The sequence below is a fragment of the Pseudomonas sp. P179 genome (assembly GCF_000478485.2).
Classification (GTDB): domain Bacteria; phylum Pseudomonadota; class Gammaproteobacteria; order Pseudomonadales; family Pseudomonadaceae; genus Pseudomonas; species Pseudomonas aeruginosa.
Genome location: NZ_KI517354.1, coordinates 4,492,242 through 4,548,492 on the forward strand (window position 1 = coordinate 4,492,242; position 56,251 = coordinate 4,548,492).

55 protein-coding genes (2 of these 55 only partly in view) are annotated in these 56,251 nt (G+C 65.9%); 36 read left to right on the plus strand and 19 right to left on the minus strand.

Annotated features, from left to right (window positions below; all coding sequences use genetic code 11):
- From HMPREF1224_RS33010 to HMPREF1224_RS33045, 8 genes are all read left to right on the plus strand, one after another.
- A protein-coding gene (locus HMPREF1224_RS33010; protein WP_003094421.1) for an ATP-binding protein crosses the window boundary here: on the plus strand, positions 1–935 show its 3' portion. It extends 334 nt beyond the left edge of the window; 935 of the gene's 1,269 nt are visible here — the last part of the coding sequence; its start codon lies beyond the left edge, outside the window; the stop codon is at positions 933–935.
- Positions 936–960: 25 nt separating this feature from the next.
- Positions 961–1,521 carry a response regulator transcription factor gene (locus tag HMPREF1224_RS33015; protein WP_003106283.1) on the plus strand — a complete coding sequence of 187 codons (561 nt, stop codon included), beginning with the start codon at positions 961–963 and terminating at the stop codon, positions 1,519–1,521.
- 162 nt (positions 1,522–1,683) lie between these two features.
- Positions 1,684–2,493 (plus strand): YfaP family protein, encoded by an 810-nt coding sequence (locus HMPREF1224_RS33020; protein ID WP_003094417.1) that lies wholly within the window; start codon positions 1,684–1,686, stop codon positions 2,491–2,493.
- 38 nt (positions 2,494–2,531) lie between these two features.
- Complete coding sequence (locus HMPREF1224_RS33025; protein WP_003112864.1) at positions 2,532–4,301, plus strand: DUF2138 domain-containing protein; 1,770 nt, start codon at positions 2,532–2,534, stop codon at positions 4,299–4,301.
- Entirely contained in the window at positions 4,298–4,936 is a 639-nt protein-coding gene (locus tag HMPREF1224_RS33030; protein ID WP_003112865.1) for a DUF1175 domain-containing protein, read from the plus strand. The genes HMPREF1224_RS33025 and HMPREF1224_RS33030 overlap by 4 nt, the downstream gene beginning before the upstream one ends.
- 26 nt (positions 4,937–4,962) lie before the next feature.
- Positions 4,963–9,513 (plus strand): alpha-2-macroglobulin MagD, encoded by a 4,551-nt coding sequence (gene magD / locus HMPREF1224_RS33035; protein ID WP_003112866.1) that lies wholly within the window; start codon positions 4,963–4,965, stop codon positions 9,511–9,513.
- Positions 9,510–11,159 carry a YfaQ family protein gene (locus HMPREF1224_RS33040; RefSeq protein ID WP_003455629.1) on the plus strand — a complete coding sequence of 550 codons (1,650 nt, stop codon included), beginning with the start codon at positions 9,510–9,512 and terminating at the stop codon, positions 11,157–11,159. Before magD ends, HMPREF1224_RS33040 begins: the two co-directional genes overlap by 4 nt.
- Positions 11,160–11,163: 4 nt before the next feature.
- Positions 11,164–11,955, plus strand: coding sequence for a YfaP family protein (locus tag HMPREF1224_RS33045; RefSeq protein WP_003112868.1), 792 nt, complete (start codon positions 11,164–11,166; stop codon positions 11,953–11,955).
- Between the two features lie 124 nt (positions 11,956–12,079).
- Here the strand turns inward: HMPREF1224_RS33045 and HMPREF1224_RS33050 are convergent, their stop codons facing one another.
- From HMPREF1224_RS33050 to gatC, 5 genes are all read right to left on the minus strand, one after another.
- Complete coding sequence (locus HMPREF1224_RS33050; protein WP_003094405.1) at positions 12,080–12,466, minus strand: carboxymuconolactone decarboxylase family protein; 387 nt, start codon at positions 12,464–12,466, stop codon at positions 12,080–12,082.
- A 31-nt stretch (positions 12,467–12,497) separates the two neighbouring features.
- On the minus strand, positions 12,498–12,875 hold the full coding sequence (locus HMPREF1224_RS33055; RefSeq protein WP_003112869.1) for a septal ring lytic transglycosylase RlpA family protein: 378 nt from the start codon (positions 12,873–12,875) through the stop codon (positions 12,498–12,500).
- Between the two features lie 59 nt (positions 12,876–12,934).
- Positions 12,935–14,395 carry an Asp-tRNA(Asn)/Glu-tRNA(Gln) amidotransferase subunit GatB gene (gene gatB / locus HMPREF1224_RS33060; RefSeq protein WP_223699689.1) on the minus strand — a complete coding sequence of 487 codons (1,461 nt, stop codon included), beginning with the start codon at positions 14,393–14,395 and terminating at the stop codon, positions 12,935–12,937.
- Positions 14,396–14,486: 91 nt separating this feature from the next.
- The gene (gatA, locus tag HMPREF1224_RS33065; RefSeq protein WP_003112871.1) at positions 14,487–15,941 is read right to left on the minus strand and encodes an Asp-tRNA(Asn)/Glu-tRNA(Gln) amidotransferase subunit GatA; all 1,455 of its coding nucleotides are present in this window, start codon (positions 15,939–15,941) and stop codon (positions 14,487–14,489) included.
- A 12-nt stretch (positions 15,942–15,953) separates the two neighbouring features.
- Positions 15,954–16,244 (minus strand): Asp-tRNA(Asn)/Glu-tRNA(Gln) amidotransferase subunit GatC, encoded by a 291-nt coding sequence (gatC, locus tag HMPREF1224_RS33070; protein WP_003106543.1) that lies wholly within the window; start codon positions 16,242–16,244, stop codon positions 15,954–15,956.
- 239 nt (positions 16,245–16,483) lie between these two features.
- Between gatC and mreB the strand changes: the two genes are divergently transcribed.
- The 8 genes from mreB (at position 16,484) to tldD (ending at position 27,461) form a co-directional block, all read left to right on the plus strand.
- Positions 16,484–17,521, plus strand: a complete 1,038-nt coding sequence (gene mreB / locus HMPREF1224_RS33075; RefSeq protein WP_003094393.1) for a rod shape-determining protein MreB — start codon at positions 16,484–16,486, stop codon at positions 17,519–17,521.
- A gap of 31 nt (positions 17,522–17,552) precedes the next feature.
- Positions 17,553–18,593: a rod shape-determining protein MreC gene (gene mreC, locus HMPREF1224_RS33080; RefSeq protein WP_071535971.1), complete on the plus strand. Its 1,041-nt coding sequence runs from the start codon at positions 17,553–17,555 to the stop codon at positions 18,591–18,593.
- Complete coding sequence (mreD, locus tag HMPREF1224_RS33085) at positions 18,593–19,087, plus strand: rod shape-determining protein MreD (RefSeq protein WP_003094389.1); 495 nt, start codon at positions 18,593–18,595, stop codon at positions 19,085–19,087. Before mreC ends, mreD begins: the two co-directional genes overlap by 1 nt.
- An 89-nt stretch (positions 19,088–19,176) precedes the next feature.
- Positions 19,177–19,782, plus strand: coding sequence for a Maf family protein (locus tag HMPREF1224_RS33090; RefSeq protein WP_010793799.1), 606 nt, complete (start codon positions 19,177–19,179; stop codon positions 19,780–19,782).
- A gap of 33 nt (positions 19,783–19,815) precedes the next feature.
- Positions 19,816–21,273 carry a ribonuclease G gene (gene rng, locus HMPREF1224_RS33095; protein ID WP_003094386.1) on the plus strand — a complete coding sequence of 486 codons (1,458 nt, stop codon included), beginning with the start codon at positions 19,816–19,818 and terminating at the stop codon, positions 21,271–21,273.
- 14 nt (positions 21,274–21,287) lie between these two features.
- Positions 21,288–25,118: a YhdP family protein gene (locus HMPREF1224_RS33100; RefSeq protein WP_010793800.1), complete on the plus strand. Its 3,831-nt coding sequence runs from the start codon at positions 21,288–21,290 to the stop codon at positions 25,116–25,118.
- Between the two features lie 49 nt (positions 25,119–25,167).
- Complete coding sequence (locus HMPREF1224_RS33105; protein ID WP_003112739.1) at positions 25,168–26,016, plus strand: carbon-nitrogen hydrolase family protein; 849 nt, start codon at positions 25,168–25,170, stop codon at positions 26,014–26,016.
- 2 nt (positions 26,017–26,018) lie between these two features.
- A complete protein-coding gene (gene tldD, locus HMPREF1224_RS33110) occupies positions 26,019–27,461 on the plus strand; it encodes a metalloprotease TldD (protein ID WP_003098866.1) in 1,443 nt (480 codons plus the stop codon).
- Positions 27,462–27,491: 30 nt separating this feature from the next.
- Here the strand turns inward: tldD and yjgA are convergent, their stop codons facing one another.
- On the minus strand, positions 27,492–28,016 hold the full coding sequence (gene yjgA / locus HMPREF1224_RS33115) for a ribosome biogenesis factor YjgA (RefSeq protein WP_003094378.1): 525 nt from the start codon (positions 28,014–28,016) through the stop codon (positions 27,492–27,494).
- Between the two features lie 98 nt (positions 28,017–28,114).
- Here yjgA and pmbA point away from each other — a divergent pair, with 98 nt between their 5' ends.
- The 6 genes from pmbA (at position 28,115) to HMPREF1224_RS33145 (ending at position 33,428) form a co-directional block, all read left to right on the plus strand.
- Positions 28,115–29,464, plus strand: coding sequence for a metalloprotease PmbA (gene pmbA / locus HMPREF1224_RS33120; protein ID WP_010793801.1), 1,350 nt, complete (start codon positions 28,115–28,117; stop codon positions 29,462–29,464).
- Between the two features lie 147 nt (positions 29,465–29,611).
- The gene (locus HMPREF1224_RS33125) at positions 29,612–30,007 is read left to right on the plus strand and encodes a hypothetical protein (protein ID WP_003094374.1); all 396 of its coding nucleotides are present in this window, start codon (positions 29,612–29,614) and stop codon (positions 30,005–30,007) included.
- On the plus strand, positions 30,000–31,376 hold the full coding sequence (gene fumC / locus HMPREF1224_RS33130) for a class II fumarate hydratase FumC (protein ID WP_010793802.1): 1,377 nt from the start codon (positions 30,000–30,002) through the stop codon (positions 31,374–31,376). The genes HMPREF1224_RS33125 and fumC overlap by 8 nt, the downstream gene beginning before the upstream one ends.
- A 27-nt stretch (positions 31,377–31,403) precedes the next feature.
- Entirely contained in the window at positions 31,404–31,853 is a 450-nt protein-coding gene (locus HMPREF1224_RS33135) for a hypothetical protein (RefSeq protein WP_003094369.1), read from the plus strand.
- Positions 31,854–31,865: 12 nt separating this feature from the next.
- The gene (locus HMPREF1224_RS33140) at positions 31,866–32,477 is read left to right on the plus strand and encodes a superoxide dismutase (protein WP_009315925.1); all 612 of its coding nucleotides are present in this window, start codon (positions 31,866–31,868) and stop codon (positions 32,475–32,477) included.
- 18 nt (positions 32,478–32,495) lie between these two features.
- On the plus strand, positions 32,496–33,428 hold the full coding sequence (locus tag HMPREF1224_RS33145; RefSeq protein ID WP_074198665.1) for a ZIP family metal transporter: 933 nt from the start codon (positions 32,496–32,498) through the stop codon (positions 33,426–33,428).
- 96 nt (positions 33,429–33,524) lie between these two features.
- On the opposite strand, the gene HMPREF1224_RS33150 is transcribed toward HMPREF1224_RS33145, so the two are convergent.
- The 10 genes from HMPREF1224_RS33150 to kdsD all read right to left on the minus strand — a co-directional run bounded on the left by HMPREF1224_RS33150 (position 33,525) and on the right by kdsD (position 40,611).
- The gene (locus HMPREF1224_RS33150; protein ID WP_003094362.1) at positions 33,525–33,797 is read right to left on the minus strand and encodes an HPr family phosphocarrier protein; all 273 of its coding nucleotides are present in this window, start codon (positions 33,795–33,797) and stop codon (positions 33,525–33,527) included.
- A gap of 29 nt (positions 33,798–33,826) precedes the next feature.
- Positions 33,827–34,687: an RNase adapter RapZ gene (rapZ, locus tag HMPREF1224_RS33155; protein ID WP_003094361.1), complete on the minus strand. Its 861-nt coding sequence runs from the start codon at positions 34,685–34,687 to the stop codon at positions 33,827–33,829.
- A gap of 1 nt (position 34,688) precedes the next feature.
- Positions 34,689–35,153 (minus strand): PTS IIA-like nitrogen regulatory protein PtsN, encoded by a 465-nt coding sequence (ptsN, locus tag HMPREF1224_RS33160; protein ID WP_003098853.1) that lies wholly within the window; start codon positions 35,151–35,153, stop codon positions 34,689–34,691.
- Between the two features lie 13 nt (positions 35,154–35,166).
- A complete protein-coding gene (hpf, locus tag HMPREF1224_RS33165; RefSeq protein ID WP_003094359.1) occupies positions 35,167–35,475 on the minus strand; it encodes a ribosome hibernation-promoting factor, HPF/YfiA family in 309 nt (102 codons plus the stop codon).
- Between the two features lie 77 nt (positions 35,476–35,552).
- Positions 35,553–37,046: an RNA polymerase factor sigma-54 gene (locus HMPREF1224_RS33170; RefSeq protein WP_003094357.1), complete on the minus strand. Its 1,494-nt coding sequence runs from the start codon at positions 37,044–37,046 to the stop codon at positions 35,553–35,555.
- A gap of 225 nt (positions 37,047–37,271) precedes the next feature.
- Positions 37,272–37,997: an LPS export ABC transporter ATP-binding protein gene (gene lptB / locus HMPREF1224_RS33175; protein WP_003094355.1), complete on the minus strand. Its 726-nt coding sequence runs from the start codon at positions 37,995–37,997 to the stop codon at positions 37,272–37,274.
- Entirely contained in the window at positions 37,997–38,524 is a 528-nt protein-coding gene (lptA, locus tag HMPREF1224_RS33180; protein ID WP_003120916.1) for a lipopolysaccharide transport periplasmic protein LptA, read from the minus strand. Before lptA ends, lptB begins: the two co-directional genes overlap by 1 nt.
- Positions 38,511–39,083: an LPS export ABC transporter periplasmic protein LptC gene (gene lptC / locus HMPREF1224_RS33185; RefSeq protein WP_003094353.1), complete on the minus strand. Its 573-nt coding sequence runs from the start codon at positions 39,081–39,083 to the stop codon at positions 38,511–38,513. The genes lptA and lptC overlap by 14 nt, the downstream gene beginning before the upstream one ends.
- Positions 39,084–39,091: 8 nt before the next feature.
- Entirely contained in the window at positions 39,092–39,631 is a 540-nt protein-coding gene (locus HMPREF1224_RS33190) for a KdsC family phosphatase (protein WP_003112742.1), read from the minus strand.
- The gene (kdsD, locus tag HMPREF1224_RS33195; protein ID WP_003094347.1) at positions 39,631–40,611 is read right to left on the minus strand and encodes an arabinose-5-phosphate isomerase KdsD; all 981 of its coding nucleotides are present in this window, start codon (positions 40,609–40,611) and stop codon (positions 39,631–39,633) included. The genes HMPREF1224_RS33190 and kdsD overlap by 1 nt, the downstream gene beginning before the upstream one ends.
- A 413-nt stretch (positions 40,612–41,024) precedes the next feature.
- On the opposite strand from kdsD, the gene HMPREF1224_RS33200 reads away from it, so the two are divergent.
- From HMPREF1224_RS33200 to hisC, 10 genes are all read left to right on the plus strand, one after another.
- The gene (locus tag HMPREF1224_RS33200; protein WP_003094343.1) at positions 41,025–41,834 is read left to right on the plus strand and encodes an ATP-binding cassette domain-containing protein; all 810 of its coding nucleotides are present in this window, start codon (positions 41,025–41,027) and stop codon (positions 41,832–41,834) included.
- Positions 41,834–42,631, plus strand: a complete 798-nt coding sequence (gene mlaE, locus HMPREF1224_RS33205; RefSeq protein WP_003094341.1) for a lipid asymmetry maintenance ABC transporter permease subunit MlaE — start codon at positions 41,834–41,836, stop codon at positions 42,629–42,631. The genes HMPREF1224_RS33200 and mlaE overlap by 1 nt, the downstream gene beginning before the upstream one ends.
- Positions 42,632–43,105: an outer membrane lipid asymmetry maintenance protein MlaD gene (mlaD, locus tag HMPREF1224_RS33210; protein ID WP_003094339.1), complete on the plus strand. Its 474-nt coding sequence runs from the start codon at positions 42,632–42,634 to the stop codon at positions 43,103–43,105.
- An 11-nt stretch (positions 43,106–43,116) separates the two neighbouring features.
- On the plus strand, positions 43,117–43,764 hold the full coding sequence (locus tag HMPREF1224_RS33215; RefSeq protein ID WP_003094337.1) for an MlaC/ttg2D family ABC transporter substrate-binding protein: 648 nt from the start codon (positions 43,117–43,119) through the stop codon (positions 43,762–43,764).
- A complete protein-coding gene (locus HMPREF1224_RS33220) occupies positions 43,761–44,069 on the plus strand; it encodes an STAS domain-containing protein (RefSeq protein WP_003094335.1) in 309 nt (102 codons plus the stop codon). The genes HMPREF1224_RS33215 and HMPREF1224_RS33220 overlap by 4 nt, the downstream gene beginning before the upstream one ends.
- Before the next feature lie 116 nt (positions 44,070–44,185).
- A complete protein-coding gene (locus HMPREF1224_RS33225; RefSeq protein WP_003094334.1) occupies positions 44,186–44,425 on the plus strand; it encodes a BolA family protein in 240 nt (79 codons plus the stop codon).
- 20 nt (positions 44,426–44,445) lie between these two features.
- Entirely contained in the window at positions 44,446–45,711 is a 1,266-nt protein-coding gene (murA, locus tag HMPREF1224_RS33230; protein ID WP_003094332.1) for a UDP-N-acetylglucosamine 1-carboxyvinyltransferase, read from the plus strand.
- A gap of 17 nt (positions 45,712–45,728) precedes the next feature.
- Positions 45,729–46,364: an ATP phosphoribosyltransferase gene (gene hisG, locus HMPREF1224_RS33235; RefSeq protein WP_003098837.1), complete on the plus strand. Its 636-nt coding sequence runs from the start codon at positions 45,729–45,731 to the stop codon at positions 46,362–46,364.
- A 125-nt stretch (positions 46,365–46,489) separates the two neighbouring features.
- Positions 46,490–47,812, plus strand: coding sequence for a histidinol dehydrogenase (hisD, locus tag HMPREF1224_RS33240; protein WP_010793804.1), 1,323 nt, complete (start codon positions 46,490–46,492; stop codon positions 47,810–47,812).
- Positions 47,813–47,814: 2 nt separating this feature from the next.
- On the plus strand, positions 47,815–48,870 hold the full coding sequence (gene hisC / locus HMPREF1224_RS33245) for a histidinol-phosphate transaminase (protein ID WP_003098833.1): 1,056 nt from the start codon (positions 47,815–47,817) through the stop codon (positions 48,868–48,870).
- Positions 48,871–48,912: 42 nt separating this feature from the next.
- Here hisC and algW read toward each other — a convergent pair whose 3' ends face one another.
- Positions 48,913–50,082 (minus strand): Do family serine endopeptidase AlgW, encoded by a 1,170-nt coding sequence (gene algW, locus HMPREF1224_RS33250; RefSeq protein WP_003098831.1) that lies wholly within the window; start codon positions 50,080–50,082, stop codon positions 48,913–48,915.
- 116 nt (positions 50,083–50,198) lie between these two features.
- On the opposite strand from algW, the gene HMPREF1224_RS33255 reads away from it, so the two are divergent.
- On the plus strand, positions 50,199–50,957 hold the full coding sequence (locus tag HMPREF1224_RS33255) for a Nif3-like dinuclear metal center hexameric protein (protein ID WP_003094318.1): 759 nt from the start codon (positions 50,199–50,201) through the stop codon (positions 50,955–50,957).
- Here the strand turns inward: HMPREF1224_RS33255 and mltB are convergent.
- Entirely contained in the window at positions 50,944–52,047 is a 1,104-nt protein-coding gene (mltB, locus tag HMPREF1224_RS33260; protein ID WP_003098827.1) for a lytic murein transglycosylase B, read from the minus strand. The genes HMPREF1224_RS33255 and mltB overlap by 14 nt on opposite strands.
- Before the next feature lie 343 nt (positions 52,048–52,390).
- Between mltB and cysD the strand changes: the two genes are divergently transcribed.
- Both cysD and cysN read left to right on the plus strand, forming a co-directional pair.
- On the plus strand, positions 52,391–53,308 hold the full coding sequence (cysD, locus tag HMPREF1224_RS33265; protein WP_003094311.1) for a sulfate adenylyltransferase subunit CysD: 918 nt from the start codon (positions 52,391–52,393) through the stop codon (positions 53,306–53,308).
- 11 nt (positions 53,309–53,319) lie between these two features.
- Positions 53,320–55,221 carry a sulfate adenylyltransferase subunit CysN gene (gene cysN / locus HMPREF1224_RS33270; protein WP_003110029.1) on the plus strand — a complete coding sequence of 634 codons (1,902 nt, stop codon included), beginning with the start codon at positions 53,320–53,322 and terminating at the stop codon, positions 55,219–55,221.
- A gap of 73 nt (positions 55,222–55,294) precedes the next feature.
- Here cysN and HMPREF1224_RS33275 read toward each other — a convergent pair whose 3' ends face one another.
- A complete protein-coding gene (locus HMPREF1224_RS33275) occupies positions 55,295–55,741 on the minus strand; it encodes a Z-ring associated ZapG family protein (protein WP_003094304.1) in 447 nt (148 codons plus the stop codon).
- 144 nt (positions 55,742–55,885) lie between these two features.
- Here HMPREF1224_RS33275 and HMPREF1224_RS33280 point away from each other — a divergent pair, with 144 nt between their 5' ends.
- Positions 55,886–56,251, plus strand: partial view of an alpha/beta hydrolase gene (locus tag HMPREF1224_RS33280; RefSeq protein ID WP_003094302.1) — the 5' portion only. 264 nt of this gene lie beyond the right edge of the window; 366 of the gene's 630 nt are visible here — the first part of the coding sequence; it begins with the start codon at positions 55,886–55,888; its stop codon lies beyond the right edge, outside the window.

Here is a 56,251-nt window from a genome sequence, read left to right on the forward strand (position 1 = left end):
CCATCGCCGCTGCGACCCTGCCCTGGATCTACTCCATGGTGCTCTCCGGCCTGGCCCTGACCGGCTACACCCTGCTGCTGATCTGGTACCACCCGCTGCACCTGCAGGCGGTTCAGCACGAGGCGATGCTGATCAACCTGCACCTGTTCGGCATGTGGCTGAACTTCGCCCTGTCGGCGGCCTTCATCACCTTCTTCGTGGTGAAGATGTCCGAGGCGCTGCGCTGGCAGGCGCACATGCAGGCCGAGCGGCGCGAGGAAAGCATGCGCGACCAGCAGTTGCTCGCGGTGGCCACCCAGGCGGCCGGTGCCGCGCACGAACTGGGTACGCCGCTGGCGACCATGAGCGTGCTGCTCAACGAGCTGCGCCAGGAGCGCCCGCAGGACCCGACCCTGCAGGAAGACCTGGCATTGCTCCAGGAACAGGTCAAGCAGTGCAAGCACACCCTCCAGCAACTGGTACGGGCGGCCGAGGCCGACCGTCGTCAGGCGATCGAGGAGCAAAGCGCCGCGGAATGGCTGGAATCGGTGCTGCGCCGCTGGCACCTGATGCGTCCGGAGGCTTCCTACCGCTACCAGTGCCTGGGCCTCGGCTCCGCGCCGCGCCTGACCCCGCCGACCGACCTCAGCCAGGCTCTGCTGAACCTGCTGAACAATGCGGCGGACGCCTGTCCCGACGACCTTGACATCCGCCTGGACTGGGACAGCAGCAGTATCTGCCTGAGTATCCGCGACCACGGCGTCGGGGTGCCCCTGGCGATCGCCGAACAGATCGGCAAACCGTTCTTCACCACCAAGGGCAAGGGCTTCGGCCTCGGCCTGTTTCTCAGTCAGGCCAGCGTGACCCGCGCTGGTGGAACGGTGAAGTTGTATAACCACGAAGATGGCGGCACTCTGACCGAACTGCGCTTGCCGCGCAGCTACGGAATGGCTTGAGTGATCCGTCTGAGAGGCCCTGCCTATGTCTGAAGAGCTGCTCTTCGAAGGGGAAGAACAACCCCATCTCCTGCTGGTGGACGACGATCCCACCTTTACCCGGGTCCTGGCGCGGGCCATGAGCCGTCGCGGCCTGCGGGTCAGCACCGCCGGCTCCGCCGAGGAAGGCCTGGCGCTGGCCCAGCAGGACACGCCGGACTATGCCGTGCTCGACCTGAAGATGGAAGGCGACTCCGGCCTGGTGCTGCTGCCGAAGCTGCTGGAGCTGCACGCGGACATGCGGGTGGTGATCCTCACCGGCTATTCCAGCATCGCCACCGCGGTGGAGGCGATCAAGCGCGGCGCCTGCAACTACCTGTGCAAGCCGGCGGATGCCGATGACGTGTTGGCCGCGCTGCTCTCCGAGCACGCCGACCTGGACACCCTGGTGCCGGAAAACCCGATGTCGGTGGATCGCCTGCAATGGGAGCACATCCAGCGCGTGCTCGCCGAGCACGAGGGCAACATCTCCGCCACCGCCCGCGCCCTGGGCATGCATCGACGGACCTTGCAGCGCAAGCTGCAGAAGCGGCCGGTACGGCGCTGAAGCGTAAATGACAACGGGGGCGCCGCATGGCGCCCCCTATACTTTCCGCTTTCCGTCGAATCGCGGTGGATTTCGCACATTCCGCCGGTCGCCGGGGATATCCAGCGGACAGCGCAATCGTTAAGATGCAACTTTCATGAATCGCACGACCAGGGATTGATCATGCGTATCTTCGGTTCGAGTGCCGGCTGCCTGTCGGTGCTGTTCGGACTGGCCTTCGGGCTGCCTGCACTAGCCGAGCCTTCGGTGGACCTGGATGGTCCGACGGCAGGCTGGCGCTATTCCGGCCTGCTCGAGCAGCCCGATGCCCCGCGTGTCGCCTATCCGACTCCGCCCATCGATCGCGGCGGCCAGCGCGGCCGCAGCCTGATCGAAGGACACCTGCGCGAACTGGTCGGCACCGAGCGCGCCCAGCGCCTGGTGGTCAACGGCAATCCTCTCCCTCTCTATACCGACGGCGCCGGGCGCTTCGTCCGCCCCTATGCGTTCGGCCACGGCTCCAACGGCGTCCAGGTCGGCAGCGCCGACGGCAAGATCCTCAAGCGCGTACAGTTCTACGAGGCCAATCGCTCCCAACTGCCGCCGCGCGTGCGCGTGGTGCTGGGTTGGGACGATCCGAAGGCCGAGCTTGACCTGCATATCGTCACCCCCGATGGCCAGCACGCCTACTGGGCGCATCCGCGCCTGAGCAACAGCGGCGGCCTCGATCCGGACGGCGTCGACGGGCCCGGCCCGGAGATGTTCACCATGGGCGCGCCGCTGCACGGCACCTACCTGATCTACGTGAACTACTGGGGCAACCTCAACAACCAGGGCTACAACTTCCAGGCCGGCAGCAACGTACAGGACGTGATCACCGCGCAGGTCAACCTGGTGTTCAATGAAAACAGCGTCGACGAGAAGCACGAGACCTTCGTCGTGCCCCTGCGCACCATCGGCGACCTGGTGCTGGTCAAGACCTTTACCTACTGAAGCATCCCCTCGTACGGATGACACGGGATTAGCGAACCATGAGCGAGAACAACACCCCCAGCCCTGCCAACGGAACCCCTGCGCCCGCCGCTGCGCGCACCCGAAGCGCCCTGTGGCCGGTGCTGGGGATCGTCGCCGCGCTGGCCGCCGGCGGTGTGCTGGCCTGGCAGATGGGCTGGCTGGAGCGGCTCGGCGGAGGGCGCCCGGCCGAAGAGGACCTCGGCCAGCCGATCGGCGCCCAGGCACCCGCGGCCGCCGACGCGCCACGTGCCTACCGTGACCTGCGCAAGCCCGACGCGCTGATCGAGAGCGTGTCGCTGAGCCGCCTGCCGAAGGAAATCCTCGAGGTGCCGTTGCTGCGCGATACCCTGACCGAGGACTTCGTCTTCTATTACGAGAACAATGGCGACCGCCTCGGCCTGACCGGTACGTTGCGGCGGATCATCTACGAGCACGACCTGACCCTGAAGGACAGCCTGGTCGAGGAACTGCTCGACCAACCGGCCCAGGTCGCCCTCTGGCGCGGCGCCGACGGCCGCCTGCGCGACTTCGTGGTGGTGCTCAAGCGCGGCGGCCTGGCGCGGGTGCTCGAGCCGCTGGCCCATATCGCCGCCGACGACCAGCAGTTGCGCAAGGTCGGCGAGTTGGCGGGAACCTCGGTCTATCGCCTGCGCTACGGCAACGACAAGGCGATGCTGTTCCTGTCCAAGGGCGACCGGCTGTTGTTGCTGTCGAACCCACGGATGCTCTTCGACGATGGTGGCGAAAGCGACGACAGCCCGCTGAACGCTCCGGCCAGCGAAGACCTGGAGGCACTGCTCGACGGCGACGAACTGTTCCCCGAGCGCTTCGGCCTGCCGGGCCGCGGCGAGCTGCGCCAGCGCATCACCCTCAATGCCAGCGTCCTGGCCATGGGTTACCAGCGCTTCATCCCGAGCTTCGCCGGGGTGCGCTTCGAGAAGGGCGAGCAGGGCTGGAGCAGCTACCTGGCGCTGAACGAGGTGGAACGCCAGCCGCCGCTGGACTTCGCCCCGGTCTGGCAGGCCATGCCGATGGGCGCCAGCGCCTGCGTGGCGCTGCCGGTCACCCCTGGCCTGTACGGGGTGATGCTGGAGCGTCTGGGGGCCGAGCAGAAGATGGCCCAGGCCTTCTCCGAGCATCTCAGCGGCGCTGCCGGTCTCTGCTGGTACGCCAGTTCGCGGCTGCATTCGCCGCTGCTGGTGGGCCAGTTGAGCGCGCCGGCCAGTGCCGAACTCGACGACGAGCTGGGCAAGCTGTTCGGTCGCGTGATCGGCGCGAAGGAAGCCAAGGTCGAGGGTGGCAGCTTCCCGGTGGAAGACCGGGTGGATGGCCAGACCCGCCGCTGGACCCGCCAGGTCAGCTCGAACTTCGGCGCCTATCCGGCCAGCCAGGCGGACAACCCGGACAGCATCAGCGGCCGCGCGTTCTTCCGCATCGGCATGGCGCGCCATGGCCAGACCCTGCTGTTCTCCCTCGACGACCAGTTGCTCGGCAAGGCCCTGGACACCCTCGACAAACGCTATCCGCCGCTCGCCGAGGTGTTGCCGAAGGATGCGCTGGTACCGGCCTACCTGGCGCCGCAGCCGCTCTCCGAACTGCTGCAACGGGAAACCCTCGACAGCCTGCCGCAGGACATGGAGCCGGTATTCCGCAATGCCGCCGACACCTACCTGATGCCGCGCCTGAAAACCCTCGCCGGCAAGGGCAGCTACGCCCTCGGGCTGCCTGCCGGAAGCCAGGCCAACGCACCGTGGCAATGGCTGCCGCTGGAATGGCGGTCGCTGTGAGACGCCTGACTGCCTTCGGCCTGGCGCTGCTCCTGCTGGCCAGCGGCGTTGCCCGCGGCGAGCCCGCGGTAACGCTCGACCCGCAGCAATCGCAGGTATTCCGCGCCTGGTTCGTGCGCATCGCCCAGGAACAGTTGCGCCAAGGGCCGAGTCCGCGCTGGCACCAGCAGGACTGCGCCGGCCTGGTGCGCTTCGCCGCCAACGAGGCGCTGAAAGTCCACGATGGCAAGTGGCTGCGCGCCAACGGCCTGTCCAACCGCTACCTGCCCCCGGAGCTGGCGCTCAGTCCCGAGCAACGGCGCCTGGCGCAGAACTGGCAGCAGGGTGGCGGCCAGGTCGGGCCCTACGTGAATGCGATCAAGCTGGTGCAGTTCAACAGCCGGCTGGTCGGTCGCGACCTCAACCAGGCGCGCCCCGGCGACCTGATGTTCTACGACCAGGGCGACGACCAGCACCTGATGATCTGGATGGGCCGCTCCATCGCCTATCACACCGGCAGCAGCACCCCGACCGATAACGGCATGCGCTCGGTCAGCCTGCAACAACTCATGACATGGAAGGACACCCGATGGATCCCCGACGAATCCAATCCCAACTTTATCGGCATCTATCGGCTGGCTTTCCTCTCTCAATGAATCGCGTCCCAGTGAAGACCACAGCAATGAGCAACCTGCGCCGTTTCAGCCGTAGCCTGGCGGTCGCCGCCCTGGTCCTGCTGCCGTTCGCCGCCGTCCAGGCGGAAGACACGGTGGAACCGAGCGGCTACACGCCGATGGCCGGCGAATCTTTCTTCCTGCTCGCCGACAGCAGCTTCGCCACCGACGAGGAAGCGCGGGTCCGTCTCGAAGCGCCCGGCCGCGACTACCGGCGCTACCGCATGGAGCCCTATGGCGGGGTCGACGTGCGCCTGTACCGGATCGAACAGCCGCTGGAGTTCCTCAAGCGGCAGAAGAACCTGCACCGGGTCCTGGCCGAGGGACAGTTCAAGGGCGAAGGCCTGTCGAACACCCTGGCCTATCTCTGGGACAACTGGTATCGCAAGTCGCGCCGGGTGATGCAGCGCGCCTTCTCCTACGAGTCGCGGCAACAGGTCACCGAGGCGGTGCCCGAGCTGAAGATGGGCAACGCCATGACCGCGCCGACGCCCTACGACGCGCAGCCGCAATACGCGCCGATTCCCGGCCTGCCGCTGGTCAGCCAGTTCCGCTATCCGCTGTGGGACGCCAAGCCCATCGAGCCGCCGCAGGACGTCAAGCTGGCCGGTTCCTCCAGCGAGTTCATCAACGTCGTGCCGGGCAATGTCTACATCCCGCTGGGCAAGCTGAAGCCGGGCCTGTACCTGGTCGAGGCGCTTGTCGGCAAGTACCGCGCCACCACCGTGGTGTTCGTCTCCAACAGCGTGGCGGTGAGCAAGGTCGCCGGCGACGAGCTGCTGGTCTGGACCGCACGCAAGCACGAAGGCACCCCGGTGCCCGACACCAAGGTGCTGTGGACCGACGGCCTGGGCGTGATGAGCAGCGGCAATACCGACGCCGACGGCCTGCTGCGGCTCAAGCACGCCAGTCCGGAGCGCTCCTACGTGATCGGCGAGGACCGCGAGGGCGGGGTCTTCGTCTCCGAGAACTTCTATTACGACAGCGAGATCTACGACACCAAGATCTACGCCTTCACCGACCGCCCGCTGTACCGGCCGGGCGACTGGGTCTCGTTGAAGATGGTCGGCCGCGAGTTCAAGGACGCCCGGCAATCCCAGGCCGCCGCCAGCGCGCCGGTGCGCCTGAGCGTGATCGACGCCAGCGGCACGGTATTGCAAAGCCTGGACCTCCGCTTCGACGCGAAGAGCGGCGCCAATGGCCGCTTCCAACTGCCGGAGAACGCCGTCGCCGGCGGCTACGAGTTGCGCTTCGACTACCGCGGGCAGACCTACAGCAGCGCCTTCCGCGTCGCCGAATACATCAAGCCGCACTTCGAAGTCGCCCTCGACCTGGCCAAGCCGGACTTCAAGACCGCCGAGCCGGTGAAGGGCGAGATCGTCCTGCTCTATCCGGACGGCAAGCCGGTGGCCAACGCGCGCCTGCAACTGAGCCTGCGCGCCCAGCAGTTGTCGATGGTGGACAACGAACTGCAGTATCTCGGCCAGTTCCCGGTGGAACTGAGCAGCACCGAACTGACCACCGACGGCAAGGGTCGCGCCGCCATCGAATTGCCGCCGGCCGAGAAACCCAGTCGCTACATGCTGACCATCTTCGCCAGCGACGGCGCCGCCTACCGGGTCAAGACCAGCAAGGAGATCCTCATCGAGCGCGGCGCCGCGCGCTACCGCCTGAGCGCGCCGCAGCGCTTCAGCGCCGCCGGCGAGAAGGTCGAGTTCAGCTATGCCAGCGAACAGCCGACCCCGCTCAAGCCGAGCAGCTACCAGTGGATCCGCCTGGAGGACCGCGCCACCGACAGCGGTCCGGTCGCCGACGGCCGCTTCGCGCTGACCTTCGAGCGCCCCGGTACCTATTCCGTGGAGCTGCGCGACGACAAGGGCCAGCTCCTTGGCGCCACCGGCCACTCGGTGAGCGGCGAGGGCGTGAAGTCGGTGCCGGGCACCGTCGAGGTGGTGTTCGACAAGCCCGAGTACCGCACCGGCGAGGAAGCCTCCGCACTGATCACCTTCCCCGAGCCGGTGGAGGATGCGCTGTTGTCCCTGGAGCGCGACAAGGTCGAGGCCACCGCCCTGCTGTCCAAGGGCGCCGACTGGCTGCGCCTGGAAAAGCTCAATCCGACCCAGTACCGCGTGTGGATCCCGGTGCGCGAGGAGTTCTCGCCGAACCTGACCTTCTCGGTGCTCTACACCAAGGGCGGCGACTACAGCTTCCAGAACGCCGGGATCAAGGTCGGCATGCCCCAGGTAGAGATCGACATCGCCACCGACAAGGAGCGCTACGAACCGGGCGAGACGGTGACCGTGACCCTGGCCACGCGCTTCGCCGGCAAACCGGTTTCCAGCCACCTGACCGTCAGCGTGGTGGATGAGATGGTCTATGCCCTGCAGGCGGAGATCGCCCCCGGCATCGACCAGTTCTTCTACCATCCGCGGCGCAACAACGTGCGCACCAGCGCCAGCCTGGCCTTCATCAGCTACGACGTGGCGTTGCCCGGCAGCACCAGCGCACCCGGACGGGCGAACCGCAGCGAGCGCGGCGTCAAGGTACTGGAGCGGCCGCGCCGCGAGGACGTCGACACCGCCGCCTGGCAGCCGGAGCTGGTCACCGACGCCCAGGGCAAGGCCAGCTTCAGCTTCCGCATGCCCGACTCGCTGACCCGCTGGCGGATCACCGCGCGGGCCATCGACGACAACGGCCAGGTCGGCCAGAAGAAGCAGTTCCTTCGCTCGGAGAAGCCGCTGTACCTGAAGTGGAGCGGGCCGACTCGCTTCCGCCAGGGTGACCAGCCCGACCTCGGCCTGTTCGTCTTCAACCAGGGCGAACAGCCGGTCAAGGCCGAGCTGCTCAGCGGGCCGCCTGGCAGCCAGCGCAGCCAGACCCTGGAGCTGGCCAAGGGAGTCAACTACATTCCGCTGGCGCAACAGCCGCTCAGCGATGGCGACTGGAGCGCCGAGTTGCGCCAGGACGGGCAGGTCCGCGACCGCCTGGCGGTGCGCTTCAACCTGCTGGCCGACGGCTGGCAGGTGGAGCAGATGCAGAACCTCAGCCTGGCGGCGGCGAGCAACCCGCTGCAACTGCCGGCGGACGCGCGCGACGTACGCCTGCGCCTGGCCGATGGCCCGGCCGCTGCCTACCTGGGCAATCTCGATGATCTGCTGGAGTATCCCTACGGCGGCGTCGAGCAGACCGCCAGCCAACTGCTGCCGCTGAGCATCGCCTATCCGGCGCTGGCCGGCGGCGAGCCGCGGATTCGCGACCGCCTGCGCCTGATCATGCAGAACAGTCGCCTGCGCCTGGTGCAGATGGCCGGCCCGGACGCCTGGTTCGCCTGGTGGGGTGGCGACGTCGATGGCGACGCTTTCCTCACCGCCTACGCCTACTACGCCGACTGGTACGCCAGCCGCGCACTGGAGATCCAACTGCCGGCCGAACACTGGCAGCGCATCCTCGAGCCCTACGCCAAGCAGGCGACGCAGACCCCGCTGCTGCAGCGTGCGCTGATCCTGGCTTTCGCCCGCGACATGCAGTTGCCGGTGAACACCCTGCTCGGCGGCCTGCTCAACGATCTGGCCAACGCCGGCGAAGGGCAGGCGCGCGCGGAGCCGCTGGAGGCCGACGACGGCCTGGTGCTGGGCGACCCGGACTCGGCCGTCGGCCTGGCCGCGGCGCGAGTGCTGGCGGTGGACCTTGCACGGCAACTGCGGGTCGCGGTGCCCGCGCCGCTGGCCGCCCAGGCCGAGACGGCGACGCAGCGCCTGCGTGAGGCCGGCTTGCCGTTCACCGATGCCTTGCTGGCCTCTCGCTCGGCCGTGGATGGCCAGCAGGCCAGCGCTCTGCTGCAACGCCTGGCGCCGGCGCAATCGACCCTGGAACGCGCCCTGGCCCTGACCTGGCTGCAGGGCGCCCTGGCCCAGGCGCCGCAGGGCAAGCTGCCGCAGCCGCCGAAGGACTGGCAGGCGCAGCGCGGCGCCAGCGGCGAAACCTACTGGCAATGGCGCGGCCGCGGCATTCCGAGCTGGGTCGACCTGGACGAGGCGCCGGCCCGGCCGTTGCCGGTTGCGCTCAGCTACCGCAGCGCCCAGGCGCCGAGCGGGCAACTGCCGGTGCAGATCAGCCGTCGTCTGCTGCGCCTGGTGCCCGGTGAGGGGGCGTTCGAGTTCAAGGTCGAGGAGGTTGGCGACAAGCCGCTTTCCAGCGACGAACTGTATCTCGACGAAGTGACCCTGAACGTTCCGGAAGACACCGCTCTACGCTACGGCATGCTGGAATTGCCGCTGCCGCCCGGCGCGGATGTCGAGCGCACCACCTGGGGCATCAAGATCAGCGGCCTGGCCGGCGACGAAGCGACCACCCTGGAGCGCGCGCGCAACGAACCGGGCGAGTTGTTCTACGGGGTGCCGGTGGACAGCCTGAGTGGCGAGCAGCGTTTCCGTCACCTGGTGCGTTTCTCCCAGAAAGGCAGCTTCAACCTGCCACCGGCCCGCTACCTGCGTCTCTACGCGCCGGAACAGCAGGCCCTGGAAGCCAAGCCGGCGCTGGCCAAGGTCAAGGTCGAGTGATTGCGTTGCGCGCCTGGCTGGTCCTGCTGTGCGCCGTGCCGTTGCTGCTTCGCGCAGCGGAGGCGCCGGTCCAGCTGGCCTGGCGCACGACCCAGGGCTACGAACTGGTGAGCCTGGATCGCCAGCGGGTACTCGAGCGCCGGCCGTTGCCGGCCGATTTGCAGGCTCCGCTGGGCAGCCTGTGGAAACTGTTCGTCTTCGCCTGGCTGAGCGACACCGGCCAGGCCGAGCCGCCCTATACCTGCCAGGGGCGCAGCCGCGAGGAGGTCTACTGCTGCGAGAATGGCCAGACGATCGGTCGTGACCGCGCCCTGGTGCGCTCCTGCGGGCTGTATTTCGAGCCGCAGCGCCTCGCCTTGCGGCCGGAGGCCTGGCGCGGCTACTGGCAGGCGCGCCAGGCACCGGCCTGGTTGCTCGATCTGGAACGGCTGCAACCGCAGACGCGGGTGCCGGTTAAGGAGCTTCTGGAGCAGTTGCAGCAACTGCCGGCCCAGGGCGAGGCGCGGCGGGTACTGCTCGATGTGGCGTTGCAGGCCGGCGACGGCCATGCCGTGGCCAGCCTTGGCGGCCGCCTGCGGGTGAAGACCTGGAGCTGGCTCGACGACCATGACCCGCAGGCGCGCCAGGGCGGTTTCGCTGGCTGGCTGGTCGATGGAACGCCGCTCTGGCTCGGCGGCCCGGGAACCAGCAAGATGATCCTGGACCGCTACGCCGAGGTGCTCGGGCGCTTCCTGCCGAGTCCGTGGCCGGCCGATCCGGGCCGTTGCGTGGAAGTGAACCTGTTCAGCCGCTATCCGCTGCGCTCGGTCAGCGATCCCTCCGGCCACCCGGCCGCCGAAGGCCTGCTGCATGGTCCGCAGCAAGTGCTCTTCGCCAACGGCAATCGACTGGACATCGCCAGCGCCGGCGACCTCTTCCTGCAACGGGTGGATGGCGTGCCGCGCCTGGTCGCGCGGGTTTCGCGCGAAGAGTACGTGGCGCGGGTGCTGGAGCGCGAAGCCTCGGCGCAGCCGAAGGAAGCCGCTCGCGCGCTGGCGGTGACCATTCGCACCTATCTATTGCAAAACGCCGCGCCGCGCGGCGAATGCCTGGCCATCGATGACAGCAGCCAGCGCCAGCGCGTAGCGCCGCGCCCGGCCAGCGCGCCGACGCGGCGGATCGCTGCCTGGAGCGCCGACCTGGTGCTGGCCGGGGCGACCGTCAACTATCACTCCGACCAGCCTGGTCCGGCGCGCCTGTCCTGGAAGCACGCGGTGGAGCAAGCCGGGCAGGGACTGGGCTACGACAGCATCCTCGCCCAGGCTTTCCCGCGCAGCAGCCTGAGCCGCTGGGACAACCCGGTGGCCGCCTGCCAGCCGTTGCCGGCTGCCGAAGACTGGCTGCGCAAGCAGCGCCGGCAGTGGCGCGAGCGCCTCGACCGAGAGCCCGGCTACGAGGAGATTCCGAGTTTTTCCGTGTGCCGCCTGGCTTCCGGGCGGCCCTATGTCGATCGCGAGCGCGAACGCATCTTCGTCCGCGGCCTGTATTCCCTACAGGAACGCCTGGACCTCACCCACGAATACCTGCACCTGGCCTTCCGCGCCCATCCCAGCGGCCAGGACGAAAACTATATCGAAAGCCTGGCCCGGCGCCTGCTACTGGAATGACTCCATGAACCGAATGTCCCTTGCCGCCCTGCTCAGTTGCCTTCCCCTCGTCGCCTGGGCGGACAACCCCGTGAAACTGGATACGCCGGTCTCCGGCTGGCGTGCCGGCGACGGTTCCGCCGCCAATTACCGGCAGGTGGTGAACTACCCGGCGTCCTCGGTCAACGTCGCCGCCGACCAGGCGACCACCGCGCGCATTCGCGGCGCGATCGAGAGCCAACCCAAGGACCGCCCGGCGACGCTGGTGGTGAACGGTGTGAGCATGCCACTGAAGGTGGACGCCGATGGCAGCTTCGACCGCCCGTTCGCCTTCCCGTCCGGCAGCAACAGCGTCGAGGTGCGCAACGCCGCCGGGCAGTCGCGACGGGTCCAGTTCTATCACGGTGGCGGCGGCGGGGAAGTGCCGGCCAAGCTGCGCGTGCTGCTGTCCTGGGACAGCGACAACACCGACCTCGACCTGCACCTGGTGACCCCGGACGGCGACCATGTCTGGTATGGCAATCGTTCGCTGGCCAACGGCGCGACCCTGGATGTCGACGTCACCACCGGCTACGGCCCGGAAATCATCGCCACGCCGACGCCGCAGAAGGGGCCCTACCTGGTCTACGTCAACTACTTCGGCGGCGGCTACGGCAGCAGCGAGGATGGCGCCGAACAGGCCGCCCAGGACCTGACCACGGCGCGCATCACCCTGGTCACCGAAGAGGGCACGCCGAACGAGAAACAGGAAACCTTCCTGGTGCCGATGCGCAAGCCTGGCGAGCTGACGCTGGTGAAGCGCTTCAGTTATCCGTAGGCGCCTGCGCTCGGTCCCGTAGGGCGGATAACGCCCCTGGCGTTATTCGCCGTCGCTCAGGCATCGGTGTTATCAACCCGTGGCCTGACGGCGGCGCTCATGCCGCTGCGGATGGCTCCTGGGCTCAGGCGGGCTGTTCGCCCTGCCAGGTATCGATCGCTTCCTGCGCCGCACGGAACGCATCGATCGCCGCCGGCACCCCGGCATAGACCGCGCAGTGCAGCAGTGCCTCGCGGATTTCCTCCACCGTGCAGCCGTTGTTCAGCGCACCGCGCACGTGCCCCTTGAGTTCCTGCGGGCATTTCAGGGCGGTCAGGGCGGCCAGGGTAATCAGGCTGCGGGTCTTGCGCGGCAGCGCCTCGCGGGCCCAGACCGAGCCCCAGGCATGCTCGTTGACGAAGTCCTGCAATGGCTGGGTGAAGGCGGTGGCGTTGCCCATGGCGCGCTCGACGAAGGCGTCGCCCATGACTTCACGTCGGATCTCCAGGCCGGTCTTGCCTTGTTCGCTCATCGGAAGGTTCCTGTCGTGGGTAGAAGGTGGCTCAATCCAGCGACTCTATCCGAACCGGCGCCACGCCGCTGCGGATCATACCCAGGCCTTCGGCGGCCTTGCGCGATACATCGATGATCCGTCCGCGGCGGAACGGCCCGCGATCGTTGATCCGCACCACCACGCTGCGGCGGTTGTCGAGGTTGGTTACCCGCACGCGGGCACCGAACGGCAACGTGCGGTGGGCAGCGGTCATTGCGTTGGGGTTGTAGCGCTCGCCGCTGGCGGTACGCAGGCCTGCGTGGCGGCTGCCATAGTAGGAGGCTTCGCCGGTATCCGCGGAACCGCTGCCGGCGAGGCTGGAGCAGCCGGCGAGGAACAGGGGCAGGACGGCGAGGGCGAGGCGCGCGGCGGCGGATGGGGTGGGCATGGACAACAGGCTCCTGGCGGACAAGAAGACGCCGGGCGAACCCGGCGTCTGGCTTTGACTCACGCTTCGAGCTTTTTCTTCAGCAACTCGTTCACCTGCTGCGGGTTGGCCTTGCCTTTCGAGGCCTTCATCGCCTGGCCGACGAAGAAGCCGAACATCTTGCCGCGCTTGGCCTCGTCGGCAGCGCGGTACTGCTCGACCTGCTCGGCGTTGGCCGCCAGCACCTCGTCGAGCATCTTCTCGATGGCGCCACTGTCGGTGACCTGCTTCAGGCCCTTGGCCTCGATGATCTGGTCGGCGGAACCCTCGCCGTTGGCCATGGCTTCGAAGACCATCTTGGCGAGCTTGCCGGAGATGGTGTTGTCCTTGATGCGCAGGATCATGCCGCCCAGTTGCTCGGCGGACACCGGGGACTGCTCGATCTCCAGGCCGTCCTTGTTGAGCAGGCTGCCCAGCTCGACCATCACCCAGTTGGCCGCCAGCTTGGCGTCGCCGCAGATGCCCTGGACCTTCTCGAAGTAGTCGGCCATCTCGCGGCTGGCGGACAGCACGCTGGCATCGTAGGCGGACAGGCCGTACTGGCTCTCGAAGCGTTCGCGCTTCTGCACCGGCAGTTCCGGCAGTTGCTCGCGCAGCTTCGCCAGGTACTCGGGCTCGATGACCACCGGCAGCAGGTCGGGACAGGGGAAGTAACGGTAGTCGTTGGCTTCTTCCTTGCCGCGCATGGAGCGGGTCTCGTCCTTGTTCGGGTCGTACAGGCGGGTTTCCTGGACTACCTTGCCGCCGTCCTCGATCAGCTCGATCTGGCGCTGGATCTCGTGGTTGATCGCCTTCTCGATGAAGCGGAAGGAGTTGACGTTCTTGATCTCGGCGCGGGTGCCGAATTCGGCCTGGCCCTTCGGTCGTACCGAGACGTTGCAGTCGCAGCGCAGCGAGCCCTCGGCCATGTTGCCGTCGCAGATGCCCAGGTAGCGCACCAGGGCGTGGATCGCCTTGACGTAGGCCACGGCTTCCTTGGCGCTGCGGATGTCCGGCTCGGAAACGATCTCCAGCAACGGCGTGCCGGCGCGGTTCAGGTCGATGCCGCTCATGCCCTGGAAGTCTTCGTGCAGGCTCTTGCCGGCGTCCTCCTCCAGGTGCGCGCGGGTGATGCCGATGCGCTTGGTGGTGCCGTCTTCCAGGGTGATGTCGAGATGGCCCTTGCCGACGATAGGATGGTCCATCTGGCTGGTCTGGTAGCCCTTCGGCAGGTCGGGGTAGAAGTAGTTCTTGCGGGCGAACACGTTCTGCCGGTCGATCCGTGCGTCGATCGCCAGGCCGAACAGGCAGGCCATGCGTACGGCCTCCTCGTTGAGCACCGGCAGGGTGCCCGGCATGGCCAGGTCGACCAGGCTGGCTTGGGTATTCGGCGCGGCGCCGAAGGCGGTCGAGCTGCCGGAGAAGATCTTCGATTGGGTGGCGAGCTGTGCGTGGATTTCCAGCCCGATCACGGTTTCCCATTGCATGTGGTGTTCCTCAATCCTTCTGTGCCTGCGCAGTCCCGCTGCCGACCCTGCGGGTCGCCCTCTCCGCGCCGGGAGAGGGGAGGGGACTGCGTGGCGTTGCCATGGCTTAGAAGCCGGCCGGGGTGCGGGTGTGCCAGTCGCTGACCTGCTGGTACTGGTGCGCGACGTTGAGCAGGCGGCCTTCCTGGAAGTAGGGCGCGAGCAACTGGACACCCACCGGCAGGCCGTCGACGAAGCCGGCGGGCATGGACAGCCCCGGCAGGCCGGCGAGGTTGGCGGTGATGGTGTAGATGTCTTCCAGGTACTGGGAAACCGGGTCGTCGTTCTTCTCGCCGATCTTCCAGGCCGGGTTCGGCGTGGTCGGGCCGAGGATCACGTCCACTTCGGCAAAGGCGCTGACGAAGTCGTTCTTGATCAGCCGGCGAATCTTCTGAGCCTGCAGGTAATAGGCATCGTAGTAGCCGGCCGAGAGTGCGTAGGTGCCGACCATGATGCGGTTCTTCACTTCGCTGCCGAAGCCTTCCGCGCGCGAGCGCTTGTACAGGTCTTCCAGGTTCTGCGGGGCGTCGCAACGATAGCCATAGCGCACGCCGTCGAAGCGCGACAGGTTGGAGGACGCCTCGGCCGGCGCGATTACGTAGTAGGCCGGGATGGCGTGCTGCATGTTCGGCAGGGAAATGTCCTTCACCGTGGCGCCGAGCGTCTTCAGCTCCTCGACCACGGCCAGCACCGCGTCGGCGATGCGGCTGTCGAGGCCGGCGCCGAAGTATTCCCGCGGCAGGCCGATGCGCAGGCCGCTCAGCGGCTTCTGCAGGGCGGCCAGGTAGTCGTCCACCGGCTGTTCGACGCTGGTCGAGTCCTTCGGATCGAATCCGGCCATCACCCCCAGCATCAGCGCGCAGTCCTCGGCGGTGCGCGCCAGCGGGCCGCCCTGGTCGAGGCTGGAAGCGTAGGCGATCATGCCCCAGCGGGAAACCCGGCCGTAGGTTGGCTTGATCCCGGTGAGGTTGGTCAGCGCCGCCGGTTGGCGGATCGAGCCGCCGGTATCGGTGCCGGTGGCGGCCGGCAGCAGGCGCGCGGCGACTGCCGCGGCGGAACCGCCGGAGGAGCCGCCCGGCACGCGGTCGAGGCTCCAGGGGTTCTTCACCGCGCCGTAGTGGCTGGACTGGTTCGACGAGCCCATGGCGAATTCATCCATGTTCAGCTTGCCGAGGGTAACGGCGCCGGCGGCGGTGAGCTTCTCGACCACGGTGGCGTCGTAGGGCGAGACGAAGTTGTCGAGCATCTTCGAACCGCAGCTGGTGCGTACGCCCTGGGTGCAGAACAGGTCCTTGTGGGCGATCGGCGCGCCGAGCAGGGCGCCGTTCTCGCCGTTGGCGCGCCGTTCGTCGGCTGCCTTGGCCTGGGCGATGGCCAGGTCGTCGGTGATGCTGATGAAACTGTTGAGCTGGGGATCCAGCTGCCGGATGCGACCGAGCAGGGTGCGGGTCAGCTCTTCGGCGGAAAATTGCTTGTCGGCGAGGGCGCGGGCGATCTCGGCGAGGGTCAATTGATGCAGCATGTGTCCGCGTCCTTATGACTCGATGACTTTCGGAACCAGGTACAGACCTTCTTCCACGGCGGGGGCGATGGTCTGGTAGGCGTCGCGGTGATCGGTCTCGGTGACCGCGTCCGGGCGCAGGCGCTGGGTGGCTTCCAGCGGATGGGCGAGCGGTTCGACGCCGCTGGTGTCGACCGCCTGCATCTGGTCGATCAGGCCGAGGATGTTGTTCAGGGTCTCGGTGGTGCGCGGAAGATCGGCCTCGCTCAGGCCCAGGCGGGCGAGATGGGCGATTTTTTCCACGTCGGAGCGTTCAAGCGCCATCGGGAGTCTCCAGCAAAAGCGGCCTTGGAAGGGCGGCGGGGCGCCATGCGTTATATAAGGCAGGGAACGGATGCCGCGGTCGGCGGTCTAATTCCGCCTGGACGGGCCTTGTGGGGCCGGGAAAAGCCTGCAATTTAGCATATTGCCCGCCTTGCCCAAAATCCCCGTCGTTGTTAGAGTTTGCCGCACTTTTTTACCCGCGTATTTTTCACCCACGCTTCGCCTAGGGTTTCTTTCCCATGTTCAAAAAATTGCGTGGCATGTTTTCCAGCGATCTGTCGATCGACCTGGGTACTGCCAATACCCTTATTTATGTGCGCGAGCGCGGCATCGTCCTGAACGAACCGTCCGTGGTCGCCATTCGCAGCCATGGCAGCCAGAAGAGCGTCGTCGCCGTGGGCACCGAGGCCAAGCGCATGCTCGGCCGTACCCCGGGCAACATCGCCGCCATCCGTCCGATGAAAGACGGCGTGATCGCGGATTTCAGCGTCTGCGAGAAGATGCTGCAGTACTTCATCAACAAGGTCCACGAGAACAGCTTCCTGCAGCCCAGCCCACGCGTGCTGATCTGCGTGCCGTGCAAGTCCACCCAGGTTGAGCGCCGGGCCATCCGCGAATCCGCCCTGGGCGCCGGCGCCCGCGAGGTGTTCCTGATCGAAGAGCCGATGGCTGCCGCCATCGGCGCCGGCCTGCCGGTCGAGGAGGCCCGCGGCTCGATGGTCGTAGACATCGGCGGCGGCACTACCGAGATCGCCCTGATTTCCCTCAACGGTGTTGTCTACGCCGAATCCGTCCGCGTCGGCGGCGACCGCTTCGACGAAGCCATCGTCACCTACGTGCGCCGCAACTACGGCAGCCTGATCGGCGAATCCACCGCCGAGCGCATCAAGCAGGAGATCGGCACCGCCTTCCCGGGCGGCGACGTTCGCGAAGTCGACGTCCGCGGCCGTAACCTGGCCGAAGGCGTACCGCGCAGCTTCACCCTGAACTCCAACGAGGTCCTCGAGGCCCTGCAGGAGTCCCTGGCGACCATCGTCCAGGCGGTCAAGAGCGCCCTCGAGCAATCGCCGCCGGAGCTGGCCTCGGATATCGCCGAGCGCGGCCTGGTGTTGACCGGCGGTGGCGCGCTGCTGCGCGACCTGGACAAGCTGCTGGCACAGGAAACCGGCCTGCCGGTGATCGTCGCCGAGGAGCCGCTGACCTGCGTGGCTCGCGGCGGTGGCCGTGCGCTGGAGATGATGGACCGCCACTCCATGGACCTGCTCTCCACCGAGTAAGGTGGCGAGCATCGTCGCCTAGGAGCGGATCATCAAACCGCTATTCTCCAAAGGCCCGTCGCTGGGCGTTCGCCTGTTGGTGCTGGCCGTGCTGTCGGTCAGCCTGATGGTGGTGGACGCCCGGTTCGACTATCTGGAGCCCGTCCGTAGCAAGCTGGGGATGGTGCTCACACCTTTCTACGGCCTGGCGGAAATGCCGGTGCGCGCCTGGGAAGGCGTGCGCGACCAGTTCAGCAGCCGTAGCGAGCTGATCGCCGAGAACGAACGCCTCAAGGCCGAGTCCCTGCTGATGCAGCGCCGGGTGCAGAAACTCGCCGCGCTCACCGAGCAGAACGTGCGCCTGCGCGAGCTGCTCAATTCCGCCGCGCTGGTCGACGACAAGGTACTGGTCAGCGAGCTGATCGGCGTCGATCCGAACCCCTTCACCCAACGCATCATGATCGACAAGGGCGAGAACGACGGCGTCTTCGTCGGCCAGCCGGTGCTCGATGCCAGCGGCCTGATGGGCCAGGTGGTCGAGGTGATGCCCTATACCGCGCGGGTCCTGCTGCTCACCGACACCACCCACAGTATCCCGGTGCAGGTCAATCGCAACGGCCTGCGCGCCATCGCCGTCGGCACCGGCAATCCCGAGCGCCTGGAATTGCGCTACGTCGCCGACACCGCCGACATCAAGGAAGGCGACCTACTGGTCAGCTCCGGCCTGGGGCAACGCTTCCCCGCCGGCTATCCGGTGGCCACGGTCAAGGAAGTGATCCACGATTCCGGCCAGCCGTTCGCCGTGGTGCGCGCGGTGCCGACCGCGAAGATGAACCGTAGCCGCTACGTGCTGCTGGTGTTCAGCGACAGCCGCACCCCGGAACAGCGCGCCAACGACGCCGCCGAGGCCCAGGAAGAGGCGGACAAGAAAGCCGCCGCCGGCGCCCAGGCGCCCCAGCCTGCCGCGCAACCGGTCGCCGCGCCGTCGCCGGCCACCCCGGCAGCCCAGGGCGCTGCGCAGCAGCCCGCCGCCGCGCCCGCGCCAGCTCCCACGCAGCCTGCCGCTCCGGCGGCGAACGGGGGGCGCCGCTGATGGCTCGCGCGACCCAGGGTTCGAACAATGTCTGGGTGATCTGGCTGAGCCTGCTGGTCGGGCTAGTGCTGGCCGTAGCGCCGATGCCTACCTTCACCGAGATCGGCCGCCCGCTGTGGCTGGCGATGCTGCTGACCTACTGGGTGTTGCTGCTGCCCGAGCGCGTCGGGATGGTCACCGCCTGGCTGCTCGGCCTGGCCCAGGACGTGCTCTACGGCAACCTGCTCGGGCAGAACGCGCTGATCCTCGGCCTGATCACCTTCCTCGTGCTGTCCCTGCACCAGCGCCTGCGCATGTTCCCGGCCTGGCAGCAGTGCCTGGTGCTGGTGGTGGTCTACGGCCTGGCGCAGCTGCTCCAGCTCTGGCTCAACGCCCTGACCGGCAATCGTCCGCCGACCCTGACCTTCCTGCTCCCGGCCCTGGTCAGCGCGCTGCTCTGGCCCTGGGTGTACGCCCTGCTGCAGTTCGTCCGCCTGCGTCTCAACGTGAGGTAGGTCCGCTTCGCAGCTATGCTGCGGCGGATATCGTCATTCTTCGAAACGGGTGATCGGCGCATCGCCCGACGCGTTTCCCGGGAGCCTCCATGCCGTCGCTGTATCTCGCCTCCACCTCGCCCCGTCGCCGTGAACTGCTGACCCAGATCGGCGTGCCGCTGTCCGTGCTCGCCACCGCTATCGACGAGTCCCCCTTGCCGAACGAAGCGCCCGCCGCCTACGTCGAGCGCCTGGCGCGCGGCAAGGCGGCCGCCGGGCTGGCTATGCTGGAAGGGCGCGGCGAGGACGGTTGTGTCCTGGGCGCGGATACCTCGGTGGTGATCGACGGGCGAATTCTCGGCAAGCCCGTGGACCAGGCCGACGGGCTGGCCATGCTGGCTGCGCTGTCCGGGCGCGAACACCAGGTTCTCACCGCCGTGGCCCTGGCCGCCGCTGGCGGCGTCGAGGCGCGGGTGGTGGAGTGCCGGGTGCGCTTCCGCCAGGTCGCTCCGGAAGAAGCGCTGCGCTACTGGCAGAGCGGCGAGCCGGCGGACAAGGCAGGCGGATATGCGATCCAGGGCCTCGGGGCGATATTCGTCAGTCGCATCGAAGGCAGTTACAGTGCGGTGGTCGGGCTGCCTTTGTGTGAAACTGCGGAACTGTTGAGGGAATTCGGCATCCCTTGCTGGCAGCCCGTGGGTGGCAACCCGCCGTAACGCCTAACGCGCCGAAATAAGGACAGTGGACGCATGAGCGAAGAGATCCTGATCAATATCACGCCGATGGAGTCGCGCGTGGCGGTGGTGGAAAACGGCGTCCTGCAGGAAGTGCATGTCGAACGCACCCAGCGGCGCGGCATCGTCGGCAATATCTACAAGGGGCGGGTGGTACGGGTACTGCCGGGGATGCAGGCGGCGTTCGTCGACATCGGCCTGGAACGTGCGGCGTTCATCCATGCCGCCGAGATATCCAATCGCGAAGGCAGCGCCGTGGAAAGCATCAGTGCCCTGGTCCATGAGGGGCAGGCGCTGGTGGTGCAGGTGACCAAGGATCCGATCGGCACCAAGGGCGCACGGCTGACCACCCACCTGTCGATTCCTTCGCGCTATCTGGTGTACATGCCGCGCACCAGTCATGTCGGGATATCCCTGCGGATCGAGGACGAAGTCGAGCGCGAGCGCCTGAAGAAGGTGGTGGCCGACTGCGTGGCGGCGGAAGGCATCGAGGGGCAGGGCGGCTTCATTCTGCGCACCGCTGCGGAAGGTGCGGGCGAGGACGAGATTCTCGCCGACATCCGCTACCTTCGCCGGCTATGGGACCAGATTGCCGCGCAGATCCAGACCGTCGGCGCGCCTTCGGTGATCTACGAAGACCTGTCCCTGGCGATCCGTACACTGCGCGACCTGGTGAACCCGCGGATCGAGAAGATCCGCATCGACTCGCGAGAGAACTTCCAGAAGATCACTTCCTTCGTCGAAGAATTGATGCCGGAGATTTCCGATCGCCTCGAACACTACCCGGGCGAGCGACCGATCTTCGATCTCTACGGCGTCGAGGACGAAATCCAGAAAGCCCTGGAACGCAAGGTACTGCTGAAGTCCGGCGGCTACCTGATCGTCGATCCGACCGAGGCGATGACCACCATCGACGTGAACACCGGCGCCTTCGTCGGCCATCGCAACCTCGAGGAAACCATCTTCAAGACCAACCTCGAGGCGGCCACCGCGATCGCCCGCCAGCTGCGCCTGCGCAACCTGGGCGGGATCATCATCATCGACTTCATCGACATGGAGGACGAGGAGCATCGCCGGCAGGTCCTGCGCACCCTGGAGAAGCAACTGGAGCGCGACCACGCGAAGACCAACATCATCGGCATCACCGAGTTGGGCCTGGTGCAGATGACCCGCAAGCGCACCCGCGAAAGCCTGGTGCAGATCCTCTGCGAGCCGTGCCCCTGCTGCCAGGGACGCGGCATGCTGAAGACTGCGGAAACCACCTGCTACGAGATTTTCCGTGAGATCCTCCGCGAGGCGCGTGCCTACCAGGCCGACTCCTACCTGGTGCTGGCCAACCAGAAGGTGGTGGACCGGCTGCTCGACGAGGAGTCGGGTAACGTCGCCGATCTCGAGGCGTTCATCGGCCGCACCATCAAGTTCCAGGTCGAGGCGATGTACTCGCAGGAGCAATATGACGTGGTCCTGCTCTGAGGCGTATGGCTGAAATGGCGGATGTGGGAAGCCTCGGAACGCGACTGCTACGGATCGTCCTGGGTCTGTGCGCCCTGGTACTGGTGCTGCTGGCGCTGTACGTCAGCCTTGGCCGGCAACTGGTGCCGCTGGTGGCCGAATACCGCCAGCAGCTGGAGGACGAAGCTGGCAAGCAACTCGGCATACCGGTGCGGATTGCCGAACTGACGGGCTCCTGGCGCGGCTTCGAGCCTCTGGTGGTAGCGCGCGACATTCAGGTCGGCGACGGCGAACAGAGTCTGCGCCTGGCGCGGGTGCGGCTGGCGCCAGACCTGCTCGGCAGCCTGCTGGCGCGCCAGGTGCGGATCGGCAGCCTGGAGCTGGAGGGACTCAAGCTGACCCTGCGCGAAGGCGAGGATGGCCAGTGGAGCCTGGATGGCCTGCCGCACAGTGACAAGCCCAGCGATCCCCGGAAACTCCTGCAATTCCTGCTGCAGACCCAACGCATCTCGCTGCTGGACAGTCAACTGGAGGTGGCGCCGCGGGGAAGCGCAGCGTTGTCGCTCAGCGCGGTCGGCGCGACCCTGCGCAGTTCATCGGTTGGTGGGCAGAGTCTCGATGCCCGCCTGCAACTGCCGGATGGCCAACCCCTGGCGCTGCACGCCGAAGGGCGGATCGACAGCGAGGACTGGCCGCGCAGCAGCGCCAGGTTCTATCTCAGCCTGCCGCAGAGCGACTGGGCGCAATGGTTGCCGGCCGGTCTGACCCAGGAATGGAAGATCGTCCGGGCCAAGGCCGGCGGCGACTTCTGGTTCGACTGGCGCGACGGCAAGGCGCAACGGCTGGTGGCACGGCTGCTGGCGCCGCAGTTGAAGGCGTCGTATGCCGCGCGCAAGCCGGTGGAAATCAACGACCTGGGCATGAACCTGTTCTTCGATCGCGAAGCGCAGGGCTGGAAGGTTCGGGTCGGCGACCTGGCGGCGAATTTCGGCGAGCAGCGCTGGGGCGAGGTGGAGTTGCTGTTGCGTCGCGACCAGCAGAACAACGAGCCACACTGGAAGCTGCAGGCCGACCGCGTCGACCTGACGCCCCTGGTGCCGGCGATAGAAGCGCTGGCGCCGCTGCCGGACGCGGCGGCGGAGTGGGTGGCGGGCCTGAAGCCGAAGGGCATCCTGCACAACCTGAACGCCGATTTCTGGCCGCAGCGGGAGGTGCCCGAGCGGGTCAGCTACGCGACCAACCTGGAAAAGGTCGGTATCTCGGCGTTCCATGAGGTCCCAGCGGTGGAAAACGTCAGCGGCACCTTGACCGGCACCCTGGCCGGAGGCCAGCTCGACGCGTCGGCGCAGGATTTCATGCTGCACCTGGCCAAGGTGTTTCCCGAGCCGTGGCGCTACCGCGAGGCCCGCACGCGGATGTTCTGGAGCCTGGACGACCGCGCCTTCACCCTCGGCAGCCACCTGATGCGGGTCGAGGGCGAGGAGGGCCGCCTGGCCGGCGACATGCTGATCCGCCTGATGCGCGATCCCGGCGCTGAAGACTACATGGACCTGCAGGTCGGCCTCAGCGACGGCGACGCGCGCTTCACCGCCAAGTACCTGCCGACCCAGTTGCCGGGAATGAACAAAAGCCTGGCGAACTGGTTGAAGACGGCGATCCGCAGTGGCCATGTCGAGCAGGGCTACTTCCAGTGGCAGGGCTCGCTGAATCGCGGCGCGGCGGCCGAAGCCCACGTCATGAACCTCTACTTCAAGGTCCGCGACGGCGACCTGGCCTACCAGCCCGGCTGGCCCGCCTTGAGCAAAACGGTCGGCGAGGTGTTCGTCGAGGATTCCGGAGTCCGCGTGCTGGCCTCCAGCGGGAATCTGCTGAATTCCCGGGTCAGCGACGTCAAGGTCGACATTCCCCTCGGCCGTCCGGGACAGACGCCGCACCTGTATGTGGATGGGGCCGTCGACAGTAACCTGAAGGACGGCATCAAGCTGCTCCAGGAAGCGCCGATCCCGACCCGCAAGATCTTCGCCGGCTGGGAGGGCGATGGGCCCTTACAGGGCCACCTGAAGCTGGATATTCCGCTGGACCACGACGAGGCCGGCAAGACCGGGGTGGTCGTGGATTTCTCCACCGTGGGCGCGACCCTGAAGATGCCCAGTCCGAAGCTGGATATGAGCGAAGTGAAGGGCGACTTCCGTTTCGACCTGGCCAAGGGCCTGAGCGCCCCGGCGGTGCAGGCCCGGGTGCTGGGCAGCGAGGTACGCGGGCGGATCGTCGCCGAGGGGCGCGGCGATGCGCGCACGCGCTTGCTGCTCAACGGCCAGGTGGCGGTCAAGTCGCTGAGCGACTGGCTCGGCGCTGGCCTGCGTCCGTTGCCGGTCTCGGGACGCCTGCCGTTCCAGCTCAACCTGCTGCTGGATGGCAAGGACAGCCAATTGCAGATCGATTCGGATCTCAAGGGCGCCGTCGTCGACCTGCCGGCGCCGTTCGGCAAGACGGCCGCCCAGGCGCGGCCGACCCAATGGCGGATGACCCTGGATGGCGCCGAACGACGTTACTGGGCGCGTTACGACGGCCTCGCCAGCCTGGCCTATGCGGCCCCGGCGGACAAGCCGCTGAACGGACGCGGCGCCCTGCGCCTGGGCGGTGACCCGGCGTTGCTGCCCTCGGCACAGGGGCTGCGGGTGCGCGGGCGTCTGGCGGAACTGGACTGGGACGCCTGGCAGGCCACCCTGAAGCGCTACGGCAACGGCGACCAGGCCGCCAGTAGCGCTGCGGGCCTGCTGCGCGGCGCCGACCTGCGCATCGACAGCTTCAAGGGCTTCGGCCAGGAGCTGAAGAACCTGACCGTCGACCTGGCCCGCCAGGAGCGGGCCTGGCAACTGGTGCTGGTCAGCGACCTCGCATCGGGGCGCCTGGTCCTGCCGGATGCCAGGGGCGCGCCGATCGTGGTCGATCTGGACCGCCTGAACCTGCCGAAGTCGACCCTTCCCGACGAGAACAAGGTGGAGGACTCGGACCCGCTGGCCGCCGTCGATCCGCGCAGCCTGCCGGCGGTAGACGTGAAGATCGGCCAGGTCGCCCTCGGTGGCCAGCCGCTGGGCGCCTGGAGCCTGAAGGTACGGCCGGGCAGCAACGGCGTGGCGTTCAACGACCTGGACCTCGACCTGCGTGGCCTGCACGTCAACGGCAGCCTGCGTTGGGACGGCAGTCCGGGCAATACCCGCAGCACCTATCAGGGCCGGATCGAGGGCAAGAACCTGGCGGATGTGCTCAAGGCCTGGAATTTCGCGCCGAGTGCCACCAGCGAACGTTTCCGCATGGATATCAACGGCCAGTGGCCGGGATCGCCGGCCTACATGGCCCTGAAGCGCTTCAGCGGCAGCATGGATGCATCGCTGCGCAAGGGGCAGTTCGTCGAGGTCGAAGGCAGCGCCCAGGCGCTGCGAGTGTTTGGCCTGCTCAATTTCAACGCGATCAACCGCCGGCTGCGCCTGGATTTCTCGGACATCCTCGGCAAGGGACTGAGCTATGACCGGGTGAAGGGGGTTCTCTCCGCCACCGACGGCGTCTACGTCACCCGCGAGCCGCTGAAGCTGGAAGGACCGTCGAGCAACCTGGAGTTGAACGGTACCCTGGACCTGGCTCACGATCGGATCGACGCCAAGCTGCTGGTGACCTTGCCATTGACCAACAACCTGACCCTGGCGGCACTGATAGTCGGCGGTCCGGCGGTCGGCGGCGCGGTCTTCGTCGTCGACAAGTTGCTCGGCGACCGGGTCTCGCGCTTCGCCAGCGTGCAATACAGCGTCAAGGGCCCCTGGCAGGATCCGAAGATCAGCTTCGACAAGCCATTCGAGAAGCCCCGCTGAGCGGCGCCCGGTGCCGCGACGCGGCGCTTTCGTCCGCAAGGAGGAAACCATGTCCATTGCCGTGATCCAGATGGTCAGCCAGGACGACGTGACGGCCAACCTGGCCGCCGCCCGTCGCCTGCTGGAACAGGCCGCCGAGGGCGGGGCGCGGCTCGCCGTGCTACCGGAAAACTTCGCCGCCATGGGCCGGCGCGACCTGGCCGAACTGGGGCGCGCCGAGGCGCGGGGGAACGGGCCTATCCTGCCGTGGTTGAATTCCGCCGCTCGCGACCTCAGGTTGTGGATAGTCGCCGGAACGTTGCCGCTGCCGCCGGATGGGCAACCCGAGGCGAAGGCGAATGCCTGTTCGCTGCTGATCGACGAGCACGGAGAGCGGGTCGCCCGCTACGACAAGCTGCACCTGTTCGATGTGGATGTAGCCGATGCGCGGGGCCGCTATCGTGAATCCGACGACTATGCTTTCGGTCAGAAGATCGTGGTGGCGGATACGCCGGTCGGCCGCCTCGGCCTGACGGTCTGCTACGACTTGCGTTTTCCGGAGCTCTATACCGCCCTGCGCGAGGCCGGCGCGGAGCTGATCACGGCGCCGTCGGCGTTCACCGCGGTGACCGGCGCGGCGCACTGGCAGGTACTGGTCCGCGCCCGCGCCATCGAGACCCAGTGCTACCTGCTGGCGGCCGGACAGGGTGGCGTCCACCCACGGGGCCGGGAGACGTTCGGCCATTCGGCCATCGTCGATCCCTGGGGCCGGGTCCTGGCCGAGCGGCCGCAGGGCGAAGCGGTGCTGCTGGCGGTGCGCGACGCCGCAGAACAGGCGGATATCCGCCGGCGCATGCCGGTGGTGGCGCACAGACGATTTTTCCCGCCGGCCGAACCGCGGCCGGCGCGTACGGAGTGAATATGAGCGAGTTGTTGTCATCCGTCAGCCAGCAATTGCTGGCCCCCGGTGGTCTGGAACTGGACAGCCTGCCCGGCATTCTTCATGAACTGAACGGCCCGGGCATCGATGCCGCCGACCTGTATTTCCAGAGCCAGGTCTCCGAGTCGTGGATGCTCGAGGACGGCATCGTCAAGGAAGGCAGCTTCAATCTCGACCAGGGCGTCGGGGTACGCGCGCAGTCGGGCGAGAAGACCGGCTTCGCCTATAGCAATGCGATCACCGCCGAGGCGTTGAAACAGGCCGCGGTGGCGGCCCGTTCGATTTCCCGTGCGGGACAGAACGGCAGCGTGCAGGCGTTCAAGGCCGTGGTGCCGGCTCGCCTGTACGCCGGCGAGAACCCGCTGGACGTGCTCAGCCGTGCCGAGAAGGTCGAGTTGCTGAAGCAGATCGACGCCGCTACCCGTGCGCTCGATCCCCGCATCCAGCAGGTCACGGTGAGCATGGCCGGCGTCTGGGAGCAGATCCTGGTAGCGGCCAGCGACGGTTCGCTGGCCGCCGACATTCGTCCGCTGGTGCGTTTCAACGTCAGCGTGATCGTCGAACAGAACGGCCGACGCGAACGCGGCGGCCACGGCGGCGGCGGTCGCACCGACTATCGCTATTTCCTCCAGGAGGATCGCGCCATGGGCTACGCCCGCGAGGCCCTGCGCCAGGCACTGGTGAACCTCGAGGCGATTCCCGCGCCGGCCGGCACCCTGCCGGTGGTGATGGGCGCGGGTTGGTCCGGGGTCCTGCTCCACGAAGCGGTCGGCCACGGCCTGGAGGGCGACTTCAACCGCAAGGGCAGCTCCGCCTACAGCGGCCGGGTCGGCGAAAAGGTCGCCTCGAGCCTGTGCACCATCGTCGACGACGGCACCCTGGCCGGGCGTCGCGGCTCGCTGAGCGTGGATGACGAAGGCACGCCGAGCAACTGCAACGTGCTGATCGAGAACGGCGTGCTCAAGGGCTACATGCAGGACAAGCTCAACGCCCGCCTGATGGGCGTGGCGCGCACCGGTAACGGCCGCCGCGAGTCCTACGCGCACCTGCCGATGCCACGCATGACCAACACCTACATGCTGGCCGGCGAGAGCGATCCGCAGGAAATCATCGCCTCGGTGGAGAAGGGTATCTACTGCGCCAACCTCGGCGGTGGCCAGGTCGATATCACCAGCGGCAAGTTCGTGTTCTCCACCAGCGAGGCCTACCTGATCGAGAACGGCAGGATCACCACCCCGGTGAAAGGCGCCACCCTGATCGGCAACGGTCCGGAAGCGATGAGCCGGGTGTCCATGGTCGGCAACGACCTGGCCCTGGACAGTGGCGTGGGAACCTGCGGGAAGGACGGTCAGTCGGTGCCGGTCGGCGTCGGCCAGCCGACCCTGAAGATCGATGCGATCACCGTCGGCGGCACCGGCGCCTGAGGCATGGCCCAGGCGCCGGCGCGGCGAAACCTAGCGCAGGCCGCGCTTGGTTTCGTCCAGTTCGCGGATGTACTTGAACACTTTGCGTGCGGCGGCCGGCGGTTTGTTGTGCGCGGCCTCGTGCTGGGCGTGGCGGACCAGGCCGCGCAGGTGCTGGCGATCGCACTCGGGGAACTCCCCGACGAAGGCGTCGAGCGCTGCGTCGCCGCCGGCGATCAACTGGTCGCGCCAACGTTCGAGGGCATGGAAACGTTCGTTGTACTGGCGGGTGGAGGAGTCCACCTGGTCGATGAGGGCGACGATGGCGTCCACGTCCTGGTCGCGCATCAGTTTGCCGATGTACTGGATATGCCGTTTGCGGGCGATGTGCGCCTTGTGCTTCGGCGCCTCGAGCAGCGCCTTGCGTAGCGGGTCGGTGAGCGGCAGGCGCTCCAGCAACTGCGGTTGCAGGGTGGTCAGGCGCTCGCCGAGGTCCTGCAGGGCATGCAGCTCGCGTTTGATCTGCGACTTGCTCTTCTCTTCGAATTGCGAGTCGTCGTCGTGAAATTCAGCCATGGTGGTGGTCCAGTGGAAAACGCCGCCATGATAACGAGTCAGGGGCCGCTTGTCCGGCCCGGCCGCGTGGGCGGCCACGTCAACAGGAGAGTCAACAGATGAGTCTACATGCCGCGGCAGTCGGTCCCTCCGTGCTTCCGGACCTTCGCGAGCAGGTCGAGCAGATCATCGCCGAGGCCCGCCGCCAGGGCGCCAGTGCCTGCGAAGTGGCGGTGTCGCTGGAGCAGGGCCTGTCCACCAGCGTGCGCCAGGGCGAGGTGGAAACCGTCGAGTTCAACCGTGACCAAGGTTTCGGCATCACCCTCTACGCAGGCCAGCGCAAGGGCTCGGCGAGCACCTCGGCGACCGGCGAGGCGGCCATCCGCGAGACGGTGGCGGCGGCGCTGGCGATCGCCCGCCATACCTCCGAGGACGAATGCGCCGGTCTCGCCGATGCCGCGTTGATGGCCCGCGAGTTGCCCGAGCTGGACCTCTATCATCCATGGAGCCTGAGTCCCGAGCAGGCCGTGGAACGTGCCCTGGCTTGCGAGGCAGCGGCGTTCGCCGCCGACAAGCGGGTGACCAAGGCCGACGGCACCACCCTGAATACCCACCAGGGCTGCCGGGTATACGGTAACAGCCACGGTTTCATCGGTGGTTACGCCAGCACCCGGCACAGCCTCAGCTGCGTGATGATCGCCGAGGGCGAAGGACAGATGCAGCGTGACTATTGGTATGACGTCAACCGCCGTGGTGAGGCCTTGGCCAGCGCCGAGTCGATCGGCCGGCGCGCCGCCGAGCGCGCCGCCAGCCGACTGGGCGCGCGGCCGGTGCAGACCGCCGAAGTGCCGGTGCTGTTCGCTCCGGAAATCGCTGTTGGCCTGTTCGGCCATTTCCTCGGGGCGATCTCAGGCGGCAGCCTGTATCGCAAGTCATCCTTCCTCGAAGGCGCGCTGGGCCAGCGCCTGTTTCCCGAGTGGCTGAGCATCGACGAGCGGCCGCACCTGGTCGGCGCGCTCGGCAGCGCCAGCTTCGATAGCGACGGCCTGGCGACCTATGCCAAGCCATTCGTCGAGAACGGCGAGCTGGTGTCCTATGTCCTGGGCACCTATTCCGGGCGCAAGCTCGGCCTGCCGAGCACGGCCAACGCCGGCGGCGTGCATAACCTGTTCGTCAGCCATGGCGACGAGGACCAGGCCGCTCTCATACGCAGGATGGGGCGTGGCCTGCTGGTCACCGAGTTGATGGGGCAGGGCGTCAACCTGGTGACCGGCGATTATTCCCGCGGCGCCGCCGGCTACTGGGTCGAGAACGGCAAGATCCAGTTCCCGGTCCAGGAAGTCACCATCGCCGCCAACCTGCGCGACCTGTTCCGCCGTATCGTCGCGGTCGGCAAGGACATCGAACGGCGCGGCAACCTGCATACCGGTTCTGTACTGGTCGAGTCGATGATGGTGGCCGGGCGCTGAGGCCGGGTTTCCCTCTATAAAACGCCAGCGCTCGTCGCTGGCGTTTTCGTTTCCGCCTGTTCAATTGTCCGCCTCTATGGGGACCATGCTTGTCTTTTGCCAAGAAGAAAACAATAATCAATCTCATTATCGTCTGGTGAGGTTGCCATGTCCTTCGAGGCGCACGACCCGCAAGCATTGGATCACTGGTACTGGCTGGGCACGCAGATCCGCTGCGCGCTCGATCCCGACGAACCGCGCCTGCTCGACCAGTACCTCGGCGAGGCGCGCTATCTCGCCGGTTGGGAAGGTGTGGCCGCCTGGCCGCTGTTCGAGAAAGCCTACAACCTCCTGCTCGATACCGGTCGCGATCCGATATTGCCCTGGCACTGGCGCAGCCTCTGCCTCGACTACGCCTACCGGCCCCTCTGCGAACTTCAGCGACTGACCACCAACGGCAGCCAGCGACGCCGGCTGCGCCAGCTCTCCGTACGAATGGCCAGGCAGGACCTGGCGCCGTCGATGAGCTTCGATCACCCGCAACAAGGAAACCAAGATGACTGACACCCGCATCGAACGCGACAGCATGGGCGAACTGGCGGTCCCGGCGACCGCCCTCTATGGCGCCCAGACCCAGCGCGCGGTGAACAACTTCCCGGTCAGCGGCCATCGCATGCCCCAGGCCTTCGTCCGCGCCCTGCTGCTGGCCAAGGCCGCGGCGGCGCGGGCGAACGTCTCCCTGCAGCAACTGGATGCACCGATGGGCGAGGCGATCGCCGAGACCTGCCTGCAACTGCTGCAGGAGGACTTCATGCAGCATTTCCCGGTGGATGTGTTCCAGACCGGCTCCGGCACCAGTTCCAACATGAACGCCAACGAAGTGGTGGCGACCCTGGCCAGTCGCCGCCTGGGCGGCAAGGTCAATCCGAACGACCATGTGAACTGCGGGCAGAGCAGCAACGACATCATCCCCTCGACCATCCACATCAGTGCCGCCCTCGAGATCAGCGAACGCCTGCTGCCGGCGCTGCGCCACCTGGAGCAGACTATCCAGAGCAAGGCCGGCGAAGTGCATGCCTATGTGAAGACCGGCCGCACCCACCTGATGGATGCGATGCCGGTACGCATGAGCCAGGTGCTCGGTGGCTGGGCGCAGCAGGTGCGACAGGCTGGCGTGCACATCGAGAGCGTACTTCCTGCTTTGCAGCAGTTGGCACAGGGCGGCACCGCGGTGGGCACCGGGATCAACGCCCATCCGCGGTTCGCCGAACGTTTCAGCCAGGAGCTGAACGACCTGACCGGGTTGGCGTTCCGCCCCGGCGACGACTTCTTCGCCCTGATCGGTTCGCAGGACACGGCGGTCGCTGCGTCCGGCCAGTTGAAGACCCTGGCCGTGACCCTGATGAAGCTGGCCAACGACCTGCGCTGGATGAACTCCGGGCCGCTTGCCGGGCTCGGCGAGATCGAGCTGGAAGCGCTGCAACCAGGCTCCTCGATCATGCCCGGCAAGGTCAACCCGGTGATCCCGGAGGCCACCGCGATGGTCGCCGCCCAGGTGATCGGCAATGACGCCGCCATTGCCGTCGCCGGCCAATCGGGCAACTTCGAACTGAACGTGATGCTGCCGCTGGTGGCGGACAACCTGTTGCACAGCATCCAGTTGCTGGCCAACGTCAGCCGGCTGCTGGCGGACAAGGCCATCGCCAGCTTCAAGGTCAACCAGGGCAAGCTCAGCGAGGCGTTGGCGCGCAACCCGATCCTGGTCACTGCGCTGAACCCGATCATCGGCTACCAGAAGGCTGCGGAAATCGCCAAGCAGGCCTATCGCGAGGGACGGCCGATCATCGATGTGGCGCTGGAAAACACCGATCTGGACCGTGCGCGCCTGGAGGTGTTGCTGGATCCGGAAAAACTCACGGCTGGCGGCCTCTGAGGCCGCCCCACCACTGGAGGTACCGCCATGCGTCATTGGCAACGAACGATCGAACAGGGCAACCGCTGTTTCGTCACCGGCGCATTGATCGATGCGCGTGAGCACTACCTCCATGCCCTGGCCCTGGCCCAGGTGCTGCTGGAACGCTGGGGCGACGCCGACGAGGCGGTGATGGCGTTCGTCATTTCCCATCACAACCTGGCCGACTTGCACCTGCAACTGGAGCAACCGGAGGAAACCGCCGAATACCTCTGCGCCTGCCACGAGCGCTTGTTGCGGGTCAGCGCCGACCAGAAACTGCCGCTGGCCCTGCGCCAGGCGGCCCAGCATCACAGCCGGCGCACCTATGTCGAACTGCTGTCGTTCATCGGCGAACACGGTGCCTATCCGCGCACCGAGCGCCTGCTCAAGGGACCGCCGAACGCGGAGGTCCGACCTGAGTTCCTCGCTCCGCCCCCCTCACTTCGCTATCACTGACGGAGAGTTTCCATGCCCCACGCCTTGCCGCCCTTGCCCTACTCCTACGATGCCTTGGAACCGCACATCGATGCGCTGACCATGGAGATCCACCACAGCAAGCACCACCAGACCTACGTGAACAACCTGAACGCCGCGCTGGAAGGCACGCCCTATGCCGAGCAGCCGGTGGAAAGCCTGCTGCGGCAACTGGCTGGTCTGCCGGAGAAGCTGCGCACCCCGGTTGTCAACAATGGCGGTGGGCATGCCAACCACTCGCTGTTCTGGACCGTGATGTCGCCCCAGGGCGGTGGCCGTCCCGATGGCGACCTGGGGCGGGCCATCGATGAGCAGCTCGGGGGCTTCGAGGCGTTCAAGGATGCGTTCACCAAGGCTGCGCTGACCCGCTTCGGCAGCGGCTGGGCCTGGCTCAGCGTGACTCCCCAGGGCAGCTTGCTGGTGGAGAGCAGCGGCAACCAGGACAGCCCGCTGATGAACGGCAATACGCCGATCCTCGGCCTGGACGTATGGGAGCACGCCTATTACCTGAAGTACCAGAACCGCCGCCCGGAATACATCGGCGCTTTCTACAACGTGATCGACTGGCGGGAGGTCGCGCGTCGCTATGCGCAAGCCCTGGCCTAATGTTAACCGTGATGCGAGATGGCTGGCCGGCAGCCTGGCGGTGCAGCGATGAAGGCGTTGCTCCATGGCATCGCCGAAGGTAACGGGCGGACGCTGCGCAACCTGCTGGGCTTGCTGATCTTCATCGGCGGCGGCTACCTGCTCGGCCGCCACGCGCTGTTGCTGGCCGAGCTCAACCTGCCGGCGCCCATCGTGCTGGCGTTGAAAGGCGGCCTGCTCTGCGCCTTCGGTACCGCTCTCGGGGCGATGCCGGTGCTGGTGGTGAAGACCATGCCGGCGCGCCTGTCGGATGCGCTGCTGGGCTTCGGTGCCGGCGTGATGCTCTCGGCGACGGCCTTCTCGCTGATCATGCCGGCGCTATCCGCGGCCGGCGACCTCGGCTACTCGAAGTTCGGCGCGGGGTTCCTGGTCAGTTTCGGCCTGGCGGTCGGCGTGATGGGGCTGTTCATCCTCGGCCGGCTGATGCCGGACGTCCATCCCGGTTGCGAGGGCGCGCCACTGTCCGGTGGCATTCCCCCGCGCATCCTGCTGTTCGTCACGGCCATCGTCCTGCACAACGTCCCCGAAGGCATGGCGGTTGGCGTGTCGGCCGGTGCCGGCCTGGATGAGGCCAACGGCCTCGCCCTGGGCATCGCTCTGCAGGATGTGCCGGAAGGGCTGGTGGTGGCGCTGGTGCTGGCCGGAGTCGGTATGTCGCGTTTCAAGGCGATGCTGGTCGGTGCCGCGTCGGGCCTGGTCGAGCCGCTGTTCGCGGTGCTCTGCGCCTGGCTGGTCGGCCTCTCCGCGCTGCTCCTGCCCTGGGGGCTGGCCGCCGCGGCGGGAGCGATGCTCTTCGTGGTCACCCACGAGATCATTCCCGAGTCCCACCGCCAGGGACATGCCGCCGAGGCTACGCTGGGCCTGGTGTTCGGTTTCTGCCTGATGATGGTGCTGGATACCGCGCTGGGCTAGGGGATTCATCCGACCCGAGCTGAATTGACGCCGGCCGCAATCGCCGGAAAGGAAAAGCCGCCAGTTGGCGGCTTTTTCGTTGTCGCTGGGAAGAGCCTACTCGCCCTCGTCGAACCTGTTGTTGATCAGTTCGACCAGCGCGTTCAACGCCTCGTCTTCCTGTTCGCCTTCGGTATGCAGGTGCAGGTTGGTGCCCTTGCCGGCAGCCAGCATCATCACGGCCATGATGCTCTTGCCGTCGACGCAGCTTTCAGGATTGCGGCCGACCCGGACCTGGCAAGGGTAGCGCCCCGCGACGCCGACGAACTTGGCCGCCGCGCGGGCGTGCAGACCGAGCTTGTTGATGATGGTGATCTCGAGGGCGGGCATCTTGGGGAGTCTGTCCTTCTTGTTATGGGCTAGCTGCTGAGATCGCGGTGGCGAATCTGCACGTTCTTCAGGGAATCCCTGAGTGCAGCGCCAATCCGCTCGGCGAGGTAGACCGAACGATGGTGCCCGCCGGTACAGCCTATCGCAACTGTTACATATGAGCGGTTACTGGCGGCGAAGCGCGGCAGCCATTTGTTCAGGTAGCCGACGATGTCCTGGTACATTTCCTCGACATCCGGCTGGGCGGCCAGATACTCGCGGACTTCCGGCTCCAGCCCCGAATGATCGCGCAACTCGGGCTTCCAGTAGGGGTTCGGCAGGCAGCGCACATCGAACACCAGGTCGGCGTCGACTGGCATGCCGCGCTTGAAGCCAAAGGATTCGACGAGGAACGCGGTGCCGGGTTCCGGCTTGTTCAACAGGCGCAGTTTGATGGTGTCGCGCAGCTGATAGAGGTTGAGGCTGGTGGTGTCCAGCTTCAGGTCGGCGAGGTCGGCGATCGGTCCGAGCAATTGGCTCTCGTCGCCAATCGCCTCCGCCAGCGAACGGGTGTCGGTGGTCAGCGGGTGGCGCCGGCGGGTTTCCGAGAATCGTTTGAGCAGCGTCTCGTCGTCGGCGTCGAGATACAGCACATCGCAGTTGATGTGGTTGTCCCGCACTTCCTGCAACAGTTCGGGGAAGCGCTGCAACTGGCTGGGCAGGTTGCGGGCGTCGATCGACACCGCCACCTGTGGCTGCAGTAGCTCCGTGTGCAACAGGGCGCGCTGCGCCAGGTCGGGAAGCAGGCTGGCGGGAAGGTTGTCGATGCAATAGAAGCCGTTGTCTTCGAGGACGTTCAGGGCGGTGCTCTTGCCCGAGCCCGAGCGGCCACTGACGATGATCAGGCGCATGTCATTGCCCGTTCTGTACGTCTACCACGATCTGATAAAGCGCTTCGGCGGTGGGAGCGCTGCGCAGGCGGTCGCGTACGTCGGCACGGTCGAGCATGGCGGCGATCTGCCGGAGCAGTTCGAGATGTTCTTCGGTCGCGGCCTCCGGTACCAGCAGGACGAAGAGCAGGTCGACCGGCGCGCCGTCCAGCGCGTCGAAGTCCACGGGAGCATCCAGGTGCAGCACGGCGCTGATGGGGCTCTGGCAGCCAGACAGGCGGCAGTGCGGAATGGCGATGCCATTGCCGAAGCCGGTGGAACCGAGTTTTTCCCGGGCCACCAGGTTTTCGAAGATGGTCTGGGCGTCGAACTCCGGCAGCTCCCTGGCTACCAGGTTGGCGATTTGTTCGAGTACGCGTTTCTTGCTGCCGCCCGGCACGTTCACGAGGGAACGGCCGGGGGTCAGGATTTGCTCAAGTCGGATCATAGGGGAGGGGAGATCAGCGGGCGCCTACGCCTTGCTGCCGTTCGAGATACTTCTCTTTGTGTTTGATCAGTTGACGGTCGAGTTTGTCGATCAGCAGGTCGATGGCCGCGTACATGTCCTCATGTTCCGCATTGGCTACGATCTCGCCACCGGCGATGCGCAGGGTGGCTTCGATCTTCTGCTTCAGTTTCTCGACCTCCATGATCACCTGAACATTGGTGATCTTGTCGAAATGGCGCTCCAGACGGCTCAGTTTCTCGCCGACATAGTCGCGCAGGGCGTCGGTCACATCCAGTTGATGGCCACTGATGTTGACTTGCATACCGCGTTCTCCTTGTTGCCCGTGTGTAAGTGGCAGGTTAGCAACCTGCCTCCGGAACACCTTGGCGTGGATCAACGTCACACCAGTCGCTTGCGCTCGCTCGAAGGGGCTATGCCCAGGGATTCGCGGTATTTGGCGACGGTGCGGCGAGCCACTTGAATGCCCTGTGCCTCCAGTAAACCAGCGATCTTGCTGTCGCTCAATGGCTTTTTCGCATTTTCCGCGGCCACCAGTTTCTTGATGATCGCGCGGATCGCGGTGGACGAGCATTCCCCGCCTTCGGCGGTACTGACGTGACTTGAAAAGAAATATTTCAGCTCGAAAATGCCGCGCGGCGTATGCATGTATTTCTGCGTGGTGACCCGCGAAATGGTCGATTCGTGCATGCCCACCGCTTCGGCGATGTCGTGCAGGACCAGCGGCTTCATGGCTTCTTCGCCGTAGTCGAGGAAACCGCGCTGGTGCTCGACGATCTGGGTGGCGACCTTCATCAGCGTTTCGTTGCGGCTCTGCAGGCTCTTGATGAACCAGCGGGCTTCCTGCAACTGGTTGCGCATGAAGGTATTGTCGGCGCTGCTGTCGGCGCGGCGGACCATGCCGGCGTAGGTGGCGTTGACGCGCAGGCGTGGCATCGCCTCCTGGTTCAGCTCGACCAGCCAGCGCTCGTTGTCCTTGCGCACGATGACGTCGGGGACGATGTATTCGGCTTCGCTCGATTCGATCTGCGAACCGGGCCGGGGATGCAGGCACTGGATCAGCTCGATGACCTGGCGCAGTTCGTCTTCCTTGAGCTTCATGCGCCGCATCAATTGGCTGTAGTCGCGGCCGCCGAGCAGGTCGAGGTAGTCGGATACCAGGCGCAGTGCTTCGTTCAGCCAGGGCGTGGTGGACGGCAACTGGCGCAGTTGCAGCAGCAGGCACTCGCGCAGGTTGCGGGCGCCGATCCCGGCGGGTTCCAGTTGCTGGATGCGGCGCAGCACGACTTCCACTTCGTCGAGCTCGACGTCCAGTTCCGGATCGATGGCGGCGAGGATTTCTTCGAGGGACTCTTCGAGGTAGCCATCGTTGTTGATGCTATCGATGATGGTCACCGCGATCATCCGATCGGTGTCCGACATCGGTGCCAGGTTGACCTGCCAGAGCAGGTGGCTGTGCAGGCTCTCGCCGCTGCTGGTGCGCGCGGTGAAGTCCCACTCGTCATCGTCGTTGCTGGGCAGGCTGCTGGCGCTGGTCTGGTAGATGTCTTCCCAGGCGGTATCCACCGGCAACTCGCTGGGTATGCGTTCGCTCCACTGGTCGTCGTCGAGGCTTTCGACGCTGGGCGTGGCGCTTTCCTGGAGGGGGCTCTCCTGGGGCGCGCTGGCCGCCTGTTCGGCGCCATCGGCGAGAGGGTCGCTGTTGTCGAAATCGTCGCCGTCTTCCTGGCGTTCGAGCATGGGATTGGATTCCAGCGCTTCCTGGATTTCCTGCTGGAGGTCCAGGGTGGATAGCTGGAGGAGGCGTATGGCCTGTTGCAGCTGCGGCGTCATCGTCAGCTGCTGGCCCATCTTGAGGACTAGCGATGGTTTCATGGCTGAGGGCTTAGTACCTTATTCGCTGGTACCGGATGGCACCATCCACTACTACGGGTGCCGAGGTGGCGGCACCGCCAGGAAGCAAATTATATGCCTGAATTTTCGTACTTTGCCTAGGGTTGCTCTGAATAAATCATCCGCTCCAGGCGGCACTCGTGGTTGCGAAACCGCGGGCGAGCGGAACCGCTCCGGCGAGGCCGGAGGGCGCGCTAGGAGATTTCTTCAGAGGCGGAACTCGTGCCCCAGGTAGACTTCCTTGACCAGGTCGTTGGCGAGGATGCTCTCGGCATCCCCTTCCGCGATCAACTGCCCATCATTGACGATATACGCCGTTTCACAGATGTCCAGGGTCTCGCGGACGTTGTGGTCGGTGATGAGGATGCCGATACCCTTCGCCTTGAGGTGATGGATGATCTGCTTGATGTCGCCGACCGAGATCGGGTCCACGCCGGCGAAGGGCTCGTCGAGGAGGATGAATTTCGGCGCGCTGGCCAGGGCGCGGGCGATTTCCACCCGGCGTCGTTCGCCGCCGGACAGGCTCATGCCGAGGTTGTCGCGGATGTGGTGGATGTGGAATTCCTGCAGCAGGCCTTCCAGGGCTTCCTTGCGACCGTTGCGATCGAGGTCGCTGCGGGTCTCGAGGATCGCCATGATGTTGTCGGATACCGACAGCTTGCGGAAGATCGAGGCTTCCTGCGGCAGGTAGCCGATGCCGGCCCGGGCGCGCCCGTGCATCGGCAGGTGGGTGACGTTCTGCTCGTCGATGCGGACCACGCCCTGGTCGGCCTGGACCAGGCCGACGATCATGTAGAAGCAGGTGGTCTTGCCGGCACCGTTCGGACCGAGCAGGCCGACGATCTGCCCGCTATCGATGGACATGCTGACGTCGCGGACGACTTGCCGGCCTTTATAGCTTTTGGCCAGGTGCTGGGCTTTGAGCGTTGCCATTACTGGGCCTTTTTCTTCGGCTGGATGACCATGTCGATGCGCGGGCGCGGGCTGGTCACCTGGGAGCCGGTGGCACGACCCGCGTTGACGATCTGGCGCTGGGTGTCGTAGACGATCTTCTCGCCTTCGAAGGTGTTGCCTTCCTGGATCACCTTGGCCTGGTCGATCAGCACGACCCGGTTCTGCGTGACGAAGTACTGGATGGTCAGGCCATAGGCCTTGGTCACGTCCTTGTCCGGAGCGGGTTTCTGCTCGTAGTAGGCAGGTTTGCCGACCGAGGTCACGACCTCGATGTCGCCGTTCTTGTCCTGCTTCAGGGTCACGGTGTTGCCGGTCAGCTTGGTGCTGCCCTGGGTCACCACGACGTCGCCGCGGTAGACCGCGACGCCCTGCTTGTCGTCCAGTTCGGCGCTGTCGGCCTGGACGCGGATCGGTTGTTCGCGGTCCGAAGGCAGGGCCAAGGCCATGGAGCTGCCGAGGGCGGCAGTCAGACCGAAAATAAGGGGGAGGGTATTAACGAACCTCATGCTGACCTCTTACGTTGGACAGCAGGTGCATCCGGCTGTCTTTCAGATACGCTTTCATTCCAACAGCCGTCGTCACTCCATTGGCCGCGTCGATTTTAACGGCTTGCTCGGTCTGTGCATAATTCTTGTCGGGGAATACGGTCAGCCGAGTGGTGGTCAGGATGCTTGGTTGGCCCTTGGCATCGGTACGTGCGACGCGCACGTCGTCGATGAGTTCGACCTCCTTGCCTTTCGGTCCGACTTCGGCGCGGGCGCTCTGGATGTGCCAGGGTTGCACGTTGCCACGGAAGAGCAGCAGGTCGGGGGTGGTGACGAAAGTGATGTCCGTGGCTTTCTGGTGCTCCAGCTTCACCGCGGTCATCTCGTAGTCGAGGCTGCCGTCCTCCTGGTACTGGAGGCTATGGGCATTCTCGGCATAGTAGTCGATGGTATTGTCCTGGCCGGGACGGGTCGGCTGTTCGTTGAACAGCTCGAGCCCGACGTTCCAGTAGTAGCCCGCGACGATCAGCAACAGGGCGATCAGGGCGAGCAGCAGTTTCTGGCGTAGTGTCTTCGGCATGGTTGGCTCTACAGATAGGCGCTCTGGGCGGCTTCGAGCGTACCCTGGGCGCGCATGATCAGTTCGCAGAACTCGCGGGCGGCGCCTTCGCCGCCGCGGGCCGCGGTGACGCCATGGGCATGCTGGCGCACGAACGGGTCGGCACTGGCTACCGCCATGCCCAGGCCGACGCGGCGGATCACCGGCAGATCGGGCAGGTCGTCGCCAAGGTAGGCGACTTGCTCATAGCCTAGTCCGAGTTCGCCGAGAAGTTCGTCGAGGACGGCGAGCTTGTCTTCCCGGCCCTGATAGAGATGCTGGATGCCCAGGTTGCGCGCGCGCCGTTCGACCACCGGAGTGTCGCGGCCGGTGATGATGGCGGTGCGCACGCCGGAGGCGATGAGCATCTTGATGCCATGTCCGTCCAGGGTGTTGAAGGTCTTGAACTCGCTGCCGTCGACGAGGAAATACAGCTTGCCGTCGGTCAGCACGCCGTCGACGTCGAAAATCGCCAGGCGTATCCGGCTGGCCCGGACCGGGAGTTCCGCGGCCGAATGGGTATCGCTCATTACATCACTCCTGCGCGCAACAGGTCGTGCATGTTCAGGGCGCCGACCGGACGGTCGTCCGCGTCGACCACCACCAGTGCGCCGATCTTGTTGTCTTCCATGATCTTCAGGGCTTCCGCGGCGAGGATCTCGGCGCGGACGGTCTTGCCGTGGACGGTCATCACCTGGTCGATGGTGACCTGGCGGACGTCGATGCCCCGATCCAGGGCGCGACGCAGGTCGCCATCGGTGAAAATGCCGGCAAGCTTGCCATGTTCGTCGAGCACTACGGTCATGCCCAGGCCCTTGCGGGTCATTTCCATCAGCGCGCCGGTCAGCGAGGTGCCGAGCAGCACCTGCGGCAGCCCTTCGCCAACGTGCATGACGTCTTCCACCTTCAGCAGCAGTCGGCGGCCCAGCGCACCGCCCGGGTGCGAGAAGGCGAAGTCTTCCGCGGTAAAGCCGCGGGCTTCGAGCAGGGCGATCGCCAGGGCGTCGCCGAGGACCAGGGTTACGGTGGTGGAGGAGGTCGGGGCCAGGTTCAGTGGGCAGGCTTCCTGGCCAACACTGGCGTCCAGGTTCACTTCCGCAGCCTTGGCCAGGGGCGACTCGGGGTTACCGGTCATGCTGATCAGGGTGATGCCCAGGCGCTTGATCAGAGGCAACAGGGTGACGATTTCGGCAGTCGAGCCGGAGTTGGACAGGGCGAGGACCACGTCGTCCTTGGTGATCATGCCCATGTCGCCATGGCTGGCCTCGGCCGGATGCACGAAGAAGGAGGGGGTGCCGGTGCTGGCCAGGGTAGCGGCGATCTTCTTGCCGATGTGACCGGACTTGCCCATGCCGACGACGACGACCCGGCCCTTGCCGGCCAGCAGCAGTTCGCAGGCCTTGACGAAATCGTCGCCAATCCGCGCCAGCAGGCTGTCTACCGCGTCGCGCTCGAGGCCGATGGTGCGCTGGGCGGAATGGATGAAATCGAGGTTCTGGCTCATGTTCAACGAATGTGGCGCCTGGATTAAAGGCGGGATTATAACGGGAAAGCGTGCCCCGCTTACACCAGCCATGCTGTGAAGTCGGTCCGCATCCCCCGCGGCGCAATGTTGTATGGACTGCAATGCTCTGTTACGCCGCCGTTATCTGCACTCCGCGCTATGACTGCATAAATGTCGATATATTCGACGTCGACGCGATTTTTTTCTGTCCGTAGTGAACCTGAAGTGTGCGATATGTCCTAAAGGGCTGAGAGAACGCTCCGAACAAGCTGAATCCAAGCTGAACGGCACGGTGCCAGGCCTTGGGCCAGAACCCGCCGCAGTGCTATAGTCCGCGCCCATTCGACCCCTCCGGGATGCGTGCCTTTGCAACGGGGCAAGGCGTCCAGCATGGACGGGTCGCATCGCAAGGAGTCCTGATGAGCACCGATAGTGCCTACGCGGTCGAGTTGAAGGGCCTGACCTTCAAGCGCGGATCGCGGGCGATTTTCGACAACATCGATGTGCGTATCCCGCGCGGAAAGGTGACCGGCATCATGGGCCCGTCCGGTTGCGGCAAGACCACGTTGCTGCGGCTGATCGCCTCCCAGTTGCGTCCTTCGAAGGGGGAGGTCTGGGTCAACGGGCAGAACCTGCCGCAGCTTTCGCGCGGCGACCTGTTCGACATGCGCAAGCAGTTCGGCGTGCTGTTCCAGAGCGGGGCGCTGTTCACCGATCTCGACGTCTTCGAGAACGTCGCGTTTCCGCTGCGTGTGCATACCCAACTGCCGGAAGAGATGATCCGCGACATCGTCCTGATGAAGCTTCAGGCCGTCGGCCTGCGCGGCGCCGTGGAACTGATGCCGGACGAGCTTTCCGGCGGCATGAAGCGCCGCGTCGCCCTGGCCCGGGCGATCGCCCTGGACCCGCAGATCCTGCTCTACGACGAGCCGTTCGTGGGGCAGGATCCGATCGCCATGGGCGTCCTGGTGCGCCTGATCCGCCTGCTCAACGATGCCCTCGGCATCACCAGCATCGTGGTTTCCCATGACCTGGCCGAGACCGCCAGCATCGCCGACTACATCTATATCGTCGGCGACGGCCGGGTACTTGGCCACGGGACGCCGGACGTCCTCAAGGAAACCGACGATCCTCGTATCCGCCAGTTCGTCAAGGGAATCCCGGATGGTCCCGTTCCGTTCCATTATCCGGCCCGCGACTACCGGGCCGACCTGCTGGGAGAGCGCTGATGCGTAGAGTCTCTCCCCTCGAACGTATCCGCCTGTTCGGCCGCGCCGGCCTGGACGTGGTCGCCGCGCTCGGCCGCTCGACCCTGTTCCTCGGCCACGCCCTGCTCGGCCGGCGCACGCCAGGCACCGGTTTGCACCTGCTGGTGAAGCAACTCTACTCGGTAGGCGTGCTGTCGCTGGCGATCATCGTCGTCTCGGGCCTGTTCATTGGCATGGTGCTGGCCCTGCAGGGCTACAACATCCTGATTTCCTATGGTTCCGAGCAGGCGGTCGGGCAGATGGTGGCCCTGACCCTGCTGCGCGAACTGGGGCCGGTGGTGACCGGCCTGCTGTTCGCCGGCCGTGCCGGCTCTGCGCTTACCGCGGAAATCGGCAACATGAAGGCCACCGAACAGCTTTCCAGCCTGGAAATGATCGGTGTCGACCCGCTCAAGTACATCGTCGCGCCGCGCCTGTGGGCCGGTTTCATCTCCATGCCGCTGCTCGCCGCGATCTTCAGCGTGGTCGGCATCTGGGGCGGGGCGATGGTCGCGGTCGACTGGCTGGGCGTATACGAGGGGTCGTTCTGGGCGAACATGCAGAACAGCGTGCAGTTCACCGAGGATGTGCTCAACGGCGTGATCAAAAGTATCGTATTCGCCTTCGTGGTGACCTGGATCGCGGTCTACCAAGGCTACGACTGCGAGCCGACCTCGGAAGGAATCAGCCGGGCGACGACCCGGACCGTGGTCTATGCCTCCCTGGCGGTGCTGGGGCTCGACTTCATTCTGACTGCTTTGATGTTTGGAGATTTCTGAATGCAAACCCGCACCCTGGAAATCGGTGTCGGCCTGTTCCTCCTGGCCGGCCTGCTGGCCCTGTTGCTGCTGGCCCTGCGGGTCAGCGGCCTGAGCGTGGGCAACGCCGGCGATACCTACAAGGTCTACGCCTACTTCGACAACATCGCCGGTGTTACCGTGCGCGGCAAGGTCACCCTGGCCGGCGTGACGATCGGCAAGGTGACGGCGGTCGACCTGGATCGCGACAGCTACACTGGTCGCGTGACCATGGAGATCAACCAGAACGTGAACAACCTGCCGGTCGATTCCACGGCGTCGATCCTGACCGCCGGCCTGCTGGGCGAGAAATACATCGGCATCAGCGTCGGCGGCGACGAGGACGTTCTGAAGGACGGCAGCACCATCCACGACACCCAGTCGGCGCTGGTGCTGGAAGACCTGATCGGCAAGTTCCTGCTGAACTCGGTTAACAAAGACGAAGCCAAAAAGTGAGGTTTTCTTCCATGCTGACTCTTCTGCGTCGCGGCCTGCTGGTGTTCCTGGCGGCTTTCCCGCTGCTTTCCATGGCGGCGCCGACCCCGCAACAGGTGGTGCAGGGCACGGTCGACGAACTGCTTTCCGACATCAAGGCCAACAAGGCCGCCTACAAGGCCGATCCGCAAAAGCTCTACGCCACTCTCGATCGTATCCTTGGGCCGGTGGTCGATGCCGAAGGCATCGCCAAGAGCGTGATGACCGTCAAGTACTCGCGCCAGGCCTCACCCGAGCAAATCAAGCGCTTCGAGGAAGTGTTCAAGAACAGCCTGATGCAGTTCTACGGCAACGCGCTGCTCGAATACGACAACCAGGACATCCGCGTGCTGCCTAGTTCGGCCAAGCCGAGCGACGATCGCGCCAGCGTCAACATGGAGATCCGTGACAGCAAGGGCACGGTCTATCCGGTCTCCTACACCATGACCAACCTGGCCGGTGGCTGGAAGGTCCGCAACGTGATCATCAACGGCATCAACATCGGCAAGCTGTTCCGCGACCAGTTCGCCGACACCATGCAGAAGAACCGCAACGACCTCGAGAAGACCATCGCCGGCTGGGGCGAGGTGGTCGCCAAGGCCAAGGAAACCGCGAAAGCGGAAGAGGCCGGGGCGAAATGAGCCAGGCCAGCCTGCGCGAAGGCGCGGCCGGCGAACTGCAGCTCGCCGGCGTGCTCGACTACAGCAGCGGGCCGGCGTTGCGCGAGCAGGGCGGTCGGCTGATCCGCGCCAGCCAGGCGGCGGAACTGGTCGTCGACTGCTCGGCGGTGGAGCGCTCCAGCAGCGTGGGCATTTCCCTGTTGCTGGCCTTCATGCGCGACGCACGCAAGGCCGGCAAGGTCCTGAGCGTCAGGGCGTTGCCGGACGACATGCGGGAGATTGCCAAGGTCAGCAGCCTTCTGGAGATCCTGCCTTTGCAGGAATGACCGGCCGGCGGAACGAGCGGCCCTCCGTCTGCGCGTCCCTTCCTGGGGTTCGCAGGCGGAGGGCTTTTTTGTATGATGGCCGACCGTGCGCGTAGGGCGCCCGATTGAGGTTGAGCATGCAGGCCGAAGACGTTAAGAGCCTTCTCCAGGAAAAACTCCCCGGCACCCAGGTGGAAGTCGAGGGCGAAGGGTGCAATTTCCAACTGAATCTGATCAGCGACGAACTGGCCGGCCAGAGCCCGGTCAAGCGTCAGCAGCAGGTCTACGCCCATTTGAACGCCTGGATCGCCGATGGCAGCATCCATGCCGTCACCATGAAATTCTTCAGCCGCGCCGCCTGGGCCGAGCGTTCCTGAGCCCACGGGGGATCATTGCAATGGATAAACTGATTATTACCGGCGGTAACCGCCTCGATGGCGAAATCCGCATTTCCGGCGCGAAGAACTCGGCGCTGCCGATCCTGGCCGCGACCCTGCTGGCCGATACTCCGGTCACCGTCTGCAACCTGCCGCACCTGCACGACATTACCACCATGATCGAACTGTTCGGCCGCATGGGCGTGCAGCCGATCATCGACGAGAAGCTCAACGTCGAAGTCGATGCCAGCAGCATCAAAACCCTGGTCGCGCCGTACGAACTGGTGAAGACCATGCGTGCCTCGATCCTGGTGCTGGGCCCGATGCTGGCGCGCTTCGGCGAGGCCGAAGTGGCCCTGCCGGGCGGTTGCGCGATCGGTTCGCGTCCGGTCGACCTGCATATCCGCGGTCTCGAGGCCATGGGCGCGCAGATCGAGGTCGAAGGCGGCTACATCAAGGCCAAGGCGCCGGCCGGCGGCCTGCGTGGCGGTCACTTCTTCTTCGATACCGTCAGCGTGACCGGCACCGAGAACCTGATGATGGCCGCCGCGCTGGCCAACGGCCGTACCGTGCTGCAGAACGCCGCTCGCGAGCCGGAGGTGGTCGACCTGGCCAACTGCCTGAACGCCATGGGCGCCAACGTCCAGGGCGCTGGCTCCGATACCATCGTCATCGAAGGCGTGAAGCGCCTCGGCGGTGCTCGCTACGACGTACTGCCCGACCGTATCGAGACCGGCACCTACCTGGTGGCCGCGGCCGCGACCGGCGGCCGGGTGAAGCTGAAGGATACCGACCCGACCATCCTCGAGGCGGTCCTGCAGAAGCTGGAAGAGGCCGGTGCCCACATCAGCACCGGCAGCAACTGGATCGAGCTGGACATGAAGGGCAACCGGCCGAAGGCGGTCAACGTGCGTACCGCGCCGTACCCGGCGTTCCCCACCGACATGCAGGCCCAGTTCATCTCCATGAACGCGGTTGCCGAAGGCACCGGCGCGGTCATCGAGACGGTCTTCGAGAACCGCTTCATGCATGTTTACGAAATGAACCGCATGGGCGCGCAAATCCTCGTCGAAGGCAACACCGCCATCGTCACCGGCGTACCCAAGCTCAAGGGCGCTCCGGTCATGGCGACCGACCTGCGCGCATCCGCGAGCCTGGTGATCGCCGGCCTGGTGGCCGAAGGCGACACCCTGATCGATCGCATCTACCACATCGACCGTGGCTACGAGTGCATCGAAGAGAAACTCCAGCTGCTCGGCGCCAAGATCCGCCGCGTACCGGGCTAGCGGAGGCTGTCGCGCAAATGCTGACCATCGCCTTGTCCAAGGGCCGGATTCTCGACGATACCCTGCCGCTGCTCGCAGCGGCGGGCATCGTGCCGTCGGAGAACCCGGACAAGAGCCGCAAGCTGATCATCCCGACGTCCCTGTCCGATGTGCGCCTGCTCATCGTGCGCGCCACCGACGTGCCGACCTATGTCGAGCATGGCGCCGCCGATCTCGGCGTGGCCGGCAAGGACGTGCTGATGGAGTACGGCGGCCAGGGACTCTACGAACCGCTGGACCTGCGTATCGCCAACTGCAAGCTGATGACCGCCGGCGCCATTGGCGCGCCTGAACCCAAGGGACGCCTGCGGGTGGCCACCAAGTTCGTCAATGTCGCCAAGCGCTACTACGCCGAGCAGGGCCGCCAGGTCGACGTGATCAAGCTGTACGGCTCGATGGAGCTGGCGCCGCTGGTCGGTCTCGCCGACAAGATCATCGACGTCGTGGATACCGGCAATACCCTGCGCGCCAACGGCCTGGAGCCCCAGGAACTGATCGCCACGATCAGCTCGCGCCTGGTGGTCAACAAGGCCTCGATGAAGATGCAGCACGGTCGCATCCAGTCGCTGATCGATACCCTGCGCGACGCCGTCGAGGCGCGACACCGTCACTGATACCCGTGCGGCTCCGCGCCGCACCTGCCTATCCGTGTCATAGCCAAATTTTCTCGGGTGCCCGCACGGTGGGCTTGGTAGTCTAGCGGCGCCCGAGACAACGCCATCCATAAAAGAGGCTCGCTATGACCGCTCCCTTCGCTATCCGTCGACTCAATGCCGCTGATCCGGACTTCGGGCGTCATCTGGATCATCTGCTGAGCTGGGAAAGTGTCTCCGACGATTCGGTCAACCAGCGCGTCCTCGACATCATCGCCGCCGTACGCAGCCGTGGCGACGCCGCCGTGGTCGAGTTCACCCAGCGCTTCGACGGTCTCCAGGCCGCCTCGATGGCCGACCTGATCCTGCCGCGCGAGCGCCTGGAGCTGGCTCTCACACGTATCACCGTAGCCCAGCGCGAAGCCCTGGAAGTCGCCGCCGAGCGCGTGCGCAGCTACCACGAGAAGCAGAAGCAGGGTTCCTGGCGCTACACCGAGGCCGACGGCACGGTGCTCGGCCAGCAGGTCACCCCGCTGGACCGCGCCGGGCTCTATGTGCCGGGCGGCAAGGCGTCCTACCCGTCCTCGGTGCTGATGAATGCGATCCCGGCCAAGGTCGCCGGGGTGTCCGAAGTGGTCATGGTCGTACCGACCCCGCGCGGCGAGATCAACGAGATCGTCCTCGCCGCCGCCTGCATCGCCGGCGTCGACCGTGTCTTCACCATCGGCGGGGCACAGGCCGTGGCCGCGTTGGCCTACGGCACCGAAAGCGTGCCGCGGGTGGACAAGATCGTCGGCCCCGGCAACATCTACGTGGCCACCGCCAAGCGTCACGTGTTCGGCCAGGTCGGCATCGACATGATCGCCGGTCCCTCGGAAATCCTCGTGGTCTGCGATGGCCAGACCGATCCCGACTGGATCGCCATGGACCTGTTCTCCCAGGCCGAACACGACGAAGACGCCCAGTCGATCCTGGTCAGTCCGGATGCGGCGTTCCTGGACCGCGTCGCGGACAGCATCGCTCGCCTGCTGCCGACCATGGAGCGCGCCGAGATCATCCGCACCTCCCTGGAGGGGCGCGGCGCGCTGATCCAGGTCGCCGACCAGGCCCAGGCCTGTGCGGTCGCCAACCGCATCGCCCCGGAACACCTGGAGCTGTCGGTGGCCGATCCGGAAAGCTGGCTGCCGGAGATCCGCCATGCCGGCGCGATCTTCATGGGCCGCTACACTGCCGAGGCCCTGGGCGACTATTGCGCCGGCCCGAACCACGTGCTGCCGACCTCCGGTACCGCGCGTTTCTCTTCGCCGCTGGGGGTATATGACTTCCAGAAGCGTTCGTCGATCATCAACTGCTCGGCCGAGGGCGCTTCGGTCCTCAGTCGTACCGCCTCGGTGCTGGCTCGCGGCGAGTCGTTGACCGCCCACGCGCGTAGTGCCGAATACCGCATCCTCGACGAGAAGGAGGCCTGAGCATGAGCAAATTCTGGAGTCCCTTCGTCAAGGACCTGGTGCCTTATGTGCCGGGCGAGCAGCCGAAGCTGTCGCGGCTGGTCAAGCTGAACACCAACGAGAATCCCTACGGTCCGTCGCCACAGGCGCTCGCCGCGATGCAGGCGGAACTCAACGACGACCTGCGCCTGTATCCCGATCCCAACGGCGAGCGGTTGAAGCAGGCGGTCGCCGCGCACTACGGCGTACAGGCCAACCAGGTGTTCGTCGGCAACGGCTCCGACGAGGTGCTCGCGCACATTTTCCATGGCCTCTTCCAACACGACCTGCCGCTGCTGTTCCCGGACGTGACCTACAGCTTCTATCCGGTCTATTGCGGCCTGTACGGGATCGCGCACGAGAAGATCGCGCTGGATGAAAGGTTCCGCATCCGCGTCGAAGACTACGCGCGGCCCAACGGCGGAATCATCTTCCCCAATCCGAACGCGCCGACCGGCTGCCTGCTGCCGCTGGACGCCATCGAAGCGATGCTGAAGGCGTCGCCGGATTCGGTGGTGGTAGTCGACGAGGCCTATGTCGACTTCGGCGGCGAGAGCGCCATCGCCCTGGTCGATCGCTACCCGAACCTGCTGGTCACCCAGACGCTGTCCAAGTCGCGCTCCCTGGCCGGCCTGCGGGTCGGCCTGGCGGTCGGCCATGCCGATCTGGTCGAGGCGCTGGAGCGGATCAAGAACAGCTTCAATTCCTACCCGCTGGATCGCCTGGCGATCGCCGGCGCGGCGGCGGCTTTCGAGGACGACGCCTATTTCCGTCGGACCTGCCAGGCAGTGATCGATAGCCGCGAGGCGTTGAGCGCCTCTTTGCAGGCGCTGGGCTTCGAGGTACTACCGTCGGCCGCCAACTTCGTCTTCGCCCGTCATCCGCGGCACGATGCCGGGCAGATTGCCTCGACCCTGCGCGAGCAGGGAGTGATCGTCCGCCATTTCAAGCAGGCGCGGATCGACCAGTTCCTGCGTATCACCATCGGCAGTCCGGAGCAGAACCAGGCGCTACTGGACGCCCTGCACTTCCTCAAGTGATACGAAAACGGCGCCCGAGGGCGCCGTTTTCAATGGCGGGGATTACTCGCCGCCGTCCTGTTTCTGCTGTGGAGCCGGTGCCGGCGGCGGACGCAGGCCGACCTCGGCGGTCAGGTTGACCTTCTGTCCGTTGCGCAGCACCACGATGCTGATCTTCTGTCCCGGACGGGTGCGCGCCACCTGGTTCATCGAGCGGCGGCCGTCGCTGGCTTCCTGCTTGTCGATGGTCAGGATCACATCGCCCGGCAGCAGGCCGCCGCGTGCCGCCGGACCGTCGCGATAGACGCCGGCGACGACGATCCCGGCGGTTTCGCCGAGGCCCAGCGACTCCGCCAGTTCCGGGGTCAGCGCCTTGACCTCGACGCCGAGCCAGCCGCGGATCACCTGGCCGTGCTCGATGATCGACTGCATGACCTCCAGGGCCAGCTTGGTCGGGATGGCGAAGCCGATACCCTGGGAGCCGCCGGACTTGGAGAAGATCGCCGTGTTGATGCCGATCAGGTTGCCGGCAGCGTCCACCAGCGCGCCGCCGGAGTTGCCGGGGTTGATCGCCGCGTCGGTCTGGATGAAGTCTTCGTAGGTGTTCAGGCCGAGCTGGTTGCGTCCGGTGGCGCTGATGATGCCCATGGTCACGGTCTGGCCGACGCCGAACGGGTTGCCGATGGCGAGGCAGACGTCGCCGGTGCGAATGCCGTCGGAGCGGCCGAGGGTCATCGCCGGCAGGTTCTTAAGGTCGATCTTCAGCACGGCCAGGTCGGTTTCCGGGTCGCTGCCGACCAACTGGGCGATGGTTTCGCGGCCGTCGCGCAAGGCCACGATGATCTGGTCGGCGCCAGCGGTCACGTGGTTGTTGGTCAGCAGGTAGCCTTCCGCGCTCATGATCACCGCCGAGCCGAGGCTCGACTCCATGCGCTTCTGTTGCGGCAGGTTGTCGCCGAAGAAGCGGCGGAACATCGGGTCGTCGAACAGGGGGTGGGAGGGCTTGCTGACCATCTTGGTGGTGTACAGGTTGGCCACTGCCGGAGCCGCTCGACTCACCGCGTTGGCATAGGACACCGGGCCTTCCTGCAGGCGGCTGAGCAGAGGCGCCTGCTCGACGTGCACCTCCTGGCGTGGCAGGCCGACCAGCTCGGGGTTGTGCTGGATGATCAGCAGGGCCAGCAGCACGCCGACCAGCACGGGCCAGCCGAGGAAACGCAGGGCCTTGGGCATCGGGAAAATCCTTGGGGTTGCGAGGCCGAAAAGCGGCCGATAAGGTGGCGCCCATTATAGGGGGAAGCCGTCCATTAGAGGAGCGGCGCGCCCTGCCTGAATGAAGAGGAATTTGCATGGCTATCGCCCTGAGCACCCTGGTCGAAGAGGCCGACCGTTATCTGGATGCCGCGCGCATCCAGGACTACTGCCCGAACGGCCTGCAGGTCGAAGGCCGGCCGCAGGTGCGGCGGATCGTCAGCGGGGTCACTGCCAGCCAGGCGCTGCTGGATGCCGCCGTGGAGGCCGACGCCGACGTGGTGCTGGTGCATCACGGTTACTTCTGGAAGGGTGAGAACCCCTGCGTGGTCGGCATGAAGCAACGGCGCCTGAAGACCCTGCTGAACAACGATATCAGTCTGCTCGCTTACCACCTGCCGCTGGATCTGCATCCGGAGGTGGGCAACAACGTGCAGCTCGCCCGGCAGCTCGGCTTCGAAGTGGAAGGGCCGTTGGAGCCGGGCAACCCGCGTTCCATCGTCCTCCTCGGTTCGCTTGCCGAGCCGATGCAGCCTGCCGATTTCGCTCGGCATGTGCGCGATGCGCTGGGGCGTGAGCCGCTGCTGGTCGATGCCGGTCAGCCGATCCGGCGCATCGCCTGGTGCACCGGCGGCGCCCAGGGCTATATCGACCAGGCGATCGCCGCTGGCGTCGATGCCTACCTGACCGGCGAGGTTTCCGAGCAGACCGTGCACAGCGCGCGGGAGAACGGCATCAGCTTCATCGCCGCCGGACACCATGCCACCGAGCGCTACGGGGTACAGGCGCTGGGCGACTACCTGGGCAAGCGCTTCGCCATCGAGCACTTGTTCATCGACTGTCCTAATCCTGCCTGACGACGGAGCGGTGACGCACCCGGTCGACTTCCTTGCCCAGTTCCCAGACGGCCATCGCGTAGTGGGTGCTGTGGTTATAGCGGGTGATCACGTAGAAGTTCGGCAGGCCGTACCAGTACTGGTAGTTCCTGCCCATGTCCAGGCGCAGCAGGCTGGCTTGCCGGTGGCCGCCGAGCGGACCCCGCGGGCGTAATCCGGCGGAAGCGAGCACGTCCAGCGGGTACAGCGTCTTGAAGCCATCTTCCAGCGAGGGAGCCCGGCCACTGGCGGGAACCGCCACGCGATCGCCGCTGACCCAGCCGTGCTGCTTGAAATAGTTGGCGACGCTGCCGATGGCGTCACGCGGATTCCACAGGTCGATATGCCCATCGCCATCGAAGTCCACCGCGTACTTGGTGAATGAAGACGGCATGAACTGGCCGTAGCCCATGGCGCCGGCATAGGAACCGCGCAGGGCCAGCGGGTCGGTGCCTTCCTTGCGCGCCTGGAGGAGGAATTGCTCCAGTTCGCCGCTGAAGAATTCCGCGCGGCGAGGGTAGGAGAAGGACAGGGTGGACAGCGCATCGATGATCCGCGTCTTGCCCATCACACGCCCCCAGCGGGTTTCCACGCCGATGATGCCGACGATGATCTCCGGCGGCACGCCGTAGACGCGCGATGCCCGTTGCAGGTCGGTTTCGTATTGGTCCCAGAACAGCACGCCGTTCTGTACGTTGCCTGGCGTGACGAACTTCTTCCGGTAGCGCAGCCAGGCGCCGTTCGGTCCGCTGGGTGGGGTATAGGTCGGAGCTTGCCGGTCCATCAGGCGGATCACCCAGTCCAGGCGCTGGGTCTGGGCGAACAGGTCGTGCAGTTGCTGGCGGTTGAAGCCGTGCTGGCTGACCATCCTGTCGATGAAGCGCTGTGCCGCCGGATTGTTCGCGTAATCGCCGCGCAGCGGCAGTATCGGTTGCACCGACTGGCGTACGGGGCGGGGGGAAATGACGGTGCGGGCCTGGGGTTTGGCGGCGGGTTTCGGTGGTGGCGTCGGTTCGCTGCTGCATGCTGAGACCAGAAGGAACAGGGGCAGGGCGAGGGCGGTACGGCGCATCTGGGGGCTTCTTGGCGGAATGACGATGCCCGCTATGCTAGCGCAGTGCCGCCGGCGTACAAGTCGAGCCGCCGAAAGGGGGCGGACCGTCTGCTCGCTGTCGCGGCGACGGCTTTGTCCGGTCCGGGACGATGCCGTCTCAGCTTTGTCCGCCCGGTCTGCGAAACGCCCCTGGAAAACCTCTCGACGCCAGTGTTTTCGCCGGCTGCGAGGCTGAGCGCTGATGGCTATATGGGTATATTTTTTCGGTATAAATGGCGAATCTTTTAGAGCCTTGCGCTGTGATAGAGTGCGCGTTCGTCTACGGCCCGACGGCCGTCCATAAGCAATTCCGTGAGTAGCCATGGTCGACAAACTGACGCACCTGAAACAGCTGGAGGCGGAAAGCATCCACATCATCCGCGAGGTGGCCGCCGAGTTCGATAACCCGGTGATGCTGTACTCGATCGGCAAGGATTCCGCGGTCATGCTGCACCTGGCCCGCAAGGCCTTCTTCCCCGGCAAGCTGCCCTTCCCGGTGATGCACGTGGACACCCGCTGGAAATTCCAGGAGATGTACAGGTTCCGCGATCGGATGGTCGAGGAAATGGGCCTGGACCTGATCACCCACGTCAACCCGGACGGCGTCGCCCAGGGCATCAACCCGTTCACCCACGGCAGCGCCAAGCACACCGACGTGATGAAGACCGAGGGACTCAAGCAGGCCCTGGACAAGTACGGTTTCGACGCTGCCTTCGGCGGCGCGCGCCGCGACGAGGAGAAGTCGCGGGCCAAGGAACGGGTCTATTCGTTCCGCGACAGCAAGCACCGCTGGGACCCGAAGAACCAGCGTCCCGAGTTGTGGAACATCTACAACGGCAAGGTGAAGAAGGGCGAGTCGATCCGCGTCTTCCCGCTGTCCAACTGGACCGAGCTGGACATCTGGCAATACATCTACCTGGAAGGCATCCCGATCGTCCCGCTGTACTTCGCCGCCGAGCGCGAGGTCATCGAGAAGAACGGCACGCTGATCATGATCGACGACGAGCGCATCCTCGAGCATCTCTCTGACGAAGAGAAAGCCCGCATCGAGAAGCGCATGGTGCGCTTCCGTACCCTCGGCTGCTACCCGCTCACCGGCGCGGTCGAGTCCAGCGCCACCACGCTGCCGGAAATCATCCAGGAAATGCTCCTGACGCGTACTTCCGAACGCCAGGGTCGGGTCATCGACCATGACCAGGCCGGTTCGATGGAAGAAAAGAAACGTCAGGGCTATTTCTGAGGATACGCAGCATGTCTCATCAATCCGATCTGATCAGCGAGGACATCCTCGCCTACCTGGGGCAGCACGAACGCAAGGAACTGCTGCGCTTCCTTACCTGCGGCAACGTCGATGACGGCAAGAGCACCCTGATCGGGCGCCTGCTGCACGACTCCAAGATGATCTACGAGGATCACCTGGAGGCCATCACCCGCGACTCGAAGAAAGTCGGCACCACGGGCGACGACGTCGACCTGGCGCTGCTGGTCGATGGCCTGCAGGCCGAGCGCGAGCAGGGCATCACCATCGACGTGGCGTACCGCTACTTCAGCACCGCCAAGCGCAAGTTCATCATCGCCGACACGCCCGGCCATGAGCAGTACACCCGCAACATGGCTACCGGTGCCTCGACCTGCGACCTGGCGATCATCCTGATCGATGCCCGCTACGGTGTGCAGACCCAAACCCGCCGGCACAGTTTCATCGCGTCCCTGCTGGGTATCCGGCATATCGTGGTCGCCATCAACAAGATGGACCTGAAGGACTTCGACCAGGGTGTCTTCGAACAGATCAAGGCCGACTACCTGGCCTTTGCCGAGAAGATCGGTCTGAAGACCAGTTCGCTGCACTTCGTGCCGATGTCGGCGCTCAAGGGCGACAACGTGGTCAACAAGTCCGAGCGTTCGCCCTGGTACGCCGGCCAGTCGCTGATGGAAATCCTCGAAACCGTCGAGATCGCCGCCGACCGCAACCTCGATGACATGCGCTTCCCGGTGCAGTACGTGAACCGGCCGAACCTGAACTTCCGCGGTTTCGCCGGCACCCTGGCCAGCGGCGTGGTGCGCAAGGGCGACGAAGTGGTGGCATTGCCGTCGGGCAAGGGCAGCAAGGTGAAATCCATCGTCACCTTCGAGGGCGAACTGGAGCAGGCCGGTCCCGGCCAGGCCGTCACCCTGACCCTGGAAGACGAGATCGACGTTTCCCGCGGCGACATGCTGGTGCATGCCGACAATCGCCCGCTGGTCACCGACGGCTTCGATGCCATGCTGGTGTGGATGGCCGAGGAGCCGATGCTTCCGGGCAAGAAGTACGATATCAAGCGCGCTACCAGCTATGTGCCGGGTTCGATTCCGAGCATCGTCCACAAGGTGGACGTGAATACCCTGGAGCGGACCCCGGGCAGCGAGCTGAAGCTGAACGAGATCGCCAGGGTCAAGGTCAGCCTGGACGCGCCCATCGCGCTCGATGGCTATGAGCAGAACCGCACCACCGGCGCCTTCATCGTCATCGATCGCCTGACCAACGGCACCGTTGGCGCCGGCATGATCGTCTCCGCTCCGCCGGCGGCCCATGGCAGCAGCGCGCATCACGGTTCGAATGCCCATGTGACGCGCGAGGAGCGTGCCGGCCGCTTCGGCCAGCAGCCGGCGACCGTACTGTTCAGCGGCCTCTCCGGCGCCGGCAAGAGCACCCTGGCCTACGCCGTGGAGCGCAAGCTGTTCGATATGGGCCGCGCGGTCTACGTGCTGGACGGGCAGAACCTGCGCCACGACCTGAACAAGGGGTTGCCGCAGGACCGCGCCGGACGCACCGAGAACTGGCTGCGCACCGCCCATGTCGCCAAGCAGTTCAACGAGGCCGGGTTGATCAGCCTCTGCGCCTTCGTCGCGCCGAGCGCGGAAGGGCGCGAGCAGGCCAGGGCGCTGATCGGCGCCGAGCGCCTGATCACCGTCTATGTGCAGGCGTCGCCGCAGGTCTGCCGCGAACGCGATCCCCAGGGGCTGTATGCGGCGGGCGAGGACAATATCCCCGGCGAGTCCTTCCCCTACGACGTGCCGCTGGATGCCGACCTGGTGATCGATACCCAGGCGCTGAGCGTCGAGGACGGCGTGAAGCAGGTGCTCGACCTGTTGCGCGAGCGCCAGGCGATCTGATCGTCTCGCAGCCATGAAAAAGCCCCGCGGATGCGGGGCTTTTTCATGGGCGTCGGCAGGTTCGCGCAGCGCGTCAGTACTTGCCTTTCAGGCCGTAGGTGGCGTCGAGGGTGCCGGGGCTGTCCGGGCTTTTCGGCGCATAGTCCTTCGGCACTTCGCCGGAGGCCGGCGGAGTCAGGCGCTCGCGGCGCTCGGCCGGATAGGCCTCGTCGGCATGCAGCGCAGCCAGCAGGCGCTGGCGGGTCTGTTCGTCCAGGGCCAGGCGCTGGGCGCCGTCGGAGAGGTGCTCCTGCACGTCCTGGTAGCTCTGGGTCAGCTTCTTCACGAGGCTGGCGGTGGTGTTGAAATGGGTCACGACTTCGCGCTGATAGCTGTCGAAGCGGTCCTGCAGGTCGTCCATCTGGCGTTGCACCTTGTTCGGCGCGGCGTTGGGCAGCAGGCGGGCGATCAGAAAACCGATGGCGACCCCGGCGACCAGGGCGAGGGCCGGCAGCAGCCAGGCGGTGAGCGACTGTTCCACGCGAATCCTTCCTCTATAGACGGCTTTGCTTTACGTTAACGGCTTGAGTCCGAGCTGTATACCACGGCACGCGAGTAAGTGCCTGTGTCGCTTGGAGTAATCTGCTAGACGAGTCGACCCGAGCCGGGGTCACGGAGTTCCTGTTTGTCTACCCGCGAAATCCCTGTATCCATCGATGGCCCCTGCGGGCCGCTGGAAGCCCTGCACCTCGATCTGCCCGATGCCCGCGGCATCGCCCTGGTCTGCCATCCGCACCCGCTGTTCGCCGGCACCATGCAGAACAAGGTGGTCGCCACTCTGCAACGCAGCGCCCGCGATGCCGGCCTGGCGACCCTGCGTTTCAACTTCCGTGGCGTTGGCCAGAGCGCCGGCAGCTATGGCGAGGGGATCGGCGAAATCGACGACGCCGAGGCCGCCGCGCGCTGGTTGCTGGCACGCCATCCGGGGCTGCCGCTGACACTGATGGGCTTTTCCTTCGGCTCCTGCGTTGCCGGCAATCTGGCGGGTCGC

Coding starts and splice junctions, on each gene's coding strand:
- HMPREF1224_RS33015 (WP_003106283.1), top strand. CDS start 961: ATGTCTGAAGAGCTGCTCTTCGAAGGGGAAGAACAACCCCATCTCCTG.
- HMPREF1224_RS33020 (WP_003094417.1), top strand. CDS start 1,684: ATGCGTATCTTCGGTTCGAGTGCCGGCTGCCTGTCGGTGCTGTTCGGA.
- HMPREF1224_RS33025 (WP_003112864.1), top strand. CDS start 2,532: ATGAGCGAGAACAACACCCCCAGCCCTGCCAACGGAACCCCTGCGCCC.
- magD (WP_003112866.1), top strand. CDS start 4,963: ATGAGCAACCTGCGCCGTTTCAGCCGTAGCCTGGCGGTCGCCGCCCTG.
- HMPREF1224_RS33045 (WP_003112868.1), top strand. CDS start 11,164: ATGAACCGAATGTCCCTTGCCGCCCTGCTCAGTTGCCTTCCCCTCGTC.
- HMPREF1224_RS33050 (WP_003094405.1), bottom strand. CDS start 12,466: ATGAGCGAACAAGGCAAGACCGGCCTGGAGATCCGACGTGAAGTCATG.
- HMPREF1224_RS33055 (WP_003112869.1), bottom strand. CDS start 12,875: ATGCCCACCCCATCCGCCGCCGCGCGCCTCGCCCTCGCCGTCCTGCCC.
- gatA (WP_003112871.1), bottom strand. CDS start 15,941: ATGCTGCATCAATTGACCCTCGCCGAGATCGCCCGCGCCCTCGCCGAC.
- gatC (WP_003106543.1), bottom strand. CDS start 16,244: ATGGCGCTTGAACGCTCCGACGTGGAAAAAATCGCCCATCTCGCCCGC.
- mreB (WP_003094393.1), top strand. CDS start 16,484: ATGTTCAAAAAATTGCGTGGCATGTTTTCCAGCGATCTGTCGATCGAC.
- mreD (WP_003094389.1), top strand. CDS start 18,593: ATGGCTCGCGCGACCCAGGGTTCGAACAATGTCTGGGTGATCTGGCTG.
- HMPREF1224_RS33090 (WP_010793799.1), top strand. CDS start 19,177: ATGCCGTCGCTGTATCTCGCCTCCACCTCGCCCCGTCGCCGTGAACTG.
- rng (WP_003094386.1), top strand. CDS start 19,816: ATGAGCGAAGAGATCCTGATCAATATCACGCCGATGGAGTCGCGCGTG.
- HMPREF1224_RS33100 (WP_010793800.1), top strand. CDS start 21,288: ATGGCGGATGTGGGAAGCCTCGGAACGCGACTGCTACGGATCGTCCTG.
- HMPREF1224_RS33105 (WP_003112739.1), top strand. CDS start 25,168: ATGTCCATTGCCGTGATCCAGATGGTCAGCCAGGACGACGTGACGGCC.
- tldD (WP_003098866.1), top strand. CDS start 26,019: ATGAGCGAGTTGTTGTCATCCGTCAGCCAGCAATTGCTGGCCCCCGGT.
- yjgA (WP_003094378.1), bottom strand. CDS start 28,016: ATGGCTGAATTTCACGACGACGACTCGCAATTCGAAGAGAAGAGCAAG.
- pmbA (WP_010793801.1), top strand. CDS start 28,115: ATGAGTCTACATGCCGCGGCAGTCGGTCCCTCCGTGCTTCCGGACCTT.
- HMPREF1224_RS33125 (WP_003094374.1), top strand. CDS start 29,612: ATGTCCTTCGAGGCGCACGACCCGCAAGCATTGGATCACTGGTACTGG.
- fumC (WP_010793802.1), top strand. CDS start 30,000: ATGACTGACACCCGCATCGAACGCGACAGCATGGGCGAACTGGCGGTC.
- HMPREF1224_RS33135 (WP_003094369.1), top strand. CDS start 31,404: ATGCGTCATTGGCAACGAACGATCGAACAGGGCAACCGCTGTTTCGTC.
- HMPREF1224_RS33140 (WP_009315925.1), top strand. CDS start 31,866: ATGCCCCACGCCTTGCCGCCCTTGCCCTACTCCTACGATGCCTTGGAA.
- HMPREF1224_RS33145 (WP_074198665.1), top strand. CDS start 32,496: ATGGCTGGCCGGCAGCCTGGCGGTGCAGCGATGAAGGCGTTGCTCCAT.
- HMPREF1224_RS33150 (WP_003094362.1), bottom strand. CDS start 33,797: ATGCCCGCCCTCGAGATCACCATCATCAACAAGCTCGGTCTGCACGCC.
- rapZ (WP_003094361.1), bottom strand. CDS start 34,687: ATGCGCCTGATCATCGTCAGTGGCCGCTCGGGCTCGGGCAAGAGCACC.
- ptsN (WP_003098853.1), bottom strand. CDS start 35,153: ATGATCCGACTTGAGCAAATCCTGACCCCCGGCCGTTCCCTCGTGAAC.
- hpf (WP_003094359.1), bottom strand. CDS start 35,475: ATGCAAGTCAACATCAGTGGCCATCAACTGGATGTGACCGACGCCCTG.
- HMPREF1224_RS33170 (WP_003094357.1), bottom strand. CDS start 37,046: ATGAAACCATCGCTAGTCCTCAAGATGGGCCAGCAGCTGACGATGACG.
- lptB (WP_003094355.1), bottom strand. CDS start 37,997: ATGGCAACGCTCAAAGCCCAGCACCTGGCCAAAAGCTATAAAGGCCGG.
- lptA (WP_003120916.1), bottom strand. CDS start 38,524: ATGAGGTTCGTTAATACCCTCCCCCTTATTTTCGGTCTGACTGCCGCC.
- lptC (WP_003094353.1), bottom strand. CDS start 39,083: ATGCCGAAGACACTACGCCAGAAACTGCTGCTCGCCCTGATCGCCCTG.
- HMPREF1224_RS33190 (WP_003112742.1), bottom strand. CDS start 39,631: ATGAGCGATACCCATTCGGCCGCGGAACTCCCGGTCCGGGCCAGCCGG.
- HMPREF1224_RS33200 (WP_003094343.1), top strand. CDS start 41,025: ATGAGCACCGATAGTGCCTACGCGGTCGAGTTGAAGGGCCTGACCTTC.
- mlaE (WP_003094341.1), top strand. CDS start 41,834: ATGCGTAGAGTCTCTCCCCTCGAACGTATCCGCCTGTTCGGCCGCGCC.
- mlaD (WP_003094339.1), top strand. CDS start 42,632: ATGCAAACCCGCACCCTGGAAATCGGTGTCGGCCTGTTCCTCCTGGCC.
- HMPREF1224_RS33215 (WP_003094337.1), top strand. CDS start 43,117: ATGCTGACTCTTCTGCGTCGCGGCCTGCTGGTGTTCCTGGCGGCTTTC.
- HMPREF1224_RS33220 (WP_003094335.1), top strand. CDS start 43,761: ATGAGCCAGGCCAGCCTGCGCGAAGGCGCGGCCGGCGAACTGCAGCTC.
- HMPREF1224_RS33225 (WP_003094334.1), top strand. CDS start 44,186: ATGCAGGCCGAAGACGTTAAGAGCCTTCTCCAGGAAAAACTCCCCGGC.
- murA (WP_003094332.1), top strand. CDS start 44,446: ATGGATAAACTGATTATTACCGGCGGTAACCGCCTCGATGGCGAAATC.
- hisG (WP_003098837.1), top strand. CDS start 45,729: ATGCTGACCATCGCCTTGTCCAAGGGCCGGATTCTCGACGATACCCTG.
- hisD (WP_010793804.1), top strand. CDS start 46,490: ATGACCGCTCCCTTCGCTATCCGTCGACTCAATGCCGCTGATCCGGAC.
- hisC (WP_003098833.1), top strand. CDS start 47,815: ATGAGCAAATTCTGGAGTCCCTTCGTCAAGGACCTGGTGCCTTATGTG.
- algW (WP_003098831.1), bottom strand. CDS start 50,082: ATGCCCAAGGCCCTGCGTTTCCTCGGCTGGCCCGTGCTGGTCGGCGTG.
- HMPREF1224_RS33255 (WP_003094318.1), top strand. CDS start 50,199: ATGGCTATCGCCCTGAGCACCCTGGTCGAAGAGGCCGACCGTTATCTG.
- mltB (WP_003098827.1), bottom strand. CDS start 52,047: ATGCGCCGTACCGCCCTCGCCCTGCCCCTGTTCCTTCTGGTCTCAGCA.
- cysD (WP_003094311.1), top strand. CDS start 52,391: ATGGTCGACAAACTGACGCACCTGAAACAGCTGGAGGCGGAAAGCATC.
- cysN (WP_003110029.1), top strand. CDS start 53,320: ATGTCTCATCAATCCGATCTGATCAGCGAGGACATCCTCGCCTACCTG.